This window comes from Haloarcula limicola, from assembly GCF_010119205.1.
GTDB lineage: Archaea > Halobacteriota > Halobacteria > Halobacteriales > Haloarculaceae > Haloarcula > Haloarcula limicola.
The window spans coordinates 225,002-282,672 of the sequence record NZ_WRXM01000003.1 but is presented as its reverse complement, the minus strand read 5'-3'; the positions used below and the strand labels follow the sequence as shown (position 1 = coordinate 282,672).

The following is a 57,671-nucleotide window of genomic DNA, read 5'->3' as shown; positions in this document are numbered from 1 at the left end:
CTGGAGACCGTCGGGCTGACCGACGCGGCCGACCGCCGGGTCGAGGGCTACTCGAACGGGATGGCGCGCCGCCTCGGGTTGGGGACCGTCCTCGTCGCCGACCCGGCCGTCCTCCTGCTCGACGAGCCCACGGCGGGGTTGGACCCGTACGGCGTCGAAGCGTTCCACGACGTGCTCGGCGCGGTCGCGTCGGCCACCGACGTCACCGTCGTCTTCTCCTCGCACGTCCTCGGGGAGGTGGAGGCGCTGTGTGACCGAGCGGCCGTCGTTCACGACGGTCGAGTCGTCGCCGACGACGACGTCGACGCGCTCCGGCGGCAGACGGGCGAGAACGTCACCGTTCGCGCGGCGGTAGGCGACGGGGACGCGGACTCGGCCGCCGAGCGACTCCGGTCCCGCGACGGCGTCGAACGCGTGACCGGGGACGGCGCGGAGCTGGTCGTCGAGTGCGCCCCGACGCGGGCCCTCGCCGTCCTCGAAGCGATACACGAGAGCGGCGACGTCGAGCGGTTCGCCGTCCGAGAACCGGGGCTGGAGTCGGCGTTCCGGACCGCCGTAGCCGACCGGGGGGAGCGCGCGTGACCGAATCGACCCGGCCGGACGACGCCGAGACGGACGGCGGGTACGTCCGCGAGTCGCCGGCGTTGAGCGGTGATACGGCGAACAGAGTGCGGGACACGCTCGGAAAAACGTGGGCGCTCGCGACCCGCGAGTACCGGCTGGCGATGCGGCGGCGGTGGAGCCTGGGCGCGACGCTCGTCTTCGCCGCCTTCTCGGTCGCCGTCGTGGCCTTCGGGGCCTCCACCGCGGGTCCGGGCCGGTTCGACGCCGCGTTGGTGAGCCTGGTCGAACTCGGCGTCTACCTCGTCCCGCTGGTCGCGCTGGCGGTCGGCTACGACGCCGTCGTCGGGCCCGAGGCGAGCGGGTCGCTGGCGCTCGTCAGGTCGCTTCCGGCCCCCGCATGGACCGTCGTCGTCGGGAAGTACGCGGGTCGAGCCGGCGCGCTCGCCGGGTCGCTGCTCGTCGGTTTCGCGCCCGGACTCGTGCTCGCGACCGCCCTGACCGGCCCGGACGCCGTCGGTCCGTACGCCGTCGTCGCCCTCGCGGCGCTGCTCGCGGCCTGCGGATTCCTCGCGCTCGGCCTGCTGGTCTCGACGGTGGCCCGCGAACGGACGCACGCGCTGGGGCTCGCGCTGGCGGTCTGGCTCTGGTTCGTCCTGCTCCACGAGCTGTTCGCACTGGGCGCTATTGCGGCGCTCGACCTCTCGGAGACCGGCGTCGTCGTCGCCGTCCTGACGAATCCGGCGGCCTGCTTCCGCGTGCTGGCGCTGGCCCAGTTCGACGCTCTCGCGGGCGGGCTCGCCGCGGCCGTCCGCGAGGCGGGGCTGTCGATCCCGGTCACGCTCGTAACTGCCCTCGCGTGGGTCGTCGGTCCGGTCGCGCTCGCCGCGTGGTTACTGGAGCGGCGGTAACTCCGACCCCGGCTCCCGCACTCGGGGCTGGCGGCCTCGATGCATCTTCTCGTGGCGATACCGAATGCGCGTCGCGTAACCCCCTGAACCCGCCCTCTATCTCGACGCAGCTATATGCATGACTGTTCAACCACTCATCCATGAGCTCACAGACGGAACGACTGGAACGTCTCATCACCGAGGAGAGCGGTGAGTGCTGTGACGCGGATATCGAGGGGCGGCTCGATTCGCTGCGCTCGTGTCAGTCGGAGACCCCGCCGGATCCCGACGCCGACCTGACCGCACTCAAGACGCTGGGGAACGAGACGCGATACAGTATCGTCCGGTTGCTGAAGGCCGCGGATCGGGAGCTGTGTGTCTGCGAGATCAACCCGACCGTGGACGTCAGCGACAGCGCGATCAGTCACGCCCTCTCCGATCTCCACGACGCCGGGCTCGTCGCGCGGCGAAAGGACGGCACCTGGCGGTACTACGAGGCGACCGACCGGGCCGAGGCGCTGCTGACTGCCCTCGACGAGACGCGAGGGGCCGAGCGATGACCGAGACGCCGGTTCGAGTCGCGTTCGTCTGCGTCGGGAACGCCGTCGCACCCGCGGCGCGACGTGCTCTGTCCGCCCGGCGAGGGGTGGTCGCGTGACCACCACCGTCGCCTTCGTCTGTGTCCAGAACGCCGGGCGGTCGCAGATGTCGACCGCGTTCGCCGAGCGCGAGCGGGAGCGTCGAGAGCTCGACGACGCGGTCGAGATTCTCACCGGCGGAACCCATCCCGCCGAGCGCGTTCACGACGTCGTCGTCGAGGTGATGCGCGAAGCGGGATTCGACCTCTCGGAGCGGACGCCGCGGGAGATCTCGACGGTCGAACTCGAATCGTGTGACTACGTCGCCACCATGGGGTGTTCGACGCTCGAACTCGATGCCGACGACTCCGACGTCGACGTCCGCGACTGGGCGCTCGACGATCCCGACGGAAAAGACCTCGATCGTGTCCGAGAGATTCGCGACGGGATCCGGGACCGCGTGCGTGCGCTTTTCGACGAGATCGAGCGAGAGATGGCCACGGATGCCTGAAACGAGCGACTCCACGGTGAAGGGATAACCCGGTCGGTCGCGAAAGAGCGCGGTCTGACTGTACGGCGGTCATACTCAGCGGTGCAGTCGGAGACACGCGTCGGCGCAGGAGCGGATGTCCGCGAGGGTGACGTCACCGTATCGCGGAACTCGCTCCTGCCGGAACAGACTGTCTCGACCGCAGAACTAGAACGGGAGGAGAACCAGCAATATCGGGAGGACACCCAACGAGACGAGAAACCCGAGTAGGTACCGACGGTCGGCAACGAGTCGAGTTTGGATGGTCTCGACGGCCCGGAAGTACGTCGAAAACCGAACCAGCGCTCCGACTGTGATAGTCGCCCCGACGGCCACGAGTGATAACACGATAGCCACGCCCCGTGGGGATTCCAGCAGTACGGCGACGACCACCGTATCGAAGAAGGTGCCGATGTTCGCTCCCAGAACGTAGGGAACGATCTCCCGCCGTTCGATGTAGTCGCGGTTATAGAGGGGGACGACCACCCCCAGCGAGAACGCGACGCTGGTCGTCACGCCGGTGATGAGGACGCCGAGTCCAAACGAAGTCCACTTGTGCTGAAATCGGCGAAAGAACCGCTCGCGGAGCCATTCGGTGTCGATCCGCTTGAGCACCCGGTCGAAGAGCGTGATGCTTCCGAACAGCACGAGAACGGCCACCACGAGCCCCGGGCCCACGCCGACGGTATCGACGACGGCTCCCGTCGCGGGATCGAAGGCCGCCAGCGGACGAACCGAGAGTTCGATCCGGCTACTGACACCCTCGAATCCCGTCTGAAGTACCGGCAACAGGAAGTACCCGAGGACAGTCGCCGGTAGATAGACCGAATGTGACAAGAGAAAAGTCAGTATCCCCAGCCTGGTCGACTCACTGAACGAATAGCGCCGCTTCTGGAAGTAGTCGAGCGCCCCGATCAGGAGGACGATGGCGGCACCCCCGAGGCGTGAACCGGCGAGCATCAGGAACAGCTGTGAGGCCGTGAGGACCCCGGTCTCGAACAGCGAGATGGAGAGGGCCGCTACCACTGACCCGTTAGTGAGTACGTACGTGGCGAGCCAGCTCGCACCTAGGGCTCGCCCATTTCCGGTGACGTACCGCCCGAAGAACCGTTCGAGCGGCGCAGCCGCGGCCGCTGTGGACGCACCCAGCAACTGGACCGCGAACAGGAACAGTAGCAGGGAGACGAGAGCACCGACGACTAACGGGCCCGACGTGCGCCCCTGTGTCAGTATCTCGTCGAGAGTCGAATCCACGGGTACTCTGTCTCTACAGCCTCGTGACAGGCGCACGAAGGTTAGCGTTCAATTTCGGGGACCTCCTTCGCCGGCCGCTCGCTCTCGGATCGTGAGGACTGGACGTCCGTAAGCCGAGTGACCCGTTCGGTAACGCTCCCGAGGAGATACCGATCCAAGCCAGTTCGGCCGTGCGTGCCCATGACGATACAGTCGATATCGAGTTCGTCGGCGTATCCGAGGCTCGTGTCGTGGACGGATTCGCGTTCGTCGAGAGACGCGGTTCGCGTCTCGACGCCCGCGTCTCTCGCCATTCCAGCGATAGTCGTTGTTGCCTCCTCGCTGCGGCTGTCGCGCTCTCGGGCCGCGTCGTCGTCACCGTCGGCCGGGACTTCCTCGGATTCGAGAACGTGAATCACGTGAAGAGCGGCATCGAATTGACGGGCAAATTCAATAGCGGTTTCGCTCGCTGCCTCCGCAACGGCGCTGCCGTCCGTTGGGACCAAGAGTCGATCGTAATCGGACATCCCGCTCGTGACATCGAACCGGGACGTCGTAAACCTAAGTGACGGCCTTCTTCGTCAGTTGGTACGTTCTCGTCAAATACCCTCTTGTCGCGTCGAACCGACTTACGACCATGGCGTTCCCGATTCGCGTCAACGACGTGATGAGCAGCCCGGTCACGACGGCTTCGCCCGAGACACCTGCCAGCGATGCCGCCGGACGGTGTTGTACGGCCGCGATCGGGTCGCTGGTCGTCGTCGAGGGCGGCGAGGTCATCGGGATCGTCACCAGTGACGACTTCGTGCGACTACTCGGCGAGGCGTCGGATCCGGAGGAGCGTTCGCTGTCGGAGTTCATGTCGACCGACGTCGTCTCGGTCGATGCGAGCGCGACCCTCGGCGACGCAGTCGAAACGATGTTCGAACACGGCGTCGCCCGGTTAGTCGTCTTCGACGGCGACGAACTGGTCGGGCTGGTCAGCACCGACGATATCGTCCGGCACGTTCCGCAAATCCTTCAGCGGCGGGAAATCGGAGGCCACGAGCGACAGACGGCCCGCTACCATCGACAACAGGAGACCGCCTACGAGGACGAGGACTGGGATATCGAAAGCACGGGGCTCGACGACAACCGTATCAACGTCGGTGACAGGGTCACGTTCTCGAAGACGGTCAGCGAACGGGACGTGAAGCGCTTCGCGACAGCCAGCGGCGACACGAACCGGCTTCACCTCGACGAAGAGTACGCCAGCCAGACGCGGTTCGGCCGGCGAATCGTTCACGGGACGCTCGTTTGCGGGTTGATAAGCGCCGCGTTGGCCCGTCTCCCCGGTGTGACCATCTACCTCTCACAAGATCTCTCGTTCCTCAAACCGGCCGAAGTCGATGACCGACTCACCGCTGTGTGTGAAGTGGCCACGGACCTCGGTAGGAATAAATATCAGCTCACGACCGACGTACTCGACGAGGACGGCGACCGCCTGATCGAGGGACAGGCTGCCGTCCTGATCGACGAGACACCGGAGAGTGGCCGAGTTATGGTCGAAACCCTCGCTGATAGCTAATCAGGTAGTTAGCGGCCCGTCTCTACCTGATAGCTGTTGGGGGAGAGGCGACAATACGGAATTACGCCACTTGGTAACGTATTTCGGTATGGACTGACTATCGAGACTCACCGACTGGCTGCTCACTCGCCGGTCCCGGCCTCTTGCTGGCCGGTGACCTCGTCCGGCGTGAGCCGGAAGAACCGGAACTCCAGCGTGAGGGGGTGACTGTCGTATACGTCCACGAACGGAATTCGTATTCGCTGCATCGCTTCGGCGACTTCGGGATCGAGTGCTGATCTCGTGATCTCCTCCAGACTGCCGGTTGCGATGACGCTTCGCCAGCCGCTGCCCGTCTCGTCGTAGGTGACGAACGATATCTCCCCGTCCTCGTCGATGAACGCTTTCTTTCCGGCGTCCTCGGGACCGACGGCCAGCCGGAAGTAGAAATTCCCCGTATCTGCGTCGTAGCCATACGAAATTGGCCGGGCATACGGCGGACCGTCGTTCGCCGAATCGAACGAGATGACGCCCGTCCCACCCTTCCCTAGGAACTCGTTTCGATCTTCCGCACTCATCCGTACCGAGCGAGCGTCTTCCATACAGATAGTTCGAGTCCGATTGTTAAAAATCTCACACGTCGGCTCTCTCCCGAGCTCCGCGGTCAGGGAGGTCTCCACGTCGCCCCTGGTGGAGAAGGTGCCTCTTCCGTTAGTCCGTTCCGTGGCGAACTCTGGCCGCTGCTTCGCGACACTGATCGCCCGGTCGTCTGACTGACCCTCGCCCCCCGATCGGCGTCATCCTACAGAGAGATCGGCTCCCTTGAGTCGTCGGGCGTTAATCGCGACGATGATCGTCGATACCGACATGAACGCCGCCCCGACCGCCGGCGAGAGCAGAATCCCGATCGGGGCGAGGATTCCGGCGGCGAGCGGGAGCGCGACGACGTTATAGCCGGTCGCCCAGACGAGGTTCTCCTGCATCTTCCGGTAGCTCGCCTTCGAAAGCCGGATGAGCCGCACCACGTCCAGTGGATTGTTGTCGACGAGGATGATATCCCCCGACTCGATAGCGACGTCGGTGCCTGACCCGATGGCGATACCGACGTCGGCTCTCGTCAGAGCGGGGGCATCGTTGACGCCGTCGCCGACCATCGCGACGAGCTTCCCCTCCGATTGGAGCCGCTCCACTTTGGTGTCTTTCTCCTCGGGCAACACTTCAGCGAAGTACTGGTCGATGCCGAGTTCCGCAGAGACGGCGCGTGCGACAGCCTCGGAGTCGCCCGTCAGCATCGCCACCTCGATGCCCATCCCGTGGAGCGCTTCGATGGCCCGCCGGCTCTCCTCACGAACCACGTCCGCAAGAGCAAATGCCGCCGCGACCTCGGATTCGTCCTGAATGAGGTAGATGACGGTCTGGGCGTTCGAGCCCGCCTCGTCGGCGAAGGAGACGATCCCGTCGGCTCGCTCGACACCGAGTTTCTCGATGAGGTTTGGTCCGCCGAGGTAGACCGTGTCGCCGTCTCGCGGGTCGCTCGGCTCGCGGGTCGCTTCACTCCCCGCCCGCTCTTCCGAGGCGCGTTGCACCTCGTGCTCCCCGCTCGCCTGTCCGGGGCCGCTTCGCGGCTCCAAGTCGACGACTGCCCGGACACCGAGCCCGCGAAGGTTCTCGAAGTTCGAGACGCTGGCTCGTTGGACGCCCCGTTCTCCGGCGGCGGTCCGGATGGCGCGAGCGATCATGTGCTCGGAGTCGCCCTCGACGCCGGCGGCGACTTCGAGGGCTCGCTCTTCGTCCCAGTCACCGGCAGTCTGGATGCCGACGACGCCCTGCTCGCCTTTCGTGAGCGTCCCGGTCTTGTCGAACATCACCGTATCGAGGTTTCGAGCCTCTTCCATCGCGATCCGGTCGCGGATGAGCATTCCGTTCCTCGCGGCAGTGGAGGTGTTGATGGCGACGACAAGCGGTACGGCGAGGCCGAGCGCGTGGGGACAGGCGATGACGAGGACCGTGACGACGCGTTCGAGGACGCCGACGCTGAGTCCGACCGCGACGACCCACGCGACGGCCGTGATCGCGGCGACGCTGAGTGCGATGTAGAACAGCCACCCGGCCGCACGGTCAGCGAGTAATTGCGTGCGGGACTTCGAGGACTGGGCCTCATCGACCAGACGCATGATGCCCGCGAGGGTCGTCTCGTCGCCGGTCTTCGTCACCCGGACGCGGAGACTTCCGTCCTGGTTGACCGTCCCCGCGACCACTTCGGATCCGAGTTCCTTGTCCACGGGTCGTGACTCGCCGGTGATCATCGACTCGTCGACGGACGATTCGCCATCGACGACCTCGCCATCTGCGGGAACCGAGGCACCGGGACGGACGAGGACGACATCGCCTTCGCCGAGTTCGGCGACGGGCACTTCTTCCGTGTCGCCGCTCTCGGTGACGCGCTCTGCGGTGTCGGGCATCAGTTTCGCCAGTTCGTCGAGCGCGCCAGAGGCCTGCCGGACCGACCGCATCTCCATCCAGTGGCCCAGCAGCATGATATCGATCAGCGTGACGAGTTCCCAGAAAAAGGGCGTCGTCCCCTCGAGGAACAGGCTCGCGATAGAGTAGACGAACGCGACGGTGATCGCCAGCGAGATGAGCATCATCATCCCCGGCTCGCGGTTCTGTAGTTCGGTCCGAGCCATCGAGAGGAACGGCACGCCGCCGTAGGCGAAGACGATCACCGAGAGGACGGGCGTGATCCAGACGCTTCCGGGAAAGGTCGGGGCCGTGTAGCCGAAGACGTCCTGAATGAACTCGCTGAAGAAGACGACCGGAATCGAGAGGACGAGCGAGACCCAGAACCGCCGGCGGAACATCCGTTCGTGGCCCGTGTGGTCGGTGTGTGCGCTGTGATCCTCGCGTTCTGTCCGGGAGTCGCGTCCCCCGTGTTCATCACCTCGTTCTACGTGGCGAGCCTGTTTGGGCTCAGCTGAATGGGACCCGTGCTCCGAATCGTGTTGTCCGCGTTCGTCTGACAGTTCGGGCTCTGTGGTGGTTCCGCCGGCTGTAGTCCGTTCTCCGCGTTCTGGTGTGGACGACTGTTGGAACGATGGGTCGGTTGCTGCTCGTGTTCCCTCGTTGGCTTCTAATCGGCAAATACGACAGCAGAAGACAGTTCCACCCAGCCGCTGAGGACGGGACTCCGCCGAAGAGGCGTCGGAATGTCCGTGGTCTGAATGGTTATCCATAGTTCACTATCGATGTCCTCTCCCATTATACTGGTCCGGCTCTGCTACCACTCGATACCCTAGGAAGAAGGGTTGCAAGGGAACGACTGGCGGGTCGCCGACAAACGTTCTTCCACTTCTCAAGTGCATGCGGTGTCTCCGATTTTTAAGGGTCCATATGAATGCTGTCGTATCTCGACTGAGAGGGATTCTTCAGACCGACGATGACACTCTCATCCGCTGAGGCAGGGAGTCGTCTGACCCTTGCGGATGCCAACAACGACGACTTACGGTTGTCTCCCTTAATTCGCGACCACGATGTCCGATAAGTTAAGACAGGAATTAGAGCAGTTCCAAAGTCGGGTTTATCGTGACGATTCTATACTCTCGCGGGTGCGTGATTGGGTATTCTTCAACGGCGACCGAGCACTACTGGCCGGCTTGATCGGGCTTGCGACCTTCCTTTCTCTATCTGTAGTACATGTGGTGGGTTTAATTTCGTTCGACTATTCCGCGGGTATGACTCGCCTCTCGACCGGAATCGTGGCTGGTGAGTTTTCGCTACTGACTATCGCGCTTTCGATTAATCAGTTGATCATATCGCAGGAAACGGGTCCAGCGGGGCAGATACAGCAGCGTCTCGACGGCATGATGGATTTTCGGCAGCGGTTCGAGAGGGCGACCGAGGTCGATACGACGCCTTCGGAACCCGTCGAGATGCTTAGCGTTCTCGCAGACAGCACGTTGGATGAGATCGCTCGCTTAAATACAGCGAAATCTGAAATCACGGAGCCAGAACTCCGTGACCTGATAGAGGAGTACTGCGACACGACCGATCAAAATATAGAAAACCTCAAGCGAGATCTCAGCGGCTCAGGACCATTCAACGCTCTGTCCGGTGCGATTACCGATAATTACGGCTGGCACGCGCATCTCGCTCGAATGATACTAGCTGAATACGGAGATAGCCTCTCCGACGAGGCTTCCGATTCACTCGAATCGATTACCGAACTCATGAAGGTGTTCAGCATCGCCCGAGCCCATTTCAAGACTCTGTACACGCGTCGGGAACTCGGAAAAGCATCGCGACTAATTCTGGCAGTCGGTATTCCCGGTCTCCTGAGTGGCGTCGTTCTGAATACGATCTACGGTAGCAACGGCGTCACAACAGTGCCGGACCCTCTCCTTCCCCTGACGGCGATTCTCCTAATTACGATCGCTAGCCTCCCTATCGCGTTTCTGGCTAGCTATATTCTCCGTACTGCGACGGTCGCGCGACGGACTGCCAATATCGGACCGATGGTACTTGACAAGGAGTCGCTAACAGAGACATAGAGTAGGAGACCCGAGTCCGCATCCCCTGGCCATCGGTGGGCACGGGCAGGTGTAATCCTACTCCTCCTCGGGTCTCGGCCACTGACGTGAATCCATCTGGAGTATCCCGTACATAGTCCGCCGTCGCTCGTCCAGTTCCTCGAGCGCGTCGTCGAATTCTTCCTCGGAGACTGTCGGGACATTCGCCTCTCGAAGGACGGCGAGATCAGGTGGCGGTGGCCGTTCGTCCGATGGCGGCGCAAAGTGCTGACTGTGTCGAGGTAGCTCTGGACGCTCGACCGCGCGCTCTCGATGACCGAATCGGTGGGTCCGTGCTCTTCGGGCGTCGCTCGCTGCCAGAGGGTCAGGGCGTCGTCGAGGCTGGCGACGCTCATCACGGCCGCAGCCTCGCGGTCGTCGGTGTAGAAGTAGTGAAGGATCGGATAGGCCTTGTGGTTGGCGATCAGTTCGTTCAGCGACGTAGCGATGCTGTTGAGCGGGAGCGCAACGCCGTCGAACTCGTCGCCGTTCCAGGCGGTAGCGACGATCGATTCGCCGTCCCTTCCGAGCCCGCTCACGTTCCGCGCAAACGAGCGTTTCTGCGTGACCGCATCGAGGACTGAGAGGACGTACGTGATACTCAGAGTCACCAATAGCATGCCGCTGGCAGTCATCAGCGCCGTCAGAATCTGCCAGAGCTCTCCCCGCGGTGCGAAGTCGCCGTTGCCCATCGTGAACAGCGAATAGCCGACGAAGTAGAACCGTTCGGCCCAGGAGATGGGACCCGAAGCGATAGTGTCTTTCAGCGCGGTATCGGCGCTCGCAAAGACGAACATCCACCCGGTCCAGAGGAGGGTGATCCACATTCCCAGGCCGAGGGCGAGGACCAGCGGACCGGCGAGCGTTCGAAGGCGAGGGTTCCGAGTTCCGAGACGGCGTAGTGGTTTCCACGTCCAGAGCATCAGGCGCTCTGTGAGGGGCCCCGAACCGCCCTCGATCCAGAGCGTCGTCCACAGAAGGTCGACTACGGCGATGACGAGGAGACCGACGCCGAGACCGAAATAGAGCTCGTTCACCGGTTACGTATCCTCCTCAGCCGCGTCCCGACGTAGCGAACCAATGCGGAAGTACAGTTATTCCGTGTAATCCGTTCTGTGAATGTCATAGTCCGTGGAGTAATTGAACCGATGCGAGGCCGTGCGCTCTCGTTCGCTGTTCGATGAATCGTAATACGGCTCAGTAGGGGCGGAACACTTTCTACAGTTGTGGCTACGCTTCCAAAGCGGAACGTGTCTCCGATACCGGTTCTCGTCAGCTCAGCCAGTTTGGGGCCGGTATGGGTGGGTTTATCAAGAGGACACTTTCACTCGCTGCCGACGGTCGCTGACTGGAGTTACGGTGGCTCTCGAAGTGTGAAATCTATATCCGTCGTCCGTCTCGTTCGGCAGCGGTGCGCCGGATGACGTAGGCGAACACGCGCTCGGAGTCGTCTTCGACGCCCGTCGACCCGAATTCGGGCTTCTCAGGCGTGTGCGGTGTACCCGGCGTCCTCGATGGCCTGGACGAGGGTTCTGGTGTCGACGTCACCATCGACACGTGCCTGTTCGGCCTCTCGGTCGGCGGTTGCGTCGGTCACGTCGCTCACCTCGCGAAGCGCCGCTTCGACTGTCTGCTCGCAGTGGCCGCAAGTCATTCCCTCGACAGTGATGGTCGTTGGCATCCACGAATCTATACACGGCCCTCTCTTATGCAGATTGTCCCTTTAATTCGATGGGTCACGTACGGCCCAGAGTTTCAGAACCAAGGCGACGGCTGAGGACCCTTCGGCGGCGCGATGGGTCTCTGAGCAGATTCGTCGGTGGCATTATTGCTGCCCAAACAGCCCGCGGTCGTCTCTTTCGCGATATCGGCTGACGCGCTACTGACTGTACGCGTTGGCCAGTTCGCCGATGACTTCGTCGTTCGAGTTGCCGGAGATGAACGACGACATCGCGGAGCTGACGCCGGATGCGACGGCGGGCGGCGCTGCGAGCCCGTGAGCCAGCGAGCGCGGCTGGGCGTCGCTGTTCTGGAAGTCCCCGATCTGGTCGGTGGAGAACTCGTTGAACGGCTCGGTCGAGGCGTCTTTCCGGGGCGGGATCGCGCCCTTGCCAGGGCAGAAGATCTCCTGGGCCTCGGTCGTGCCGGCGTAGCGACACCACTCCGTGGTGGCGTGGGGAGAGGGGTTGTTGACCGGGTAGGGGAACGAGTCCATGACCAGCGAGTACGAGCCGGCGGTGCCCGGGAAGACGATGTAGTCCCACTCCTCGCCGTACTCGAGGTCGTTCGTGATGTAGGTGCCGGCCGCCCAGTCGCCTTGGTGGATGAACCCAGCGTCGCCGTTGATGACGCCGTTGTTGGCCTCTGTCCACGAGATGGAGCCGGCGTCGCTCGGGTAGAACTGGCTGTACTCGCGGACGATATTCAGCGCTCGCGTGAGCGTCTCCGAATGGGCGTCGATCTCGCCTTCCTCGAAGGTCGCGGCGTACGTCTCCGGGTCGGTGAGGCCCAGATACACCGTCTCGAAGAGTTGCGTGGTCGACCACGGGGAGTTGGTCTGGTGTGCCATGCCCGTGTACCCGGCGTCGCTGACAGCCTGCAGCGCGTCGGTGAGGTCGGACGGCGTCTCGATACTCGACGGGTCGACGCCGGCGTCCTCGATGACGGCAGTGTTGTAGAAGACGTTGTTGAGGCGGTGGATGTTCAGCGGGACCGTTACGAAGTTCCCCGCCGGTTTCGCGGCGGTCTTTGGGCCCGGGAGGTAGTTGTCTTTCATCCCGTTCTTGCTCCAGACGGATTGGCCGATGTCCTTGAGGAGATTCGCCTCCGTGTAGGGCTGTAGCGCCGCGCCGGGCCACTGTTGCCAGGTACTGGGATGATTCCCATTCTGGATACGGGTCCGGATGTTCGATTGGAGGTTCGTTCCGGCCCCACCGGCGATGAGGTTCTCGTCGAACTCGATATTGGGATGCTTCTCGGTGAAGGCGTTCATCATGTCCTGAATCGCATCCAGTCCGTCGCCCTCCCCCCACCAGTGAGCGACTTCGAGCGCCCGCGTCTGGGTCGCGCCGCCGTCGCCACCGTCACCGCTGGTACTGCTCCCGTCGCCGCCGGTGCTACCGCCATCGCCGCCGTCGCCACCACAGCCGGCGAGCGACGCGGCACCCGCTGCACCAGCGATTCGAAGCGCGTTCCGTCTCGTCAGCCGTCTCTCGGAGTTGTTATCTGTCATAGCCACAGCGACACCTTCGGATCCGCTGTTGGCACTCCGCGGTTAACACGCCTGGGGATTGTTAATCAGGCGTTTTACATACTCGACAGTCGAGTGGTAGATTGGCAGTATAGCGGTTTGTCGCGTATAATCACGAGACGTATCAATATAATTGAAAGACGATGTTCGTCGGCGTGAGACGTATTTCGATTCGGCGTGGTTGGTGGGAGTACTGCGGCTGGAATACACTTTTGTCGCACGAATGCTAACAAATAGCATACACCATGGCGTACCCCGATCCACCGCCGAAACCCGACCCCGACGACGACCTGTTCGAGGTGTGTCCAGTCGCCCGCGCGTTCGAGATCGTCGGCTCCAAATGGCGTCTCGCCACGCTCCGAAGCCTGCATCTATATGGTGAGCAGCGATTCAGCGAGCTCCAGGAAACGACGACTGCCGATTCGGCCACGCTCTCACGGATACTCAGCGACTTAGAGAAGCAAAAACTCGTCACTCGTCGGCTGGAAGATCAGCCCATCGCCACCTACTACGATCTAACTGAGCCGGGAGAAGCGCTCAACGACGTCTTCGTGGAATTTGAGGAGTGGGCGTTTGAGTACACCGCCGCGGAGGAGCCTGCTATGCGAGTGACAGAGTGAAGTGCCGAGCCAGTTGGTCTGTGGTTTCAAAATGTTACTTGGTGAGACGACTATCACCGACTTGCATACTTATCACAAAAATTATATTATCGAGCGGGACGATATTGCGGTGTGGTCACATAGACCACGGAGGCGACCAGAGATGCCAGACCACGGTCCGACACCCGAGCGGATTCTCGAGCTCGGCCAGGGGTTCTGGGCGGCGAAGGCGTTACTGAGTGCCACCACACTCGGTGTCTTCACAGAACTCGACCAAAACGGCCGCCAAACGGTCGAAGAGTTAGAGAGTACAGTCGGCCTGCATCCACGGAGTTCGCGGGATTTTCTCGATGCGCTCGTCGCGCTGGACGGAAATAATCCACACTAGGACCATGTCCAACGAAATCCACAATAACGAGCCCGAGCGACGAACCGACGCGACGACTACCCGTGATATGGATCGGGCCGACGAACAGTCGTATCCGATGCCGGGCGTCGGGCGACGAACACTGCTGAAAGCGCTCGGCATCGGTGCGTCGGTCGCAGTCGGGAGCGGTGTCGTCGCTGCCGACCACGACGAACCCCATCCGCCGCGGATCGACTCACACTATGGCTACGCGACGCCGGACGCTACCGCTGTGCCGGAGCGACTCGCGCCGGACCACACGGTCGAACTCCACGTCGGCGATCCAGTCCCCCAGAAACACGGCCTGCTGTTCCATTTCGAGCCGACGGGACTGGCCGTCGACCCCGGAGATATCGTCCAGTTCAGCGTTACCACGCCCGATCACACGATCACGGCCTACCATCCGGCACACGGCTACCAACGCCGTATTCCTGAGGGTGTCCCGCCGTTCTCGTCGCCGGTCGTCGGCGTTGGTGGGGCGTGGCTATATCGGTTCGAGAAAGCGGGGCTGTACGACGTCTTCTGTGCGGCCCACCATGTCCTTGGGATGGCCATGCGAATTGTCGTCGGGGAGCTTGCCGACGACGATGTACCCGCATACGAGGATACGTTCGAAGGGGCCGAGGGGCCACCACCGCTGTTAGCGCCCTTCAGCAAACAGTTCCTCGAACATGAACTCGAGCAGTTTAGTGATGGGAACGAAGACTGCGAGTGGGTGTGGCTGACCCCGAAGGAAGTCCTCGATACAGACGCACTCGACCCCGGTGCGATTCAGGCGGACGATGGTACGGTCTCGTTTGACGAGGTCGTTGCCGATATCGACCGGATCCCTGGAGGTCACTCACATGGGTAGTCGCGGCTCGTTCACGGGCTCTGGGTGGGGGTTCCGATGACTGCCGGTGAGAATCGCCTGACGCCGGCACAGATCGAAGCCGTGTTGCGAGCATTCGAGGCCGGGGAAACGGCGACCGCTGCGGAGTTCTGGGCCGAAGAGGGCGTGTTCATCGACCCGCAGTACCCTGACTCCGAGTACAGCGGGCCCGACGAGATCCGTCACGCGCTCGACTGGGCGCTGGATCACATCGTCGAGGAACCCGGACTCTCCGTTCGCACGGTGGCCGGTCAGTACTCGTGAAGTGCGGTCTCGATTCCCCGAGGGAACTCCTGATCAAGCGCATATTCGAGCAATGGCTCCATATGTGACAAATTCGGTCCGAGACCCATCATATCGTCTTCTTGATCGTAGGTCACTACCGCGGCGTCAGCCAGGCGAGGGACGTGATTGTGATACAGCTCCGTATAGACTGCGAGCCGCCGCTCGCCGAGTTCGTCTGCCGGCGCGTCGTACAACAGTTCGGTGACGACGTCCGCAACTCGCGGCAGACTCACGGGTAGCGTCGTGTGTGCCAGGCTATAGAGCGTGTAGCGGCGATAGTGCGACGAGAGCAAGTCGAATCGCTCGTCGATCGGCAGCGGACACGACTCGTCCGTCGAACCGCTGGAATCCGGCGTCATTCGGACTCGCGTTCGTATTGTTCGGTCGTTACAGCCGCGTCGCTCGCTTCGAGCAGCGAGCCGACGGCTGCGACTTCGTCGGTCAGCCCGTCGAGGATATTCGTCATAGTGCCTCCAGTCGACCGTGCGTAACTGTCGGCATCCCTCTCGCCGACCGCCTGCCTTTCCTAGTCACATGTAGACGGCACGAATTCGGCGTTCGAACAAGCGGGCGGATACCGTCAGCGATGAGCCGATCGGCACTCCATTCTGGACATTTTTTATGGCAGATGGACACGTTCGGTTCAATGGGCGAGGGAGGGAGAAGTCTGACCTAGACGTATCTAGACTCCCTGGCGTCTGATCCGGCGGCTATCCGGCTGCTCGTCGGCTGATGGCGCTCGAGAGAGGTGGACGGAGCTACTGACAGTTCGATTCGAAGAACGACGTCAACAGGTTGTCCAGCGCGTGTCGAAGGTGGAAGTGAAACGTCGAAGACGCGATGTCCATCGTCTGAGCGACTTCTTCGGCGGTGCTCTCCCGTGGCCACGCGAAATAGCCTCGCGTGTAGGCAGTACTGAGTGCCGCTCGTTGTTTCGTCGTCAGTCGGTCGCTGACCTGTCGCTTTATCTCCGGGATAGTCTTCGTCGGCTGGTCGAGCACCTGCTTGCCGAGCAGTTCTATCGTCGGCACTACCTCCTGTAGCGCCGCCACGAGCGTCCGGACGTCATTTTCTGGAGTCAGCTCTACTGTAATATACGTGTCGCCGCCCACAGCGTTCGCTGACGTGATCGACGCTCCGTGGTCTGCCAGCGTACTGATGATGCTTCGATTGGTGTCACAGATGCGGATCTCGATAAGTGCCGGCTGGTCGGCTGTTTCTGCCGTATCGCGCACTACCGTCCCCGTGTCGATGAACGGGGCCGCAGTCAGCTGTTCGAGCACTGTCGACGGGGCGGCATCGCGGACGGAGACGTACTGTAGTCCCCGCTCGCCATCGATCGGAATCCGGCGTTCGAGCGCGAGTTCACAGTCCAACTGCCGGCTCACGTCCCCGAAGAGGCTCCCGGAATCAGGGACCTGCAATCGAAGTTCGACGGCCGTTTCGGCCGTCAGCGAGCGCTGGCTCTGCACACGCTGGATCGCCAGAGCGATTATCTGTCCCAGGTCCGTGAGGACGTCCTTCTCTTGTTCTGTCACCCTATGTTCGAGCGGTGCATACACCGAGAGGACCCCGTACGTGGTTCCGCCGGTCGCGAGAGGGATGGCGACGAGCGAGTCGTCGGGCTGGGTTTGCTTCCGCTGATAGCGTGCACCCGCCGGCGTCGAGTCGCCACCATCGGCGACTTCGATCTCGCCCGAGTGGAGTGCTTTCTCGGCTGCGAGACGGTCTTCGCTGGGAATTTCGTCTCCCGCTGCCTGACTGTCGCCGGCGACTGTTTGCGGGACGACGGTCTCCTCGTTTGCCGCCTCCTCTCCTTTCGTCCCGATCCAGGCGGCTCGGTACAGATCCGGTTCGATGAGGTGGTCACAGACCGCCGTCTCGATCGCAGTCCGTGTTTTCGTGTTCTGCAGTGCCTGGGTGATCCCGCGGATGAGTGTATTGATTCGGTGGAGCTTGGCTAGCTCTTGGCGTTGCTGTTTCAGCGCGGACTCCCGTTCTTTCTGTTCGGTGATATCCCGCGTGGCGCCGACGAGTTTGGTGACCGTCCCGTCGTCGACGATCGGTGCGATTTTGGTCTGCCAGTGCGTCGAGGTTCCGGGTATCGGTAGCGACTCCTCGTATTCCAGCGGCGCTTCGCGCTCGACACACCGTCGATATCTCGCGACGATTTCCGCCCCCGCGTCCTCCCCGACGAGTTCGTCGGGTGTACGCCCTTCCAATGCGGCGGCCGAATACCCCGTCAGGTCCTCGTAGGTCTGATTCACCCGCTGAATCCGGAAGTCGGCGTCGTCAGTAACGTCGATCAGGAACAGGCCGTCCTGCGCGTTCTGGAACATGACTTCCGCCGTCGCTAGCTCGTCTTCGCGCGTCTTCCGCTCGGTGATGTCACGAGCGACGAGGACTGCGCTCTCTCCGCCGTACTCGGTCGCTGTGACCGGCGCGATTCGTGCCTCGAACCAGCGCGACCCTTCGGGAACCGAGAGTTCGTACTCGATGGTCTCGAGGTGTCCCCCTTCGATAGCGTCCTGAATGGCAGTGAGGACTGTCTCTGCAGTCTCGGCCGGCAGTACGTCGTGAATCTGCTGACCGAGGAACTCTTCGGGGTCGGCATACAGGAGGTCCGCCGTAGCAGGGCTGACAAAGCAGTCCAGATATCGGCCGTCGTCGTCGAGTTGGAACCCCAAATCGGGAAAGGCGGTCTCTATCGCGGTCAACTGGTTGGTCTGCCGACGACGTGTTATCTCGTGGGCTATCCAGCTCCCGAGGCGTTCGACGAACGAGACTGCCTCCTCGGTGAACTCGTCTCGTGCCTGCGTGTCGTAGAAGCAGAGCGTCCCAGTGACGCGGCCATCGACGAAAACCGGGACGCCCAGATAGCTGGCAATGCCCAGTTCGACGTTTCCCGCTCGTGACGCGAGCTCTGGGGCGCTTGCTCGCACGTCGGGAAGCACGAGCGGTTCTCGTGTTTCGATGACGCGCTCACAGTTCGTGACTCCTAGAGGGACCCGCTCTCCGGCCTGCAGGCTGGCATCGGTCGGAGCAGCGACCGCTTCGAAAACGTATTCCGCATCGGCAACGCGGGAGAGAGTTGCGTATTCGGTTCCAAGCGTCTCACGGCCGAGTTCCAGCACTGCGTCGATACGTGCGGTAAAAGAGCGGTCCTCGTCGACAAGCAGGTCGTGGGCCTCGAGCAACGCCCGGTCGAACTGTTGCCGTTCTGGGACAGAGCGCGATGCTCGTCGCGGCCGCTCGGTCGGACGGACCGCTTCGATAGCGTCTGTGACCTGCTTCGGGAGATCGTGGGGAACGCGCCCGTCGGTCGGCAGATACGCCGTCACGTCCGCCTCGATAGCTTTACTGGCGATCTGCTCGTCCCCGTCTCTCACGCAGAGTACGAACGGTAGATCGGGATGAGCATCACGAACGTTCCGAAGGAGTGCTACACCGTTAGTGTCGCTGAGACGGTGGGTGCTAACGACGCAATCTACCTCTGTCGCTAACCGATCGACAGAAGTGACTGGTTCAGCGGTCGTCTCGACCGCAAATCCCGTGCGTTCAAGCGGCTCTGCGAGCTCGTTGGCGGCCTCCAGGCTATGTCCGATCGAGAGTACCCGGGTATCACTCACTCCGACATCCATTCTCAGTATCTCTCACTCTCTCACCACGATTGATAAGTCGACTGATTGCCACATTCGCAGATAGAAGCAGAACACGTTGATTCGCTTCAGCTGAGGGGTTCTACGCCGTGACCCATCCCGAAAGCCCCGGCCAGTGAATACCAGAATTACTAACCATTCTCGACGATGGTGAAAATTAGCTCTCTCGGCCGTCAGTTTCGCTCTTCTGGTATCGGCTGTTAGAGCCGGATACACGACCCTCTGGTCTCCTTTGCAAGGTCGTTCTAGACACCTAGAGTCAAACGATATGCCTCGACTGTCGCTACGTAATAGCACGAATGATGGGAGACAAAGAGCGTGCAGTCGTTATTGGACAGGACCGGAACGAATCTAGCAGGACTGATGACGACCCGACCATCGCAAACTGTCCGCTGTGTGTATTCGAGGGTGATTCGCAGGCCGTCTACCGTCACTTGCAGACGTCACACCGGAAAAGTGAGTTGAGCCGGACACTGCTGGACAAGACTCGAAAGACACAGCAGGCGGACGCAAACTGATACAGACCACTAACGCAGACCCCCCCTTTCAGGCGAAGGTCGTGCAGCGGCCTGGTAAACTACTCTGCCTATTGTATAACTCAATTCGGAATATTCCATCGCGCCGGCATCTGCCGGGTCGCGAGGACGGCGAACACTCGACCGAGCTCCGCGTTCAATCCGAGCGACGCAAGTGGCGTCGGACTCCCATAAAGCTCCGATCTGTCACCTACTGGACATCGACGTCGTCAAGCCCGTGGAACCGACGCGGAACCACGTCCCATCTAACAGCCGTTTCATCCTCGGATGTCTCGGGCGAACCGCCCACACGCTGTTCATTCAGGCTAGCAACCAAAAAGTCAGGAGGCACGTAGAGACATTCTGTGTTTGAACAACCGATACTGGCATTGGCCGGTTCGCCGGTTCCGGAATGGGCAACACAGTGGGCCCACCAGACCGAGCAGGCGCTCACGCCGGCTCGGAACGTGATCAAGCCGATCCTGTCGAGTTGGTGGACGCTGGGCATCTGGTTGACGATCAACCTCGTTTCGCTGGGCGTGCTGTGGTGGGACTTCGAGAAATACAACCAAAACATCCCGTCGCTCATGAAGTTCGTCTGGTCGCTCGTCGTCGCCTACTCGGGGCTGTTCGGCTTGGGCGTGTACTGGTTCACGGGCCGAACGCAACTCGAGAGTGACTCGCTGTGGAAGCAGGGGTTCCGCTCGACCTCTCACTGTTACTCCGGATGTGGCGTGGGCGAGGTGATCGGTATCACCGCTGCGACCATCATCCTCAGTTTCTCGACGCTCTGGGTCGTCGCGCTGACGTTCTTTCTCGCGTTCGTCAGCGGGTTCGCGCTGACCGTCGGCCCGCTGATACAGGAGGGCGTCGGCTTCAAAGAGGCGATGTGGGACGCCATCTGGAGTGAGACGCCCAGCATCACCATCATGGAGGTCGTCGCCATCGGTACCGACCTACTGGTGGCCGGTGAGGCGGGCTGGACGTCGCCGCTGTTCTGGACGGCCCTGCTGTTCTCGTTGACCATCGGGTTCTTCGCCGCCTACCCGGTCAACGTCGCGCTCATCGCCGTCGGCGTGAAAGAGGGAATGGGCAACCCGGCCGAGATGGACGGCGGCCCCAGTAGTAGCCGAAGTGCGGCGGCCGACTGAGGCATCTCTACTCGGCACGTTCCAGTCGTCTACGCCGCTGTTCAGAGCCGTCGTCCGAGAGTTCGCTACGTTCCTATCCCGGTCCGAACGTCGCGATATCCGCGCCCACTGTCGCCAGTGCATCGGCGGGGTTCGGGTCGCTGTCGGCCAGGTGCGTGTACTGGTGATCCGGGATGTTCGATAGTGCCGTCGCGATGGCCGCACTGTACGTCTCGACGCCTGATACCGTTGGTTCATCCCCGCCCCAGACGTCTCCGATAACTGTCATCGAGTCGATGCGGACTTCCAGCCTGCGTGGCTCGTAGCGGGTCAACAGTTCGGCGAGCCCGAGCTGGAGGGCAACGTACTCAGCGGTGTTGTTCCCCGTCCGGGAACCGACGGGGCGGCTCAAGCGGGCGAGCTGGGTCTCTTCAGCGTCCATGATGACAGCGCCCGCACCTGCGGGCCCGGGGTTGCCGCGTGAACTGCCGTCGACGTAGAGGACAAACGTCTCGTCAGCCGGGGCAGAAACGGGTGGGCGGGTGAGCTCCGACGCCAGCAGCTCTTCGAGTGCATCACGCAGTTCGCCCGAAGTGGTCGCGGGATCGAAGAGACCACCGTGCCCGGCAACGGCGCCGTTGATGGCGTCGGTGGCCGCCGGCATCTCGTAGCCGACGTCTGCGAGTACCTCCTCGACGAGCGCGGCGAGCGGCGAGAGGTGTTCGACCGGGAGCGGGTCTTCGGTCATGCTCCTCGCCTCGTCGGGTTCTGGGCTCGGAGCCGCAAGCCCTCCCTCTCTGATCGGACGAAGCGCTGCATAGAGGATCTACGGCGGTCGGACGGTATAACCTCTTCAGGTGTGGTCGCCGACGAGGCGTTTCGGGGTACGCCGCCATCGAAGCTATATTCGCCTTTTCTCTGACTGTCCGCGTCTGTCGCTTGCCATCGCAACGTCGGCTGGCTAGCGACCAAGTGTTAGGCCGACCTAAAAATCGGTGGATTTACGTACGTTTAGGCGAGCCTAAATCACTGCATGGAGCAAGGACGGACCCGAACGCGACGGCAACGGAGCAGTGAAATAACGCAGTTCGGAGGTGTCTCCTCGTGAGCTACCACGACGCGAGTAACGGAACCATCCTCTCACAGCAAGCTAACCGGGAGTCGAACGCGCGGACGTATCCGCGCCATCTCCCGCTGGCCATCCGCGAGGCGCAGGGCGTCACCGTCACCGACATGGACGGAAACGAGTATTACGACTGTCTGGCCGGAGCCGGGACGCTTGCCCTCGGTCACAATCACCCGCGCGTCGTCGAGGCGATGGAGCGCACTCTCGACGCCGACCGACCGGTTCACACGCTCGATATTTCCACGCCGGCCAAAGAGCGGTTCGTCGACTCGCTGTTCGAGAGCCTCCCCGACGACTTCTCGGACTCTGCGAAAGTGCAGTTCTGTAGCCCCGCGGGGACCGACGCCGTCGAGGCCGCTCTCAAACTCGTAAAGACAGCCACTGGGAACCGGAGCATCCTGGGCTTTCAGGGGGCCTATCACGGAATGACGAGTGGTGCCCTCGCGCTGATGGGCGATACTGACGCCAAGGACCCCATCTCAGGGCTGATGAACGATGTTCACCATCTCCCGTATCCCTACGAGTACCGCTGTCCATTCGGTGTCGGCGGCGAAGAGAGCCATCGCGTCGCCAGCGCCTACGTCGAGAACCTCCTCGACGACCCGGAAAGCGGTGTCACCGACCCCGCCGGGATGATTCTCGAACCCGTGCAAGGCGAGGGCGGCGCCGTTCCCGCCCCTTCCGAATGGTTACGGGAGATGCGGCGCGTCACCCGCGAGCGGGATATCCCGCTCATTCTCGACGAAATCCAGGCCGGCCTCGGACGCACAGGTGAAACCTACGCCTTCGAGCACGCCGGCATTACGCCAGATGTCGTGACGCTCTCGAAGGCCATCGGCGGCGGTCTGCCGCTCGCTGTCGTGGTGTACGACGAAGAACTGGACGTCTGGGAGCCGGGCGCCCACGCGGGCACCTTCCGCGGAAACCAGCTCGCGATGGCCGCCGGTGAGGCGACTATCGATTACGTGCTGGAACACGGCTTGGCCGACCACGCTGCCGAGATGGGCGAGCGTCTCCGAAGCTACCTCGAATCGGTTGCTCACCTCGACGCCGTCGGCGATGTCCGTGGCCGAGGGCTGATGCTCGGCGTCGAGTTCGTCGATCCCGAACCGGAGTGGCGAGGTCCCGGTCCGCACGCGCCGAATACCGACTTCGCCGAGGCCGTGCAGGCTGCGTGCTTCGACCGCGGCCTCATTCTCGAACTCGGCGGGCGCGGAAGCGCCACGGCGCGCTTCCTCCCGCCGCTCATCGTGTCGAAAGACGACGTCGACGATATCGGTCGCATCTTCGTCGAGGCCGTCGAGGCCATCGCGAACGCGGCGTCGGGGACGGTGGTGGCCGCGTGAGCGACACCGCGAGTGCCCCCGACCTCTTTCTCGGATCCGAGGCCGGCAACGAGGGGTATCGCGCGGCGATGGAGCGTGCGATAGAGGCCGTCCTCGACGCGACGGGCGATGACGACCCCTTCTCTGGCACGACGCCTGACGCTATTGCCGACCAGTTCGACGAGCCGGTCGTTCCGGAAGAGGGCGTGGGACTCGGCGTCGCCATCGACGAGGTCGCCGAGCGCGTCCTCGCGAACTCGGTCGATCCCTCGCACCCGCGGTGCGCCGCCCACCTTCAGTGTCCGCCGATGGTGCCGGGGCTGGCCGCCGAGGCGATGCTCTCGGCGACGAACCAGTCGCTGGACTCGTTCGATCAGGCGCCTGCCGCGACCGTCCTCGAAGAGCGGGTCATCGATGCGCTCGGGCACCTCTTCGACCTGCCGGCGGTGGCCGACGGCGTCTTCACCAGCGGGGGCACGCAGTCGAACTTTCAGGCGCTCCTGCTGGCCCGCGACCGGTACTGTGACCAGCGCTTCGACCGCAACGTCCAGCGGGCGGGTCTCCCACCGGGGGCGGCGTCTCTGCGCATCGTCTGCTCAGAGGCCGCCCATTTCACCGCTAAGCAGGCAGCCCATCACCTCGGACTCGGCGAGAACGCCGTCGTGACCGTCGAGACGGACGACGATCACCGAATGGACCTCGACGCGCTCGACGAGACGCTCTCGGCACTCGACCGACGGGGCTGTGACCCGTTCGCTATCGTCGGCACCGCCGGAACGACGGACTTCGGAAGCATCGACCCGCTCCCCGAACTCGCTAGCCGTACCGCCGAACGAGATGTCTGGTTCCACGTCGACGCGGCCTACGGCGGAGCGCTCGCACTCAGCGACGAGCACGCTGACCGCCTCGCGGGCATCGAGCGCGCAGACTCGGTCGCCGTCGACTTCCATAAGTTGTTCTACCAGCCCATTAGCTGCGGGGCACTCCTCTTGCGCGACGGCGACGAGTTCGGCCGGATGGCGCGCAACGCCGCCTACCTCAATCCCGAAGCCCACGAGGAGGCGGGCGTTCCCAATCTCGTCGCGAAGTCGGTCCAGACGACTCGGCGTTTCGACGCGCTCAAGCCCTATCTCGCGTTCCGTGCACTGGGCCGTGACCGTCTCGGCGCGCTCGTCGAATCGACGCTCGACCTCGCGGACGACGCCACGTCGCTCCTCGCTGCGTCCGATGATTTCCAGCTGGTGAACGAGCCCGTGCTGAACGCCGTCGTCTTTCGCTATCGGCCCGGCGAGGGGCTGGACGACGAGTCCGTGAGCGAGCTGAACGCCGCTGTCCGCGAGACGCTCCTGCGCGACGGCCGTGCCGTCGTCGCCCGCACCGACGTCGACGGCGTGACGAGTCTGAAGCTCACCCTGTTGAACCCGACGGCGACGCTCGACGATGTCGCCGAGACGCTCGATGCGATTCGAGCGTGCGGGTCGACCGTAGCCGAGGTCCAGCGCGAGGTGACGACATGACTTCCGATGCCGCACTCCGTGAACGCGCTGTGAACGACGGCCCCGTCGACCCGGCCGAGCGTGCCGACGACGCCACCGTCCACGCCTTCCTCAACTGCTACCTCCGCGAGACGGGCGACTACGCGATCCGTGAGAAGCCCGTGGCCGGCGTCGAACCCGGTCCTGACGGGTTGCTCCGCGCGCCCCTTCCGGCGACGGATATCGATCTGCTGGCACCGCTGGCTTACCGCTCGCCGACCGAGCGCCATCTCTTCGAGACCCCTGTGCGCTACCGACTGCCCGATGGTCACGTCGAAACAACCGACGCCGCGACGCTCACGACGCTCGTCCTGAAGGCTCTCACACGCGCTGAAGGTGGCGACGCCATCCCAGACGAGCTACTCCTCCGCGTTCTCAAAAGCGAGCGCAACGTCGAGCGGTTCGTCACGGTCCGACAGCGAAACCAGCCGCGCCTATACGGCGAGGACGTCTCGTTCCGTGATAGCGAGCAGGCTCTCGTCTTCGGTCACCACCGCCACCCAACACCCAAAAGCAGGCAGGGGATAGCCGATCACGAACGCGAGACGTACGCCCCGGAACTCCGCGGGTCGTTCCCGCTTCACTACTTCCGGGCCGACCCCGAACTCGTCTCGCAAGATTCCGCGCTCGACGTGAGTGCTGCACAGTGGGTGAGAGACGAGCTCCGCGAAGACCCTTCGATCCCTGAACCGTTCGTCGCCGACCACGTCGAAAGCGACGATATCCTCCTGCCGGTCCACCCGTGGCAGGCAGACTACTTGCTCAGCCAGTCCCACATCCGGGACACACTCGGCGATGGGCTCGGTCACCTCGGTGCAATCGGTCGAGAGTTTCACCCGACAACCTCGGTCCGTACGCTCTACGCCGAGGACGCACCGTTCATGGTGAAATCCTCGCTGAACGTGAAGATCACTAACTCCGTACGGACGAACAAGCGCCCCGAGTTAGAACGGGGCGTCGCCGTCGCAGAACTGCTCGACACTGAGTTCGGTGACGAACTCCGTGCTGCGTTCCCGGACTTCGATATCGTTCGCGACCCGGCGTATCTCGCACTCGATGTCGGGGAGAAGCGGGAGTCGGGGCTGGAGACGATCCTCCGGGCGAACCCCTTCCGAGGTGAGGCCGCTGCGAACGCGACCCCCGTTGCCGCGCTCTGCCAGGACGCGATTCGAGGCCAATCTCGACTCGCCCGTCTCGTCGCGTCGATCGCCGAGCGCGAGGGCCGCGGCGTCACCGACGTGAGCGCGGAGTGGTTCCGCCGATACCTCCAAACCGCTATCCGGCCCGTGCTGTGGCTCTACCTCGTACAGGGCGTCGGCGTCGAAGCTCACCAGCAGAACTCCGTGCTCACTCTCGACGACGAGGGGTATCCCGCCGAGTTTCGGTACCGCGACAATCAGGGGTTCTACTTCCCCGAGTCGCAGTACCCCGGCGTCGACGATCATCTACCGGGCGTCGGCGAACGCGCCGACACTATCTGTACGGACGCTATCGCCGACGAGCGCCTTCGCTACTACGTCATCTTGAACAACGCGCTCGACGTCGTGAACGCGTTCGGCTGTGCGGGCGTCGCCGACGAGACGCGCCTGCTCACGCTCCTCAGATCGGAATTGGAGCGCGCCCGGGCACACTACGACCGCCCCTCCTCGAACTTCCTCGCTCCCTTGCTGGAGGACACGACGATCCCGTGTAAGGCGAATCTGCTGACCCGCTTTCGCGGGTTGGACGAACTGGAAAACGACCTCGAGAATCAGTCGGTGTACACCGACGTGAAGAATCCGATCGTCACGGAGACTGACTCATGACCGACCCGAACGCAATCGTCGCCGGCGACTACGACTACCAGACCTACGACCGGCGAATCGGCAAGCAGCTATCGCTCCGTCCGGCCACCGTCGAGCGCGATCTCGGCCGCCTCCATCGGTGGCTCGGGAGCGACCACGTGAAGCCCTACTGGCGGCTCGACGTACCACTCCCCGAGTTTCGCGAGGCACTCCGCTCGAAGATCGCGACTGACCATCTCACGCCCTACATCGGGTGTCTCGACCACGTCCCGATGAGCTACTGGGAGTGTTACTGGGCCGCCGAGGACGACGTCGCGAACCACTACGAGGCAGCGCCGCACGACCAGGGGGTCCACCTCCTGATCGGCCCCGAGGAGTACCTCGGACGGGGATACGCGCTCCCGCTACTGCGGGCCGTTGTCGCGATGCAGTTCCGCTATCCCGAAACTCAGCGAATCATCGCGGAACCCGACGCTCGCAACGAGAAGGTCCGACATATCTTCGAGCGGTGTGGCTTCGAGATGCAGAAGGAGTTTCACTTCGACGAGGCCGAGAAGGACGCCGTCCTGCTGATCTGTGAACGCGAGCGCTTCGAGTCCGCGGTGCTCGCCGACGCGACGGCCCCGCCCGCACAGGGCACTGGTTCGGAGGTGGCCACTGATGACTGACGACGTGCGAGACGTCGTCGGCGTCGGTGTCGGCCCGTTCAACCTCGGATTGGCTGCCATGCTCGACTCCGTTGAGGCGGACGTCGATGCGGTCTTCCTCGAACGCGACGCAGAGTTCAACTGGCACGAGGGAATGCTCCTTGAAGGCACGACCCTCGAAGTGCCGTTCCTCGCTGATATCGTCACGCTCGCCGACCCTACCAGCGACTACAGCTACCTCAACTACCTCCGGGAGATGGGGCGCATCTACGAATTCTATTTCTACGAGACGTTCCAGATTCCCCGCCGGGAGTACAACGACTATCTCCAATGGGTCGTCGACGAACTCGACACCCCCCAGTTCTCCCGAGAGGTCACCGCGGTGCAGTGGGACGAGGAGGCCGAGCACTACCTCGTCGTCGCTCGTCACCCCGACACGAACGAGCGCTTCGAATACCGCGGCGAGCACCTCGCTCTGGGCGTCGGGTCGCGCCCACAACTTCCCGAGCACCTGCGGGGGCATTCCGAGGAGGACGTCTTCCATACCGCGAAGTACCGCTACAACCGCGAGCGCGTGTTGGACGCCGATTCCGTGACTATCGTCGGGTCGGGCCAGAGTGCCGCCGAGGTGTTCGAGGACCTCCTCGAACGACAGGTCGACCACGAGTACCGCCTCGACTGGCTCACCCGCTCTGAGGGGTTCTTCCCCATGGAGTACTCGAAACTCGGTCTGCAGCACTTCACGCCCGAGTACGAGCAGTACGTCTACGACCTCCCCCAAGCGACCAAAGACGATCTCATTCCGAACCAGGACCTCCTGTACAAGGGCGTCGATCCCGGGACGAGCGCCGATATCTACGACCTGCTCTATCGCCGGTCGATCGGCGACCGCGAGCCCGACGTCGGGCTGTTCGCGATGACCGCGGTTCGGGATCTCGCGTCCGTCGGTGGCCTCTATGCTCTCGACTGCCACCAGTGGCAGACCAGGGAGGACTTCGTCCACGAATCCGAGGTGGTTATCCTCGGTACTGGTTACGACCGGCCCGTTCCGGCGTTGCTCGAACCACTCGAAGACGCTATCCACTGGGACGCGAAGGGTCGCTACGAGGTGACCGAGGACCACCGCCTCGAAATCGACCATTCCGGTGATATCTTCCTCCAGAACGCCGAACTCCACACCCACGGGGTCGGCGTTCCCGATCTCGGGCTCGGCTGCTACCGGAACACGAAGTTCGTCAATCGGCTGGTCGGCTACGAGGCCTATCCCGAGGATTCGGACACCGTCTTCCAGGATTTTTCACTCGACCAGTTCGTCGAGCACGCGCCCGGCGCCTCCCGCAACGGGAGCGAGACGACCGCACCCACGCAGGACGACTAACTATGGACCCGAACGATACCATCCGCGAGAACGCACTGACCCCCGACGTCTGGGAGACCGTTGAGCGCCGTCTGCTCACGAAGCTGCTCGAAGAGTTCAGTTACGAGGAGATACTCAACCCCGAGCAGGTGGCCGCCGGCGACCAGCGAGACACCTATCGAGTCGACCTCACCTCGGCGAGCTATCGCTTCGAGGCCGACGAACGACTCCTCGACAGCTACGCTATCGACGGCGGCTCTATCGAGCGCCGCGCGAACGGGGACGCCGAAGACGGATGGGAGTCGGCCACCGACCCCATCCGCTGTCTTCGAGATCTCGAAGCGACGGTCGACCTCGACGCGCTCACCGCGGGGAACCTCGTTCGCGAATACGAACGGACGCTCCTCGCCGACGCACATATCGAAGCGAAGAGGCGCGACCGCGAGGGTTTCGACCCGACGGCCCTCGGCTACGCCGCCCTCGAAGGCGAAATGGAGGGTCACCCGTGGATCACCTACAACAAGGGCCGTCTCGGCTGGGGGTACGACGACTACCGCCAGTACGCGCCCGAACTGCAGGAACCGGTAACTCTCTCGTGGGTCGCCGTTCGAAAGGCCGAAGCGACGTTTACCGGCGCGGCCGGCGTCGATCACGACTCGCTCGTCCAGTCGGAACTCGGCGGTCACTACGATCGCTTTCGGGACCGCCTCCGCCAGCGAGGGCTCGACCCAGATGCCTACTACTTCGTCCCGGTCCACGACTGGCAGTGGGAGCACAGCATCGTCCCGCTGTTCCCCGGCGACATCGCGAACGACGATATCGTCCCCTTGGGAGACGGCCCCGACGAGTATCTCCCCCAGCAGTCGGTACGCACCTTTGTCAACGTCGACGAGGCGGAGAAACACCACGTGAAGGTACCGATGCGCATTCTCAACACGCTTGTCTGGCGCGGCCTCCCCGGAGAACGCACCGAAATTGCCCCCACGGTCACGGAATACATCAAAGGGATCTATGCGCAGGACGCCTTCCTGCAAGAGCAGGATCTCATCCTCCCCGGCGAGATCGCCGGCGTCAATTACGGCCACGACGACTTCGCCGGCATCGAGGGGTCGCCCTACCAGTACCACGAACTACTGGGTGCGGTGTGGCGCGAATCTATCTACACCTTCCTCGAGGACGGGGAGGAAGCCATCACCCTCTCGGCACTGATGCACGTCGACGGCGCGGGGGAACCGTATCTCTCGCGACTCGTCGAGCAGTCCGCCCTCACGCTCGACGAGTGGCTCGAGGCGTTCTTCGAGACGGTGCTTCCACCACTGCTTCACTTTCTCTACCGCTATGGGACCGTCTTCTCCCCGCACGGGCAGAACACGATCCTCGTCGTCGAGGACGGCGTCCCGACGCGCCTCGCGATCAAGGACTTCGCCGACGACGTGAACGTGAGCGACCGACCGCTCCCTGAACTCGACGCGCTCTCAGCGGAGATGGAGGCGGTTCTCCGCAGGGAACCGCCGGAAGGCCTCTGTCAATTTATCTTCTCGGGGCTGTTCGTCTGCGTCCTCCGCTACGTCGCCGACATTCTCGAAGAGAACGAGGACTACCCCGAGGAGGAGTTCTGGATGCACGTGCGCGAGGCTGTCCTCGAGTATCAGTCGCAGTTCCCCGAACTAGCGGACCGTTTCGAGCTGTTCGACCTGCTCCAGCCGGAGTTCACGAAGCTAGCGCTCAACAGAAATCGGATCCTCGACTACGGCTACGATGACGCCCCCGGTCGCCCGCATGCATCCGAACACGGGACGGTCACGAACCCGCTTCACGAGGTCGCTACGGAGTCCACGGGCGTCGCCGAGCGTCCCGACCCGCCCGGCGCATCTGACAATTAGTGGCTCGTCCCGGAGTCAACCCTACGCCTATCACGCTGCTGTAGCGGACGACCGGCGATGTGCGCTCGAAACAGCGTTTCGAGTGGGCGATACCCTGTTGTCGTGTACTCAGTTGAGTTGAGACCACTTTTCTCGATGCATACATAACACGGTCGTGTGATGGAAATATCGGATATTCGACAACTCTCAGTGCCCTGAGCAAAGTTTAGATCGAATCAAAAACTCGATTATATACGGCTAATGAGGTCTCTTATGGCGGAGTAGCAGTAGTACCATACCATGGCGGACTCACGCGTGGCCTTCCTCAAAGTCTCTTGGGCCAATGTGCTATTGAATACCCTCAAAATCGGTGTCGAGGGCTCACTCGGACTGCTCACCGGGAGCCTCGCACTCACCGCTGACGCAGCGCACTCCGTCGCTGACCTTCTCGCAAGTGGTGTTGTCTTGATCTGGGGCCGATCCGCCTTCGACGATGCTGATGATTCACATCCGCATGGACACAATCGGTTCGAACCGCTCTCCGCGCTCTTCGTTGGTGGCGTCCTCATTCTCCTCGGACTCAAACTGCTGTACGACGCGGGTCATTCGGTCCTTACTGGAGTCTCTGCCGAGTACAGTATTTGGCTCGTACTCGGACTCCTGTTCGCACTGGGTGATATGTATCTCTGTTACTGGTATACGCAAGACAAGAATCAAGAACTCCAGTTACCGAGTCTTCGAGCGCTTGCCGCTGACAGCCTCAATGACCTCTATACAACAGGTGCAGCCCTTGTGGGCGTCCTGGGTATGGCTGTCGGCTACCCAATTTTTGACCCGATTGCGGGCGGCATTGTGAGTCTGCTCGTCATCCACCAAGGCGTGGACATCTCTCGTGAGAATATTCAGTATCTTGCCGATAGCGCACCTCCCAAATCAGAACGGGAAGAGATCAAGCGACAGATTCGGGAGCACTCCGCCGTTCACGGAATTCACGATTTCGTCGCGTACTATTCCGGGCACATGGTCGAGGTCGAGTTCCACGCTGAAGTAGACCGAGATCTAACCGTGGTCGAAGCACACGACCTCGAATCCGATCTTCGCCACCGTGTCCGCGAGGTCGACTCAGTTTCAGATGTCCACGTCCATCTCGATCCCGCTGGGCTCGGCGAGTGGAAAGACGCAACTGAGTCGTAAGCATCCACTGCGTAACCGGTCACAGCTCTAGGCGCTGAACTCCGGTTAATAGCCCGGTGATGAAACCGGGACGCATGAGAATGAGGATAGCGGCGGAGAAGACCGGGATATCTGACGTGCACCGTTCGCCTGTATTTTGGTAGTGTACCCGGACCCGCAACACACCCAGTCCGGCGACCCCGAGAATACCGCGACCGCGTACGCGCTCATCAGTTCCAGCCAGTATCGGGATCCGGGTACACAACGCGATGAGCTCGACCGCTTCCCCGCAAGCGAAGCCGAGAATAAACGTATCCCGAACTGGGTGACCCCTCTGTACCGGGCAGCGTCACCGACCAAGACCCTCTGGCGGACTTGGAACGAGCGTTTCACCGATGAACTTCGCGAGACGATCCGGAACGTCGCTCGCACGATTCTGATCTTTCGAGCAATTTTATATAGCAGCATATAATTTATAAATCCCGTATCGGCACGATAGACGGTTCGAAAACTCCACTCACGGCCGATACGGGGGAGTACTGAATCACTCGTGATTCGTCGAGGAATCACGAGTAGATTTTTGGGGGCGGTCGCTGTACGTGCATCCGAGTCGATGACAGACAGCGAATCCGGGGGTTCGGGGGCCGAGAACGCACCGCCGCCACTTCGACGCGCTCTCGAGGACTACCTCGTCTCGCGCGGAAAGGGCGGGCAAGAGCAAAGCGGGATCTACCGACGCCACGCCGAGCGCGAACTGGGGAAGTTCGTGACCTACCTCGAACGCGAAGGTATCGAGGGGTTCGACGGCATCGAAGCCCGGACGCTCCGACGGTACATCCGTCGGGAACTGTTGGGACAGGGCCACTCACCGCGGACGGTACAGAAGTACTACGACTACGTCTCGGCGTGGCTGGGCTGGGCACAGCGGGAGGGACTCGTCGATACGCACTACGGGATTCAGGAGGCCGCCAGGGAACCGCTCCCCGAGGCCGATACCCGAAAGGAAGAACGGCAGCAGACGTGGCGACGCGAACAGCGGCGGGCGATCCTCGGCCACGTCGACGACCGGGCGCGCGAGGCTATCGAGGAGGACGGGCTCGACGCGTACGGTCCCGTCCGGAACCGCGCGCTCGTGTACGTCCTCGCTTATTCGGGCATCCGCGGGAGCGAGCTGCTCGCCAATCCGCAGGACGACCGCCGCGACGGCGCGACGTGGCGGGACCTCGCCGACGACTGCGACAGCCTCGAAGTCTTGGGGAAGAACCAGCGGTGGGAAGACCGCTCTATCCCGCCACAGGCACGGACGGCCCTCGAACGGTGGCGGACCGTCCTCGATCCCGCGCCGGAGTGGCCGCTCTTCCCGACGCTTCACTATCCGTCGCTGCACGACGCGCTCGATGCGGCCGGCGTCGAGAGAGACGTTTCGGGCCACGCCGAGATCTTCGACGCGCTCCGTGAAGCGGCGGGTCAACTGACCACCATCACGACCGACGGGGCGCGTCGACTGCTGAAGCGACTGACCGACGAGGCCGACGTCGACGTCGAGGAGGGATACCTCCAACTCCACGGCGCTCGCCGCGGCGTCGGCCGAGTTCTCGCGATGCAACAGGGGGCCGACGCCGCCGCCGACCAACTCGGCAACTCCGTCGAAGTCGTCGAGCGGCATTACTCCGATATCCTCGCCGCCGAACGAGCCGAGAAGACCGGCGAAGCGTTCGACGACCACGACGGGTGAGTCCCCGTTCGGCTCGAGTTCGGTCGGAGAGCGAGCGACCACGAGCGGACGGACGGTCGCCTCGGTCTCGGACGCTCCGAACCGCGAAGGCCGATTAGTGGCGATACGACGGTCGTTCGATCCGATCGAGCCAGAAGTCCCGTATCTCGGCTACGAGCGAGACGTAGGCCTCGTAGTCGGCCGGTTTCGTGAGATACGCGTTCGCGCCGAGGTCGTACGCCCTGTCGATCGTCTCCTGGTCGTCCTCGCTCGAGAGGACGAGTATCGGGACCCGACGGCACGGTGCCGAACTGGCTTTGAGTTCTTCGAGCAGGGCCATCCCGCCTTCGCCGGGGATGTCGAGGTCGAGCAGGAGGAGGTCCGGCATCGCGGCCGCGTCGCTGCCCTCGCTACCGTCCGACAACGTCGGAAAGAACTCGACGGCTTCCCACGTAGTGGTCGCGAATTCGAGGTTCGGGAACGCGACCTCGGCGGCCGCTTCTTCGAACAGGCGGCGGTCGGCGGCGTTGTCTTCGACGACCAGCACTGTAGACTCCTCGGACATAGGTGATGAGAATCGGTTGTGTATGAATTGCATTGCCCGGCTGTATCAATTTATCGGCCGTATACACTTCGACACAGTTGTTTGTGGACGGTACACGTGGTCATCTGGGACAGTTCGACGCCGCGCGCCGTCAGTCGTATTCTCCGGGTTTAACTACTGGCCCCTCGTTGTCCGGTATCGACGCCCGGCGACAGTCCGCTGTCGGCCGGTCGCTCACTATGTCAGAACGCACACGCGAGGACTCCGTCTACGAGGAACTGGGCGTCCCGCCGGTGGTCAACGCCGCCGGGACGAAGACGCGGATCGGCGGCAGTCGCATCCGCTCCGAGGCGCTCGAGGACATGCGCCGGGCCGCCGGCGAGTTCGTGGAGCTGGGTGACTTACAGGCCCGCGCGTCGGAGCTGATAGCCGAGGTGACCGGCGCGGAGGCGGGATACGTCACCAGCGGCGCGGCCGCGGGCCTCCTCCTCTCCGCGGCGGCGGCCATCGCCGGGACGGACGTCGCGCTGATGGACCGCCTGCCCGACACCGGGGGCGTCCCCGACGAGATCGTGATGCCCCGAACGCATCGCACCGGCTACGACCACGCGCTCCGGGCGGCCGGTGCGACCATCGTGGACGTGGGAACCAACGACCACCACCTCGGGACGGGCGCGACGAACGTCGAACCGTGGGAGATCGAGCGAGCGATAACCGACCGGACCGTCGCCGTCGGCTACGTCCAGAAATCGTACACGCAACCGGACCTCTCGGTAGTCGCCGAAATCGCCCACGAAAACGACGTGCCGGTCATCGTCGACGCCGCGGCGGAGGTGCCGCCCGTCGAGAACCTCTCGGCGTTCGTCGAGGCGGGCGCGGACCTGGTCGTCTTCAGCGGCGGAAAGGGTATCCGCGGGCCACAGACCACGGGTATCGTCGCCGGCAAACGCGAATATATCGAGTCCATCGCCGCCCAGCACCTCGACATGCACGTCGCCGCGGACGTGTGGAATCCGCCGGAGGGACTCATCGACCGCGCTGACTTCGACGGCGTCCCGCGACAGGGGATCGGACGGCCGATGAAGGTCGGCAAGGAGGAACTCGTCGGGCTCGTGAGCGCGCTGGACTCGTTCGTCGAGGAGGACCAGCAGGCGGTACGAGACGAATGGAGCGTTCGGGTCGACCGAATCGCCGACCGCCTTCGCGAGGGCGGTCTGGACGTGACGACGACGGAGCCGGAAGGGGCGAGCGTCGCACCGGAAGCCGTCGTCTCGCTCTCGGGCGTCGAGACCAGTGCCCGTGACCTCGTCGCCGCGCTCAGGGACGAGAACCCCCGCGTCTACGTCGGAGCCGACGGCATCGACGCCGGCGAGATCGTCGTCAACCCGATGTGTCTGACCGACGAGGAGGCCGACTACGCTGTTTCCCGGATTCTCGCCGCCGTCGCCGACTGATTGTCTCGCCTGCACGGCTGACAGAAATATACGCGCCGCCGCGGAACGCTGTCCCCGGAACCACGGCGAGGCGGCTGCAACCCGCGCCCTTTTGCGGCTTCCGCCCCTGAATCCCGTGATGGAATATCGCCAGCTCGTAGCGACGTACGATCGCCTCGACGCGACGGCGTCCACCATCGAGAAGACCGAGATCCTGGCGACGGCCTTCGAGGACGCCGGCGAGCTGTTGCCGGAACTCACGCAACTGGCTCGGGGTCGGCTGTTCGCCCCGTGGGAGCCCGACGACCTCGGCGTCTCCTCTTCGCTCACGGCGCGGGCGATCGCGAACGCGACCGGGGTGGCACACGACCGGGTCGAAGCGTGGTACCGGGAGACGGGCGACCTCGGCGACGCCGCCGCGCTCGCCGTCGAGAACCGCTCGCAGGCGACGCTGTTCTCCGGGACGCTCGACGTCGCTACCGTCTACGAGACGCTCCGCGGACTCGCCGACTACGAGGGGGCAGGGAGCCAGGACCGCCGCATCGACGACATCGCCGGGTTGCTCGCGGACGCGGACCCGGACGAGGCGCGCTACGTCGTTCGGACCGTCGTCGGCGCGATGCGCTTGGGCGTCGGCGAGGGGACGATCCGCGACGCCGTCGCCGCGGCGTTCCTCGACGACTCGGAGGAGGCCGTCAGCGCGGTCGAGCGAGCCTACGAAGTCACGAACGACTTCAGAACGGTCAGCGAAACGGCCCGCACGCGGGGATTGGACGGACTGGCGTCCCTCGGCGTCGAGCTGTTCCGCCCGGTGAAGGCGATGCTCGCACGGAAGGCAGAGAGCGTCGCGGACGCGCTCGATTCGACCGAACGGCCGCTGCTGGAATACAAGTACGACGGGATGCGAGCGAAGATCCACGTCCGGGACGGCGAGGTGCGCGTGTTCACTCGGCGACTCGAAGACGTCACGGCGCAGTTTCCCGACATCGTCGCCGCCGTTGAGGCGGAACTCGACGCCGAGAACGCGATCGTCGAGGCCGAGGTTGTGGGATACGACCCCGAGACCGGCGGTCCGATCCCCTTTCAGGAGCTCTCGAAGCGCATCAAGCGAACGAGCGACATCGAGGAACTGGCCGCCGAGTACCCGGTGACGGTACGGGTCTTCGATCTCCTCTACCGCGGCGACGGGTCGCTTCTCGACTCGCCGCTGGTCGAGCGCCTCGCCCGTCTCGACGACCTTCTCGACGCAGACGGCGAGACACTCGAACGGGCGACGCATCTCCAGCCGGAGTCGCTCGAAGACGCCGAAGCGTTCTACGGCGACGCGCTGGAAGCAGGCCAAGAGGGGATCATCGTCAAGAACCTCGACGCGGCCTATCAGCCGGGCTCTCGCGTGGGATACATGCTGAAAGTCAAGCCGACGATGGAGCCGCTCGACCTCGCCGTCGTGCAGGCGAAGTGGAGCGAGGGGCGCAAGAGCGAGTGGCTCGGTCGGCTGCGGCTCGCCTGCTGGGACGCAGAGCGCGAGGAACTCCGCGAGATCGGACGGATCTTCTCGGGACTGACCGACGACGAGCTCCGGGAGCTCACCGCGAAGCTCGAACCGCTCGTCCGGTCGGTCGAGGGCCGCACCGCGAAGCTCCGCCCGGAGGTCGTCATCGAAGTCGAGTACGAGGAGATCCAGTCGTCGACGACGTACGACTCGGGATACGCGCTCCGGTTCCCGCGCTTCGGCGGGTTCCGAGAGGACCTCGCACCCGAGGACGCCGACCGGCTCGAACGCGTCGAACGCCTCTACGAGGAACAATGAGAACCACGAGAACGACGAGTGCTTGGTACAGCGGGGCGAACCCGTGACGCGAGCGGGTGCGGTCAGTCTCCGAGACGGCGTGCGAATCGACCTCGCGTCCGGCGAACGCGTCGTCGCGGACGCGTCAGAGCCGAACGGCGACATCGTCGCGCTGAGCCACGCCCACGGCGATCACCTCTACTCGCGGGCACCGACCGACGTGATCTGCTCGCCGCTCACCGCCCGTCTCGCGACCGCGCGGCGCGCGGACGAGGGGCCGCTCTCGCGGACGACCCGTCCCGGGGTCGAACAGGTCCCGGCGGGCCACGTCCCGGGGTCGCGGGCGACCGTCGTCGAGGACAGCGACGGGACGACCTACCTCTACACCGGCGACTTCTCGACGCGGGACCGCTTCGCGCTCTCCGGGTTCGACGCCGACGCGGTCGCCGCCGAGTACGACGTCGACGTGCTCGTCACCGAGACGACCTACGGGAAACCGGAGTACGTCTTCGAGTCACAGGACGCCCTCGAAGGTCGAATCGTCGACTGGCTGGACGACGCGCACGACGCGCCGGTCGTCCTCTTCGGGTACACGCTCGGTCGCGCACAGGAACTCCAGCACCTCGTCTCGCGCTCCGACCGCGAGCGACTGTTCGTGACGGCCGCCATCGAGCGGCTGAACGAGATCATCGAGGACGCACACGACATCGACTTCCGCGCCGCCCGGTACGGCGAGGACGTGACGCTCGGGCCGGGCGACGCGCTGGTGCTCCCGGCACAGACGTCGAAGCTCTCGTTCGTCGACCACATCGTCGAGAACACGGGTGCCACGACGGCCGGTTTCTCCGGGTGGGCCGTCGACGACTCGTTCAAGTACCGCGGCGGCTACGACGAGACGTTCGTGCTCTCGGACCACAGCGACTTCTCGGAACTCGTCGCCACCGTCGAGACGCTGGGACCGTCGCAGGTGTACACGCAACACGGGTTCGCAGACGAGTTCGCGGCGCACGTCGAGACGGAACTGGGGATCGACGCGCGCTCGCTCAAACGGAACCAGACCGCGCTCGACGACTTCTGAGGGGCGAACGTATCGCCGAGAAACGACCGATTACCGGCAGTAGATCCCCGTTTCGGGATCCCTACCGGACGAAACTATCAGGCCCGTTAATCAGCGACCGACCGGTAGATATCGACTCGACACGTAATGACGGTGGAATACACTCGCATTCGACGAGCGGAGGTCGGTCGATGACAGACGACGATAACTGGGATGACGTCAGCTTCGTGATCAGTTCGCGCTACCGCGTCGAGACGCTACGGCGACTCTCGGAGGGGCCAGCGACGCCGTCGCTCATCACTGACGAGACGGGACAGAGCATCGCGCACGTCTCCAGAGCGCTCCGGGAGTTACGCGAGGACGGCCTCATCACGCTCTTAGTTTCCGAGGATCGCCGGAAAGGCCGAGTCTACGGGATGACAGACACCGGTGAAGCGGTCTGGGATACCATCGACTCGCAGAATATGGCCGAAGCCGAGTGAGACACGCGTCGCCGCCCGCAAGCGAACTGTTTCGTCGCTGGGCGAATTCGGCGTCGTGGCCCGTTTCGTCTGTGACGCCGCTCCTGTGACCTCGGTATCTCCCAGTCCAAATTACGTCGACGAGCGTCCAGAAGTATTTAGCCGTCGGCAATCCGATACGTAACCGAACCCGACCTCGGCATCAGTATGAGGATCTTACCACCCCACCTCGACCGACGCACACTCCTCGCGCTTTTGCTTCTCGGCGTCGCGCTCCCGACCGTCCTCTGGGCGTCCGGGGACGCGATCGGTGACGAGAGACCGTCTGTCGACGCGAACGTGACCGAGCGCTACCGCTCCGTCGATGCGCTCACCGGTACGCAGACGACGACGATGCGGACCGACGGCACCGTCACGTCCCGGACCGTCGCCGACGTCACGCTCGTCCCGGGAACCGACCGGAGACGGATCCGCTTCCGGAACGCGTCGGACAGGCGGTACGAACGACAGGTCTCGAACGGATCGACGCTCTGGCTCCACGACACGGACGCGAACGCGGTGACCGTCGTCGAGCTGACGGGACCGCCGACCGATTCGCAGACGGCCGCTCGACTGCAGGGGCTCGTCGCGGCCGCGGGGCTGACCGACGGCTCGGGCCGGCCACAGTCGGTCGGCGTATCGCCGCTGCCGGTCTTGCCCCGACATACCGGTATCGCTCCGCGAACTAGTGCGGGCGGAAATTACGCGGTGGAGTTCGCCGGGACCGATACCGTCAGCGGGCGGAGCACGTACCTGATCGAGATCGCTCCCGCGAGCAACCGGAGTGAGGCGCACTACCGACAGCGGCTGTGGGTCGACACGGAGCGGTTCTACCCGTTACGCAAGCAGACGACGTGGACCGCCGACGGCGTCCGGCGCTCGGTGACGACGGCGTACACGAACGTGACTGTTAACCCGAACCTATCGAAAGACGAGTTCCGGCCCGAGTTCGACGACAACGCGACGGTACGGCGCGAAGATTCCCCGACCACGGAGTGGTATCGGAGTCGCACCGCGCTGGAGGTCCGGAGTTCGCTCTCGGTGCCGGACCCGACCGTCCCGCCGGCGTTCGAACTCGTCTACGCCACGCGGACGACCGGCCGCATCGACGGAGTCGGTCTCCGCTACGCCGCCGACGGTCGCGAACTCACGGTCGCGAAGTTCAACTACACTATCAACGTCAGCCCCGACGAACGCGATGCGACGATCGACGGCCAACCGGCGAGCTTCGACCGCGGGCCGACCGCTTCGATCTCGTGGGACTGCAACGGCTACGGCCACACCGTCCGGGGGAAGGGCGTCGAGCCGGACCGTTTGACCGAAGTCGCCCGATCCGTGGGCTGTCAGGGCTGAGAACGCGCGAACTTCTGGGTCAGAAACTCGCCCCCCTTTTATATCATCCAACGGCCCGTCGCTCAGAATGCAATGGGCCCCGCTGACCTGATCGCGTGCTGCCCTCCCCGGCCGTACCGCCCTGTGCCCGCGGACAGCACGACGCTCCCCATTGCGGTCTCCGCTGACACAGAGCCCCCTCCACAGTATCGCCGTATCGTGCCGACGGCCTCGCCGGCCTCCCGGCTCGAACCGGTCGCCGCGACTCCGCGTTCGAACCCGTGGGCACATTAATCCGACAGGCAGTCGTTCGACCGAACCGTGAGTGAGGATCCGGCGCTGGGTGATATTCTCGATATCCTCAGCGACGAGTACGCCCGGGACATCCTCGCAGCGACGAGTATCAAACCAATGTCCGCACAACAGCTCGCCGACGAGTGTGAGATGTCCGAACCGACGGTCTACCGCCGGGTGGAGCAATTACAGACGCACGGACTCCTCGACGAGCAGACCAAGGTTCGGACCGACGACAACCACTACAGCGTCTATGCGGCGACGCTCTCGGAGTTCTCCCTGGAGCTGGACACCGGGTCCTTCGAAGCGGCCGTGAGACACACCGACGACGAATCGTTCCCCGGTGAAGGGGAGAGCGACACCGCCGACCGCTTCGTGAAGATGTGGGAGGACCTCTGAGATGGCTCCCCTGCCCGTCGCTTCGATCATCGACTGGCTCGTCGTGGCGCTCGCCCTCGGGTCGACGCTCGTCGGTGGCTACGTCGGGTATCAGGCCTACCGCGGGTATCGCCGTCACGACAGCCGAACGATGCGAGCGCTCTCCCTGGGCCTGTTCTTCCTGACGGCCGTCGCGTTCGGCATCGCCTTCGTCGGTTCGCTGCTCCTCCGCGAGGGCTATCTCGGGCTGCGGTACCAGCCGCTGCTCACGCTCGTCACGCGGCTGTTTCAGTTCCTCGGCGTCCTGCTGATCGCCTATTCGTTGCACTCGCGGGAGTAGCTGATACGGACGGCCAAACCACCACGACCGACTTTTCTCTCGACGAACGCCGTCCGCTCGTGCTGTCCGACTCCGTTCTCGCAGCCGGGTCCACCGCGACCGGGTCATCTCGCCTCGTAGCTGTCCCTCGCTGGGAAGCTTCGGTGGACCGCGCCGTCGTTCAGACTGTCGCTGTGAGAGAACGAATCCCGAACTCGGCGACGCCCCACCAGAAAGCACTTACCGGATGGCAGCGGACGCCAAGACGCAGAGACGGCCGAGGCAGAATTCCTGCACTCGACGTCGACCACCCGTCGCCCGGGACGAGAACCGGGCGACGACGCCCTCACTGGGCGTCGCGGCCGCGCCGCGACGCTCATGGGCCTCCCTTCGAACGAACTCGACCACTCGTTAGTTCACAGCTCGAACTGTCTTCCGCGAGGGGGTTTCCCGCCCGTCGGTCACCCGATCGTCCGACTGGCCGACGGTCGCGTGGCGACTCCGTCTCGCTCAGGCGTCGGCGGTACTCTTCAGCGTCACGCGCTCCGCCTCGAAATCCTCTAAGAAGGCCTTGGAGCCGCCGACGGTGACACTCCCGTCGGCCGTCTCGACGACGAACGACTCCTGTGTCGGAAACTCGTTCGAGAAGGGGCGGACGAGACTCTGCTTCACGTCGACGATCGTCCCCTCGACGGTCTCGAAGGGCTCCTCGCTCTGCGTGGGGCGGACGTCCATCTCGACGGAAACGCGCTTCCCGTCTCGCAGGTGCAGCGCCGCCTCGAACACCGCGTGGCGAAAGCTATCGAAGGCTCTGGGCAACGGCTCGGGTCGGGAGACGCGTACCTGCTCGCCCATCGGCCAGTAGTTCGCGATGAACGAGTCGAACAGCGAGGAGACGATGTGTTCTTCGGCGTGGTAGATCGCGTACTCGTCCGAGTTCGAGTTCAGCAGGGCGTCGGCCGACGAGACGATGCCGTCAGAGCGGTCGACGGTGAGCGTCACCGGCGCGGGGGCGCTCCACGTCTGGACGACGTTCGCGACCGACTCGCCGATCGGGGTCTCGCCGTCGTACTCCGTCACCAACAGCATACAGAACACCCCGCGTTCCCGCGCCGCTCGGAGCGACGCTTCGACCCGATCCAGTGCCGACGCCGGCAGCGCGAGGACGATTTCGGACTCCGCGGCGTCGATCAGCTCGCCGAGTTGCCGGAATATCGTTCGACGCGACTTGATGATGCTGAACTTCTCCTGCTCGTAGCTCTCCGAGTCGAACAGGTCGTCGAGTTGCGTCTCGACGGAGTGTAGCTGCGAGACCAGATTCTCGATGCCCTCCGAGGGCGGGATCGCCCGCAGTCGCGTCGGCTGGACGTGGTCGTCGATCTCGATGAGGTCGCGCTCGGCCAACTTATCGACGATATCGTAGGCGTAGCTCTTCGAGATGTCCGTCTCCTCGGAGACCACGCGGATCGTCGTGGAGCCGTTCCGGAGGACGGTCACGTACGCGAGCGCCTCCTTCTCCGAGAGGCCGAACCGGGTGAGACTATCGACGACGTCGTCCGCGGCCATACCCATCCGTTGGGCCGATGCCCGAGATAAAGCTTAGTATCGAGGCGCGGCCGCTCGCGACGGTCCACCGGCGTCCGCGACGGGACGCCTCGGAACGCCTCGCGTGCCTCACGCGCCCCGCGACTGCCGAGCCGCGTACGTCGCGAGTCGGATGGCGTGTGACCAGCCAAGCGGCGTCGCGCTGTCCGGTGTGCCGGAGTCGAAGAACTGTTCCGGTAGGTATCCAGAGTCGAGACAGAGCGATCCGGTGAGGTCGATCTCCGCGAACAGCCGGTCGGCCCACGTCGTCGGGTCGAACTCCCGGTCCGTCGGAGAGAAGAGTCGAATCGCCTTCTCGGCCGCGTACGCGCCCCAGCCGGTCGAGACGGTCCAGACTTTTTCGCTCGACTGCCCGCGCTGCCGCCACGTGTCGCCCTCGAACCGCCTCAGGCCTCGAATAGCGTCGGTCTCCGTCCAGAGCCGCTCGAACGCCGTTTCGAGGTGCGTTTCGAGTCGCCGCCGACGCTCGGCGTCCACGTCGCCCACCGCTGCGTAGGCCAGATGCGCGTCGACGAGCGAGAAGGTGGTGCTGTCGACGCGCGCGTCCAGCTCGCCGTCGTCCAGCCGAAGCCCGTAGACGCCCTCGCCGGGACTCCACATCGTCTCCAGCGCGTCGTAGAGTCGGTCCGCCCGCGTCGCCGCGCAGTCCCGAACGGCGGCGGCGAGCGGCGCGGCCGCGATCGCGCTGTAGGCGTGCAGGAACTTCGCGGCGGTGTGCGTGAAGCGACCGTTCGCGTTCTCCCAGGCGTTCTCGCAGACGGTCGGCAACTCGTCCGCTTCCAGCGAGACGTCCATCCCCTTGAGGCCCGACTCCAGCGCGCTCTCGACGTTGAGCGCCAGCTCCGCCGGGAGCGAGTCGCGGTGCGTCGCGAGGTACTCCGCGAGGAAGACGAGGACGCTCGCGGTCTGATCGGCCTGATACTGCGTCTCGGAGCCCTCGACGTGCCCGTTCGCCCAGCCAGGTGCCAGCCGACCGTTCCGCGGCCAGACGCGGTGGGGCCACCGGCCGTCGGCCAGCTGCGTCCGGAGGTAGAACCGGGCGCTCTTGCGGTGTCGCTCCTCGGCGTCGAGACCGAGTCGCTCGTCGGCTTCCAACAGGAACGTCGAGATCTCGCCGTCGTCCCGGAACCACGTGTAGCCGTAGCCGCCCGAGTACTGATAGTGCGGGTCGAAATCCGGTCCCGCCATCCGGGCTCCGGTCGGTGCAGACAGCAGGTCGAGGACGTGGAGATCCGTCTCGACGAGTCGGTCCGCCCCGTCGGTCGACGGCGTCGACTGTCGCGCGGCGTTGAGAAACTGCGACGGATACCGGTACCGCCGGGTCCGGTCGGCGATCCGAGCGAGGCTCTCGGAGCGCGAGCGCTCCTCGATGTCCGAAAGCGTAGTGACGACGGTCGTTCGCCCGCCTTCGAGGGCGGTCCGGAACGAGACGCCGCCGGTGAGGCGACTCCCCTCGTAGCTCTCGGACTCGCCCCCTCGCGGAAACGACTGCGGCTCGTCGGCCAGGATCTCGTCGAACCGCTCCATCACTTCCGGGGTGACCGTCAGCTCTGTCGACGCGGCCAGATAGTCGTGCTCGCGGTCGTGGTACAGCTCCACGACCTCGTCGTCGTGGACCAGCTGTCCGATTCGGCTCTCACCCTCGGGAGAGAACTCGGCGAACCCGACGATTTCGAGGGATTCCGGTGTCTCCCCGTCGACCTCGAACGCGGTCGCGTGCGTGAGGTCGTCGGTGAAATCGCGCTGGACGACGTCGAAGGTCCCGAGTTCGTGGACTGTCTCGACGACCGCGTTCGCTTCGCGCGAGGTCTGTGACGACCCGTCGAGATTATCGAACCACGTGACCGCTCCGTCGACTCGAACCCCGAATCGGGAGGACGTGACCCCGTGAAATCCAGAGAGCGGATACGAGTAGTCTCGAATCGACCCGGTCGGGTCGACGTGGACCAGCCGTCGCTTCGACCCCGTAAACCGCCCCGTCTGCGTGCGGCGCTCGCCCGGAAACACGTCCGCTCTCTCTCGGTTCCGCTTGTAATCGTCCAGCGCCCGTCGGAGTCCCATAGCGAAGGCACAGCAGACTGCAGATAAAGTTCTTGTGATATCTCAATTCAAATCCCTAAAGTATAAGTGGACGTATTTTGATTGACGAAGCGAACGATGACAGAGAACTCAGAGGCGGAGAGAGAACGGAGCGGCATCTCGCGGCGACGGTTCGTCGCGGGCGCGGGCGCATCGGGGATCGCAGCGGGGCTCGCGGGCTGTGCGAGCGTGCTCGACGGCGGCGAGGGCGACGGCAACGCCGGCGGGACCCAGACCGGCGAGGCCGGCGGCGAAGCGACGACGGTGACGTGGGGATTCGACGCGACGGTGGTGCAGGACCACGCCGACGAGGTCCGCGACGCGCTTCACGAGGAAGGCGGGCTTTCAGAGAATATCCAAATCGAGTTCGCGCAGGGCCAACCCGACAGCGGGAAGCGGCGAGCCAACTACAACCGGCTCCTGAGCTCGCAGGAGACCGAACCGGACATGTTCCTGATGGACAACGGCTGGGTGAACGTCTTCGTCCAGCGGGGGCAACTGGCCAACCTCTCGGAGGTCCTCACGGACGACATGCTCTCGACCGTCGACGAGGAGTACTTCAGCGGCTTCACCGAGACGGCTATCGACCCGGCCAGCGGCGACCTCTACGGCGTGCCGCTCTACCCCGACTACCCGACGATGCTGTACCGGAAGGACCTCGTCGAGAAGGCGGGGTACAGCCCGGAGTCCGAGAACTGGGCCACCGAGCCGATGACGTGGAAGCGGTGGTCGAACGTCGCGGCCGACACGCTCGACGCGACCGACGTCAAATACGGGTTCTCGACCCAGTGGGACATCTACGAGGGGACCGCCTGCTGTACGTTCAACGAGGTCCTGTCCTCGTGGGGCGGCGCGTACTTCGGCGGCCGCGAGAACCTCTTCGGTCCGGTCGGCGACCGGCCGGTCACCGTCGATTCCGAACCCGTGGTCAACTCGCTGAACATGATGCGGAAGTTCGTCCACGACGAGGATTTCGGCGGCCAGTTCAGCGACTACGGCGGGGGCTTTACGCCCACGAACATCCTCGGCTGGATAGAGGACGGCTCGCTCGCGCCGTTCCTCGACGGGAACGCCGTCTTCCACCGCAACTGGCCCTACGCCATCAACCAGGCGGCCTCGGAGTTCGGCGACGACCTCGGGACGATGCCGATCCCCTACGCCGTCTCGGAGAGCGACGCGAAGTTCCCCGGCACCGGCGGAACCACGTCGGCGCTGGGCGGCTGGCACGTCACCGTCAACCCCTACAGCGGGAAGCACGACGCGGTCCGCGAGGTCATCGGAGCCACCATGAAACCCGAGTTCCAGCTGTTCCTCCTGGAGATGGAGGGATGGCTCCCGCCGCGGGGCAGCCTGTTCAACTCCAGTGAGGCGTCGAACATCGATCCGATGGGCGATTACATGGACACGCTCCGCGTGGCCGGCGAGAACACGATGGCCCGTCCGGTCACGGCCGTCTGGAGCGACCAGTCCAGCAAGATCGCTCAGCAGGCCAATCGCGCGGTCAACCAGGACGTCTCCTCCGCGAAGGCGATGGCCACGCTCCAGTCTGGCTTAGAGCAGACGGAAAGCAGTAACTGACGCTGCAACTTCGACGTTCAAATTCGAGCTCGTATCTATCCGAGTCGGATACGTCGCGCCGAGCGAGCAAGGACCGACATCTAAGTCTCGTCGGCGCATCGCCGCAGATATGGACTCAGAGACGAACCGATCGCGTTCTCGCCGGTGGGCCGTCGCCGCCGGCTGTCTCGTCGCCGGCCTCCTGACGTTCGTCGCCGTCACCATCGTTCTGACCGCCGTCCTCGACCCGCTGATCTGGCCGTCGCTCCTCGTCAGTCTCCCGCTCGGCTTCGCCGTCGGGAGCGCCGTGGCCGCTGTCGGCTACTACTACGCCAGCCGGGGACCCGAGAGCGGCATCGACCGGCGGACGATCGGCATCGTCGCCTTCTTCCTGGTGTTCGGCCTCCTCGTCGGCGGCCTGTACGCGCTCGGGCAACAGCGGCTGGACGAGAGCTACGAGAGCACCTACGAGTATCGAGTGACGCTCTCGGCGGACCAGACGCTCGAAAACGCGACGGTGTACGTCCCCGTTCCGCTCGAAGACGGACAGTCTCGGTTGGGCGAACAGTTCGTCGAGAGCGCCCGATACGAGCGGCACACGCCGTCTGTGCGGGGATACGACGGCGAGCCCGCGCCGGTGAACTTCACGTACGACGTGGTCGAGACCGAGCACGGCCCGATGCTCTCCATCTCGGCCGATCGGATCGAGGTCTCGACGGTGTACTACCGCACCGTCGAGAACGAGACGACGGGGTGGAACGAACGGATCAGCCCCGACGCGTACGACCCGGACGACCCGTCGATGGGCGTCCAAAACGACGGGAGCTTCACGTTCACGGTGACGACGGCCTCGGCGGGTCGCATCGACACGGCCGATCCGTTCGCCGGCGAACCGATGCTCTCGCGGTCGTACGACCGGTCGGAGGTCGAGTGTACGTTCGCCACCGGTAGTCGACACCGCTGCTACGAATACGACGGCCGCGTGTATGCGGACTACGACACGGCAAACGACACCGCCGTCTATCTCTCTTCGGAGCTCTCCGGCCGCAACGAGTGGTTCTCCGGCGGTTGGACCGGCAACGAGTACCGAGAGTGGATACGCGTCGAACTGCGGGGCCGACAGGAGGGCTGGTATCTCGCCGAGGGCGAGACCGAAGTCGGGAGCGGCAACTACCGGGAGTGAGATATCACTCTCGAAGCGGTATAAGTAGGGGTCGGTACCGATAGATGGCTGTAAATCCATCTCTTATCCATATGTACCTCATATAGTAAGACGAAACTCCCCCTCTTTCTTCCTAGAATGGCCGAGAATTTTAGTGAATACCTAAATAATGGCTCTAATACTGGTATTATTGGCGAATATATACGATGAGAGAAAATATAAGCGAGGATGAGAATATAAATAGGATTTTTGCCAATCAAGAGCCGATAGCCAACTCTAAGTGCGTAGAATATGGTCCCAAACTGGCCGAGATAGATATTTTATTCGGATGGCCGAGATTCTTCCGACTCAGACGGTCGCGGCGGGGCTGTCCAGTTCCCCCACTAAATAGGTCGCGAGAACTGTGATAACGATAGTACGCGTGTTATGGCGGATCGATTCGCTCGGTTAAGGCCAGACCGATAACGAAGTGAGATAACAGGTGCACCGCCGTGCGGTTCGCGTGTGTACGCCGAGACAAACCGGAACGCACAGGCCTTCGTTCGGGAGACGCGAATCGGGGTTACGAGAACTGGGAGTTGATCTCGATGACGTTGGCGGAGCGGGTCACCATCTTCGGGAGTTCCTCCTCGTAGAGTTCGCCTTCGAACCGGCTCGCGGGACCGGAGACGCTCAATGCACCGACGACTTCCCCGCCGGTCACCACGGGCGCGGCGACACAGCGCAGGCCCGCGATCTTCTCCTCCCGGTCGAAGGCGTACCCCTGTTCGCGTATCGTCGCCAGTTCGTCGAACAACTCGGACTTCGACGTGATCGTCGAGTCGGTGAAGCCCGGTAGCCCGTGTCGGTCGATTATCTCCTCGACGCGCTCGCTGGACATGTGGGCCATCATCGCTTTGCCCAGCGAGATGCAGTGGAGATATTCTCGGTCGCCGGTCGAAGACGCCGTCTGGACGGCGTTCTCGCCACCGGTCTTGTAGAGGTAGACCGCGCGGCCGTGCTCCTCGGTGGCGAACTGCGCCAGCTCGCCGCACTCGGCCGCCAGGTCGTCGAGTTCGTTTCGGACGACGTCGTATATCTGGAGCCTGTCGGTGACCGTCTCGGCGAGTTCGAGGTAGCGGAGGCTCAACCGGTAGAGCCCGTCGTCGTTCACGACGTACTCGTTCTCGACGAGCGTCGCCAAGTGGCTGTGGACCGTTCCCTTCGAACGACCGAGTTCGTCGGCGATCTCGGTTATGCCGGCCCCGTCTCGCTCCTGGAGGAGCTCGACGATCTGCAGGGCCGTCTCCACAGCGTCCACAGTTCGAGGTGAAGATTTCGTGGCCATACCTATCGTGAGACATACTGTACCATAAATGTTCGGCAGGTGCGAACGCAGGACGGGCGTTCGCAAGAGACGAACGCCTCGCTTGGTGCGCGTGCGGGCAGCCCTTCGCTAACCCTTCATTTCCCTATATGATAATAGATATCATCTCTCGGCTACAGTCGTCGACAACTCGTCGAGAGGGACGTTCGTTTCTTGCGAACCCGGAGAGGACGCGGACCAGAGAGCGAGCCGCCCGTCGACGACGGGGAAACCAATATTACGCACGCCGCGCCATGGGCAAGTACGATGGTCAGCATCGACTACATGGCTCATCAGGAGCAGTACAGCCCCTCGCAGTTGTTGCGATTCTCAGAATTGGCCGCCGACAACGGCTTCGAGTTCGTCTGGACCTCCGATCATTTCCACCCGTGGTTCCACACGGACGCCGAGGCCGGCTTCGCGTGGTCGTGGCTGGGCGCGGCCGCCGAGCGAATCGACGTCCCCATCGGCACCTGCGTCACGCCCGCGGGCGAACACTATCACCCCGCGCTGATGGCGCAGGCGTTCGCCACGCTTCAGGAGATGCACGACGAACGCGTCGTCCTCGGCCTCTCGACGGGCGAGGCCATGAACGAGAAGCCGATGGGACACGAGTGGCCCGACTATCCCGTCCGGCGGGACCGGCTCGAAGAGACCCTGGACATCGTCCACGGGCTCTGGGAGAACGACGATTTCTACAGCTACGAGGGAGAGCACTTCACCGTCGACGACGCGAAGCTCTACACGATGCCCGAGGAACGCCCCGAGGTTCAGATCGCCGCCAACGGCCCGTCTACGGCCTCGCTGACCGGCGAGTACGGCGACGGCTTCATCACCGTCAAGACCGGCGAGGAGTACACCGAGCGGATGTATCCCGCCATTCGTCGCTACGCCGAGGAGGAGGGCCGCGATCCCGACGCCATCGAGACGACGCTGCTGGTCATCGCCTCCTACGACGAGGACTACGAGAAGGCGCGGGCCGCGACCCGACCGTGGTGGGCGACCACCCAGAACGTCTTCGACCGCGCGATGGCCAATCCCAAGGAGATCGAAGCCGAGGGCGAGAAAGCCACCGAGGAAGAGATCGAGGGGAAGTTCCTCATCGCCGACGACCCGTCGGACATTGCCGGACAGCTCTCGGCGTACGCCGAGATGGGCTTCGACCGCATCGCGCTCGGGAACACGAGCCCCGAGCCCGAGAAGTTCTTCGAGGTCATGGGCGACGAGGTCATCCCCTCGCTGTAACCGGCGGTCTGTCGGGCTCACTCCAGCGGCGCTCGGGGGGAATATTTAAGAAATGTCCCGTATATTTCTTTGAACGAGATGCCCAGACTGAACGGTGGCGAGATCATCGCCAAGTACCTGGAGAAAGAGGGCGTCGAGTACCTCGTCGGCATTCCCGGCCACGGGAGCACGAACCTGCTCGACGCCTTCAACGACTCCGAAGTAGAGGTCATTCAACCGCGACACGAAGAGGGAGCGACACACCTCGCGGACGGCTACGCCCGCGCGAGCGGCGATCCGCTTGCCGTCTTCACGTCCATCGGGCCCGGTGCGACGAATACGGTCACCGGCGCGGCGACGGCCTACGTCGACTCCATCCCGATGGTCATCTTCACGGGCGCGCCCCAGACCCACGAATACGGGGAGGGAATTCTCCAAGAGATCGAGCGCCAGAAGCCCGGTGACTTCCCCAGCGTGATGGAGCCGGTGACCAAGCAGAGCTTCGTCGCCGACGACGTCGAGCAACTCCCGCGCATCCTCCGCCGCGCGTTCCAGGTCGCGCTCTCCGGGCGGCCCGGGCCGGTCCACGTCGACGTCCCGATGGACGTCCAGGGCGCGGCCGCCGACGTCGAGCTACCCGAACCGACTCAGAGCCGACCGCACAGCCGTCCCGGCGGTGACCCGCGAACGGTCTCAGACGCCGCGGAACTGCTCGAAGAGGCCGAGCGGCCGGTCATCGTCCCCGGCGGCGGAACGATGCTCGCCGAGGCCTGGGACGAGGTACAGGAACTGGCCGAACATCTGCAAGCGCCGGTCATCCCGACCTTCCAGTCGAAGGGGATCATCCCCGAGGACCACGACCTCTTCGTCGGCTACGCGGGCTGGATCGGCTCGACGGCGGGCAACGAACTCGCGTCGAACGCCGACGTGATACTGGCGGTGGGGTGCCGGTTCACGGACATGCACACGTCGTCGTTCGAGGAGGGGGTCAGTTTCGAGATTCCGCCGAGTAAGCTCATCCACGTCGACATCGACCCCGAGGAGATCGGGAAGAACTACCCGGTCGAGGTCGGCATCCAGGGCGACGCGAAGGTCGTCACGCGCCAGATAACTGAGGAACTCCAGGAGCGGATGGACCCGGTCTCGACAGAGGACAACGAGTACTACGACGAGATTCAGGGTCTCTGGGAGGAGTGGGAGTCGATGGTCGCCGAGCGATGGGAAGACGACGCGGTGCCGATGAGCATTTCCAGGGCTATCGCCAGCCTCCGGAACGCCCTGCCTCGCGACGGCGTCGTCGTCTCCAGCGCGGGCCAGCCACAGGAGACGGTCAACCCCGAGTTCCCGGTGTACGAACCGCGCACGAACATCTCCTGTGGCGGGTTCTCGACGATGGGCTTCGGCGTCTCCGCGGCTATCGGCGCGAAACTCGCCAAGCCCGACAGCCCGGTCGTCGACGTCGAGGGCGACGGGAGCTTCATGATGTGCAACCAGGAGGTGGCCTGCGCCGTCCAGCACGACATCGACGTGAACTACCTCATCGTCAACAATCACGGCTGGAAGTCCATCCGAAACCTGCAGGTCGCGAAGTACGGCTGGGACCGCGTGCTCGATACGGAGTTCGACGAGGAGACCGACATCGACTTCATGTCGATGGCCGACGGGTTGGGCGTCGAGTTCGCCGAACGCGTGGTTAAGCCGGAGAACTTGGACGGCGTCCTCGAAGAGGCGCTCGCCCACGACGGCCCGGCCATCGTCGAAGCGATGGTCGAACCGGACAACCCCGATTCCGGGGCCATCGTCACCGGCGAGTGGGACCTCGCGGACCTCGAAAAGTAAGCCGCCCGCAGCGTCTCGTTTTCCTTCCGAACGCGAACGACCGCGGCGGGCTCAGCTCATCTGGACGAGTACTTTCCCGTCGACCCGCTTCGCGGCCTGTTCGACGGCCTCGTCGGCGTCTTCGAGGTCGTACGTCGAGGTGATCATCGGCAGGTTGTCGAGCTGGCCGCTGGCCATCAGTCGAATTGTCCGCGGGAACACCTGCTGACCGGTGTGGCCTTCGGAGCCGTACAGTTGAGCGCTGCTACCCTGGTACTTCCGGAGCGCGATCTCGGGATCGGAGCCGGCGTTGCTGATGTGGACGACGTTGGCGCGTTCAGCCAGCGAGTCTTCGATGACGGGGTAGGTCGCGTCCACCGCACCACTGGTCTCGACGTGGACGTCCGCCCCTTCCCCGTCGGTCACCTCGGCGATGGTCTCGACCGGGTCGACGTCGAGCGGGTCGTAGACGTGTTCGAACCCCATCTCGTGGGCAATCTCGCGGCGGGGGTCCGACGGCTCGAACGCGATGACCTTCCCCGCCCCAGACGCTCGCGAGACGTTCATCCCGGTGAGGCCGATGGGGCCGGTGCCGTGATAGACGTGGTAGTCGCCGGGCCAGATGCCCTCGGCCCGCCCGAACAGCCCGTAGTAGCAGATAGTGCTCGGTTCGACGGTGGCGGCCGCCCGGAACAGGTCGTCCTCGTCGTCGTAGGCCCGCTCCAGCGAGGCGACGCTCCAGAGGATCTTCTCGGGGACGGCGACGTACTCGGCGAACGCTCCGTCCATCGTGAAACCGAGCTGTTCGAAGTTCTCGCAGTGGCCGTGAAAGCCCTGTCGGCACATCTGGCAGCGGCCGCAGTAGTCGGTGACTTCGGCGGTGACGGGTTCGCCCTCCTCGAAGAGGTTCGCGTCGTCGCCGTTCTCGACGACGACGCCGGAGAACTCGTGGCCGGTGACACTCGGTAGCTGTGTGTACGCCGAGTAGTGCATGTAGCCGTCGTCGCCGGTCTCGTACATCGAGACGTCGCTGCCGCAGATCCCCGCGTACTTCACGCGGACGAGCACCTCGTCGTCTGCGGGTTCGGGCCGGTCGCGTTCTTCGACGGAGAGTTCGGGGTCCCGCCAGATCTGCCCGGAGTTCATCGCGCGCTGTCGGTCTCGCTCGTCGTCCGAGAGGTCGTACTGCGGCCGCGGATTCCACTCCGCATCGAGTACTAGGGCTCGCATAGCCGAACGGAACAGCCACAGTATATTAAGTCTGGGTGGTCAGGGAGCTACGCCGACGCTGACCGACCGATTACCACGTCATCCACGACGGGTCTTCACAGCGGTGGGTCCGCTCGATACCGTCGATGCGCTCGACGTCCTCGTCGTCGAGTTCGAGATCTATCGCCCCGAAGTTGTCCTTCAGGTGCTCGATGGAACTCGAGCGGGGAATCGCCGCGACGTTCTCCTTCGAGAGCAACCACGCGAGGCTGACGACCGCCTCTGAGACGCCGTGTTTCTCCGCGACGGAATTGATCGCGCCCTCGGAGAACACCTCGCCCTGTGCCAGCGGCGAGTACGCGACGAGTTGGGCGTCCATCTCGTCTAAGTACTCGCGCATCTCGGTCTGCTGGAGCAGCGGGTGCATCTCGACCTGATTGGCGGCGATGGGCACATCTACGAGGTCGCGGGCGAGATCGAGGTCGTCGGTGGTGTAGTTGCTGACCCCGAGGTTGTCCACGCGGCCGTCCTCGACGTACTCCGCGAGTAGGGGCAGGACCGTCTCGATCTCGTCCTGGTTCTTCGGCCAGTGGTGATAGAGGAGGTCGATGCGGTCCAGTCCGAGGCGGTCGAAGCTATCGGTGACGGCCTCGCGGACGTACTCCGGGGTCTTCTCCGGTTCCTCGAAATGGGCGACCTTGGTGGCGACGAAGAGGTCGTCGCGGTCGATACCGGCGGCGGCGATGGCGTCGCCCACCTCGCGTTCGTTCTCGTAGAGGCGCGCCGTATCGACGTGCCGGTAGCCCGTGTCGATGGCCGTCTCGACGACGGCGCTCCCCTCGTCGCCCGTCAGACTGTACGTCCCGAAGCCGAGTCGCGTGGCGGTGTCGAACACGCTAGCGGCGTACTCGGCCCGAATATAAAGTGGTTGTCGTCGGTCGCTCAGAAGGTCTGCCAGCCGCCGTCGACGTACACCATCTCACCCGTGACGTAGTCGGCCTGTTCGCTGGCGAGAAAGAGCACCGTCGGTGCGATGTCTTCGGGGTAGCCCGGTCGGTCCAGCGGGATGGGCTTCAGCAGGTCGTCGGCGGCGACGGACTCCTCTTTCTTCTCGGCACCGGAGCCGAACTCGGTGGCGATGTGACCCGGCGCGACGGCGTTGACCCGGACGTCCTCGTCGGCCAGTTCCAGCGCCGCTCCACGCGTTATCATCCGTATCGCGCCCTTCGTGGAGTCGTAGGGAATCTGGTCGGGTTGGGCGTGCGTCGAACTGATAGAGGCCGTGTTGACGATGACGCCGCCGTCGCCTCTGTCTCGCATGTCCGCGGCGGCCGCTTGCGTGCCGAAGAAGACGCCGTTCGTGTTGACGCCGTGGATTCGATCGAACGTCTCCTGATCGACCGAGAAGAGGTCGCCGCGGGTGAACCAGCCGGCGTTGTTCACCATCACGTCCACGCCGCCGTACTCGCGGGCGGCCTCGACGACGGCCGCGAGGTCGTCCGGATTCGAGACGTCGGTTTCGGCGTACTCGGCCGTGCCGCCGTCGGCCTCGATGACCTCGTGCGTCGGCCGCTCGGCGTCGACGTCCTTCGGATCGGGGTCGATATCCGCGTTTAGTACGGTCGCTCCCGCCTCGCCGAAGGCGAGCGCGATGGCCCGACCGATGCCGGAACTGCCGCCGGTGACGATGACAGTCTCTCCTGCGAAGTCGAAGTCGACTCGTCCCATACCGTCTATCTCCGACCCGACTCTGATAAGCGTTGGGTGACGCTACGGTGAAGGCGGTCGTACCGGCGCGGAGTCGTCTGTGCGTAACACCTATGTACCTTCACACAGTCGGTCTGCATGTATGACGAGCAAGCAAGAGCAGTCGCCAGCGGCGGCTGCCGTACCCGACACCGTGCAGAACTACGTCGGCGGCGAGTGGCGATCCGTCGAGAGCGACGACGGTCAGCCGCTCGTCAACCCGGCGACGGGCGAGACACTGGCCGAGGTGCCGTACTCCACCGCGGAGACGGTCGACGAGGCGGTCCAGACGGCCGACGACGCCTTCGAAGACTGGCGGGCGACCTCGCCGGTCGACCGCGTCCAGTACCTCTTCGACCTCAAGGGGGAGCTCGAAGACCGTCAGGAGGACATCGCACAGGCGCTCACGCGCGAACACGGCAAGACGCTCGCCGAGGGCCGCGGCGAGATCCGCCGCGGCATCGAGAACGTCGAGGTCGCCGCGGGCATTCCGAACATGCTCCGCGAGGGCAGCGGCAACGTCGAGGGCATCGGCACGAACATGGACGAACACGCCGTCCGTCAGCCGCTGGGCGTGTTCACGGCCATCACGCCGTTCAACTTCCCGGCGATGATCCCGCTCTGGTTCCTCCCCTACGCCGTCGCCACGGGTAACACGTTCATCCTCAAACCCAGCGAGAAGGTACCGCTGAGTTCCCAACTCATCTTCGAGGCCGTCGACGCCGTGGACTTCCCCGACGGCGTCGTCAACCTCGTCAACGGGAGCGCCGACACGGTCAACGCCCTGCTGGAACACGACGACATCGCCGGCGTCTCCTTCGTCGGCTCGACGCCGGTCGCCCAGCACATCTACGAGACGGCCGCCGAACACGGCAAGCGCGTCCAGGCGCAGGGCGGCGCGAAGAACTACGCCGTCGTCTCCGAGGACGCCGAAATCGAACAGTCGGTTCCGAATATCGTCGGCTCCGTCTACGGCAACGCCGGCCAGCGCTGTCTCGCCAACGACGTCGTCGTCGGCATCGGCGACGCCTACGACGAACTGCGCGAGGAGGTTCTCGACGACGTCGACGACTTGACGGTGGGTAACGGTCTCGACGAGGACACCGACGTCGGCCCGCTCATCACGGGCGAATCGGCCGACCGCGTCGTCGAGATGATCGAGGACGCGGTCGACGAAGGTGCGGACCTCGTCGTCGACGGCCGGGACTTCGAACACCCGGACTACCCCGACGGAAACTTCCTCGGACCGACGCTGCTGGAAAACGTCACGACGGACATGGACATCACCCAGACCGAGATCTTCGGCCCGGTGATGGCCCTGACGAAGGCCGACGACTTGGACGAGGCCATCGAGATGGTCAACAGCACGGAGTACGGCAACGCCTCCTCGCTGTACACCGAGAACGGCGCAGAGGCACGCAAGTACCGGTACGAGGTGGACGCGGGCAACATCGGCATCAACGTCGGCGTCTGCGCGCCGATGGGCTTCTTCCACTTCGGCGGTCGGAAGGGGTCGTTCTTCGGCGACCTTCACGCGCAGGGCGAGGACGCCGTGAACTTCTACACCGACAAGACGATCGAGATCCAGCGCTGGTACAGCAACTGAAATCCTTCCGCGGTTGCGGCCCCAGCTACCCTTTCGGTGCGGTTCGGATTTTTCGCGTCGTTCGCGGCTTCGCGTGACGACGACACGTTCCGAGTAGCAGGCCGTCCACGGCGGAGCCGACGGCCACCGAGGAACTATATGCCGCCGTTGAGACGCTACGCCTGTATCCATGCAGGCCGTAGCACTCACGCGAGGCGAGAGGGAGCTCCGACTCGTCGAGAAGTCCCGACCGGAACCGATGGACGGCGAAGTTCTCGTGCGGACGCTCTCGGTCGGTATCGACGGCTCCGACAGGCGAATCGTCGACGGCGAGATCGGCGAGTTCCCCGAGGGCGAAGACCACCTCGTCCTCGGCCACGAGGCGGTCGGCGTCGTCGAAGAGCCGAACGGGACGGCCCTCGAACGCGGCGACTTCGTCGTCCCGCTGGTGCGCCGACCGACCGACGACGCCGACGGCTCCTCCGCCGAACTCGACATGGCAGAACCCGACACGTTCGTCGAGCGCGGGATATTCGGCGCGCACGGCTACATGGCCGAGTTCTTCACGAGTCGACCGGAGCATCTCGTCGTCGTCCCCGAGTCGGTCGCCGACTACGGCTTCTTCGTCGAGCCGGCCAGTCTCGTCGAGAAGTCCCTCGAACAGGCGTTTGCGGCGCGGTCCGCGTTCGAGTGGTCGCCCTCGACCGCGCTCGTGCTCGGGAACGGCAATCTGGGGTTGTTGGCGCTCGCTCGCCTCGCCGACCGACCTGCGTTCGAGCGGACGTACTGCCTCGGCCGGCGGGACCGGCCGGACCCGACGATCGACTTCGTCGAGTCCGTCGGCGGGACGTACGTCGATTCGAGAGCGACATCGCCGGAGGCGATACCCGAGACGTACGAGCCGGTGGATTTCGCCTTCGAAGCGACCGGCTATCCGAACCACTCCGTGGAAGTGGTTCGGGCGCTGGCTTCGAACGGCGTCGCGACGCTCCAGGGGATTCCCGGGTCGGCGGACGCGGAGATCGACCTCGGCGAGTTCCACGCGGGTCTCGTCGTGGAGAACAAGGCTCTCCTCGGCGTCGTGAACTCCCGAGCGAGTCACTTCGAGGCCGCGAGCGAGTGGCTTGCCGAGACGGATACGGAGGCGCTCGACGGCCTGATAACCGGCGTTTTCGTTCCGGGAGAAGTTGAAGCGGCTTTTGCAGACGACGAGTCGACGATGAAGACGGTCGTCACCTTCGAGTAGCGATTGCAGTCCGAAACGCGGCCTCACAGAGTCGCGGACGGCGACCGAACGGAGACAGAAGAGTCAGTCCGAGGACGCGGGAATCGCCGCTTCGAGGGCGGCCTCGTAGTCCGACCGCGCGCTCTCGACGCTGTCCATCAGCAGCGAGATGTCCTTGCCCGCGATGAGGAAGTCGAAGCCCTGTTCGATCCGCGATTCGATGACGTCCGTGTCGACGGTCAGCGTTCCCACCGGCGTCCCGGCGTCGTTTCCGGCTTCTATCACCGACTCGACGGCGTCGGCGAACTCGTCGGTGTCCCACTCGGCGAA

At 64.0% G+C, this 57,671-nt stretch carries 50 protein-coding genes (2 of these 50 running past the window's edge); 32 read left to right on the top strand and 18 right to left on the bottom strand.

Features of this window, described 5'->3' with window-relative positions; genetic code table 11:
* The 4 genes from GO488_RS16320 to GO488_RS16305 all read left to right on the top strand — a co-directional run.
* Nucleotides 1-582 carry the 3' portion of an ABC transporter ATP-binding protein gene (locus tag GO488_RS16320; protein ID WP_162318908.1) on the top strand. Its footprint begins 351 nt before the window's first position, so 582 of the gene's 933 nt are visible here — the last part of the coding sequence; its start codon lies beyond the left edge, outside the window; the stop codon is at nt 580-582.
* The gene (locus GO488_RS16315; RefSeq protein WP_162318907.1) at nt 579-1,472 is read left to right on the top strand and encodes an ABC transporter permease; all 894 of its coding nucleotides are present in this window, start codon (nt 579-581) and stop codon (nt 1,470-1,472) included. Before GO488_RS16320 ends, GO488_RS16315 begins: the two co-directional genes overlap by 4 nt.
* Before the next feature lie 140 nt (nt 1,473-1,612).
* Nucleotides 1,613-2,011: an ArsR/SmtB family transcription factor gene (locus GO488_RS16310; protein WP_162318906.1), complete on the top strand. Its 399-nt coding sequence runs from the start codon at nt 1,613-1,615 to the stop codon at nt 2,009-2,011.
* Between the two features lie 94 nt (nt 2,012-2,105).
* Complete coding sequence (locus GO488_RS16305) at nt 2,106-2,540, top strand: arsenate-mycothiol transferase ArsC (RefSeq protein ID WP_162318905.1); 435 nt, start codon at nt 2,106-2,108, stop codon at nt 2,538-2,540.
* A gap of 186 nt (nt 2,541-2,726) precedes the next feature.
* Here the strand turns inward: GO488_RS16305 and GO488_RS16300 are convergent, their stop codons facing one another.
* Both GO488_RS16300 and GO488_RS16295 read right to left on the bottom strand, forming a co-directional pair.
* Nucleotides 2,727-3,812, bottom strand: a complete 1,086-nt coding sequence (locus GO488_RS16300; RefSeq protein WP_162318904.1) for a sodium:phosphate symporter — start codon at nt 3,810-3,812, stop codon at nt 2,727-2,729.
* A 41-nt stretch (nt 3,813-3,853) separates the two neighbouring features.
* Nucleotides 3,854-4,318: a universal stress protein gene (locus GO488_RS16295; RefSeq protein ID WP_162318903.1), complete on the bottom strand. Its 465-nt coding sequence runs from the start codon at nt 4,316-4,318 to the stop codon at nt 3,854-3,856.
* Between the two features lie 110 nt (nt 4,319-4,428).
* On the opposite strand from GO488_RS16295, the gene GO488_RS19970 reads away from it, so the two are divergent.
* A complete protein-coding gene (locus tag GO488_RS19970; RefSeq protein WP_162318902.1) occupies nt 4,429-5,358 on the top strand; it encodes a CBS domain-containing protein in 930 nt (309 codons plus the stop codon).
* Between the two features lie 122 nt (nt 5,359-5,480).
* Here GO488_RS19970 and GO488_RS16285 read toward each other — a convergent pair whose 3' ends face one another.
* Together GO488_RS16285 and GO488_RS16280 are read right to left on the bottom strand one after the other, a co-directional pair.
* On the bottom strand, nt 5,481-5,939 hold the full coding sequence (locus GO488_RS16285; protein WP_162318901.1) for a pyridoxamine 5'-phosphate oxidase family protein: 459 nt from the start codon (nt 5,937-5,939) through the stop codon (nt 5,481-5,483).
* 195 nt (nt 5,940-6,134) lie between these two features.
* Nucleotides 6,135-8,198 carry a heavy metal translocating P-type ATPase gene (locus GO488_RS16280; protein WP_162318900.1) on the bottom strand — a complete coding sequence of 688 codons (2,064 nt, stop codon included), beginning with the start codon at nt 8,196-8,198 and terminating at the stop codon, nt 6,135-6,137.
* 669 nt (nt 8,199-8,867) lie between these two features.
* Between GO488_RS16280 and GO488_RS16275 the strand changes: the two genes are divergently transcribed.
* Nucleotides 8,868-9,884 (top strand): DUF7972 family membrane protein, encoded by a 1,017-nt coding sequence (locus GO488_RS16275; protein ID WP_162318899.1) that lies wholly within the window; start codon nt 8,868-8,870, stop codon nt 9,882-9,884.
* Here GO488_RS16275 and GO488_RS16270 read toward each other — a convergent pair.
* The 3 genes from GO488_RS16270 to GO488_RS16260 form a co-directional block, all read right to left on the bottom strand.
* A complete protein-coding gene (locus tag GO488_RS16270) occupies nt 9,797-10,939 on the bottom strand; it encodes a potassium channel family protein (protein WP_206674425.1) in 1,143 nt (380 codons plus the stop codon). The genes GO488_RS16275 and GO488_RS16270 overlap by 88 nt on opposite strands.
* A 446-nt stretch (nt 10,940-11,385) precedes the next feature.
* On the bottom strand, nt 11,386-11,583 hold the full coding sequence (locus GO488_RS16265; protein ID WP_162318898.1) for a heavy-metal-associated domain-containing protein: 198 nt from the start codon (nt 11,581-11,583) through the stop codon (nt 11,386-11,388).
* A 198-nt stretch (nt 11,584-11,781) separates the two neighbouring features.
* Nucleotides 11,782-13,134, bottom strand: a complete 1,353-nt coding sequence (locus GO488_RS16260) for an ABC transporter substrate-binding protein (RefSeq protein WP_162318897.1) — start codon at nt 13,132-13,134, stop codon at nt 11,782-11,784.
* Between the two features lie 263 nt (nt 13,135-13,397).
* Between GO488_RS16260 and GO488_RS16255 the strand changes: the two genes are divergently transcribed.
* The 4 genes from GO488_RS16255 (at nt 13,398) to GO488_RS16240 (ending at nt 15,292) form a co-directional block, all read left to right on the top strand.
* The gene (locus GO488_RS16255; protein ID WP_162318896.1) at nt 13,398-13,772 is read left to right on the top strand and encodes a winged helix-turn-helix transcriptional regulator; all 375 of its coding nucleotides are present in this window, start codon (nt 13,398-13,400) and stop codon (nt 13,770-13,772) included.
* Between the two features lie 142 nt (nt 13,773-13,914).
* Nucleotides 13,915-14,139, top strand: a complete 225-nt coding sequence (locus tag GO488_RS16250) for a methyltransferase family protein (RefSeq protein WP_162318895.1) — start codon at nt 13,915-13,917, stop codon at nt 14,137-14,139.
* Between the two features lie 67 nt (nt 14,140-14,206).
* Nucleotides 14,207-15,010, top strand: a complete 804-nt coding sequence (locus GO488_RS16245) for a cupredoxin domain-containing protein (protein WP_162318894.1) — start codon at nt 14,207-14,209, stop codon at nt 15,008-15,010.
* 36 nt (nt 15,011-15,046) lie between these two features.
* Complete coding sequence (locus tag GO488_RS16240) at nt 15,047-15,292, top strand: nuclear transport factor 2 family protein (RefSeq protein ID WP_162318893.1); 246 nt, start codon at nt 15,047-15,049, stop codon at nt 15,290-15,292.
* On the opposite strand, the gene GO488_RS16235 is transcribed toward GO488_RS16240, so the two are convergent.
* The gene (locus tag GO488_RS16235) at nt 15,280-15,672 is read right to left on the bottom strand and encodes a DUF7344 domain-containing protein (protein WP_162318892.1); all 393 of its coding nucleotides are present in this window, start codon (nt 15,670-15,672) and stop codon (nt 15,280-15,282) included. The genes GO488_RS16240 and GO488_RS16235 overlap by 13 nt on opposite strands.
* Before the next feature lie 399 nt (nt 15,673-16,071).
* The gene (locus tag GO488_RS16230) at nt 16,072-18,702 is read right to left on the bottom strand and encodes a PAS domain-containing protein (protein ID WP_162318891.1); all 2,631 of its coding nucleotides are present in this window, start codon (nt 18,700-18,702) and stop codon (nt 16,072-16,074) included.
* Nucleotides 18,703-19,852: 1,150 nt separating this feature from the next.
* Between GO488_RS16230 and GO488_RS16225 the strand changes: the two genes are divergently transcribed.
* Nucleotides 19,853-20,638 carry a DUF4396 domain-containing protein gene (locus GO488_RS16225; RefSeq protein ID WP_241692956.1) on the top strand — a complete coding sequence of 262 codons (786 nt, stop codon included), beginning with the start codon at nt 19,853-19,855 and terminating at the stop codon, nt 20,636-20,638.
* A 73-nt stretch (nt 20,639-20,711) separates the two neighbouring features.
* On the opposite strand, the gene GO488_RS16220 is transcribed toward GO488_RS16225, so the two are convergent.
* A complete protein-coding gene (locus GO488_RS16220; RefSeq protein ID WP_162318890.1) occupies nt 20,712-21,365 on the bottom strand; it encodes a ribonuclease HI family protein in 654 nt (217 codons plus the stop codon).
* A gap of 356 nt (nt 21,366-21,721) precedes the next feature.
* Here GO488_RS16220 and GO488_RS16215 point away from each other — a divergent pair, with 356 nt between their 5' ends.
* From GO488_RS16215 to GO488_RS16180, 8 genes are all read left to right on the top strand, one after another.
* The gene (locus tag GO488_RS16215; RefSeq protein ID WP_162318889.1) at nt 21,722-23,089 is read left to right on the top strand and encodes a diaminobutyrate--2-oxoglutarate transaminase; all 1,368 of its coding nucleotides are present in this window, start codon (nt 21,722-21,724) and stop codon (nt 23,087-23,089) included.
* A gap of 68 nt (nt 23,090-23,157) precedes the next feature.
* Entirely contained in the window at nt 23,158-24,585 is a 1,428-nt protein-coding gene (locus GO488_RS16210) for a pyridoxal phosphate-dependent decarboxylase family protein (protein ID WP_162319015.1), read from the top strand.
* Nucleotides 24,582-26,408, top strand: coding sequence for an IucA/IucC family protein (locus tag GO488_RS16205; protein WP_162318888.1), 1,827 nt, complete (start codon nt 24,582-24,584; stop codon nt 26,406-26,408). Before GO488_RS16210 ends, GO488_RS16205 begins: the two co-directional genes overlap by 4 nt.
* Complete coding sequence (locus tag GO488_RS16200) at nt 26,405-27,055, top strand: GNAT family N-acetyltransferase (protein ID WP_162318887.1); 651 nt, start codon at nt 26,405-26,407, stop codon at nt 27,053-27,055. Before GO488_RS16205 ends, GO488_RS16200 begins: the two co-directional genes overlap by 4 nt.
* Complete coding sequence (locus GO488_RS16195) at nt 27,048-28,412, top strand: lysine N(6)-hydroxylase/L-ornithine N(5)-oxygenase family protein (RefSeq protein ID WP_162318886.1); 1,365 nt, start codon at nt 27,048-27,050, stop codon at nt 28,410-28,412. Before GO488_RS16200 ends, GO488_RS16195 begins: the two co-directional genes overlap by 8 nt.
* A 2-nt stretch (nt 28,413-28,414) precedes the next feature.
* A complete protein-coding gene (locus GO488_RS16190) occupies nt 28,415-30,274 on the top strand; it encodes an IucA/IucC family protein (protein WP_162318885.1) in 1,860 nt (619 codons plus the stop codon).
* Nucleotides 30,275-30,553: 279 nt separating this feature from the next.
* On the top strand, nt 30,554-31,447 hold the full coding sequence (locus GO488_RS16185; RefSeq protein ID WP_162318884.1) for a cation diffusion facilitator family transporter: 894 nt from the start codon (nt 30,554-30,556) through the stop codon (nt 31,445-31,447).
* Nucleotides 31,448-32,039: 592 nt separating this feature from the next.
* On the top strand, nt 32,040-33,161 hold the full coding sequence (locus GO488_RS16180) for a tyrosine-type recombinase/integrase (RefSeq protein ID WP_162318883.1): 1,122 nt from the start codon (nt 32,040-32,042) through the stop codon (nt 33,159-33,161).
* A gap of 94 nt (nt 33,162-33,255) precedes the next feature.
* Here GO488_RS16180 and GO488_RS16175 read toward each other — a convergent pair whose 3' ends face one another.
* Complete coding sequence (locus GO488_RS16175) at nt 33,256-33,705, bottom strand: response regulator (RefSeq protein WP_162318882.1); 450 nt, start codon at nt 33,703-33,705, stop codon at nt 33,256-33,258.
* 218 nt (nt 33,706-33,923) lie between these two features.
* Between GO488_RS16175 and GO488_RS16170 the strand changes: the two genes are divergently transcribed.
* The 7 genes from GO488_RS16170 to GO488_RS16140 all read left to right on the top strand — a co-directional run bounded on the left by GO488_RS16170 (nt 33,924) and on the right by GO488_RS16140 (nt 40,807).
* Nucleotides 33,924-35,138, top strand: a complete 1,215-nt coding sequence (locus GO488_RS16170; RefSeq protein WP_162318881.1) for an aminotransferase class V-fold PLP-dependent enzyme — start codon at nt 33,924-33,926, stop codon at nt 35,136-35,138.
* A gap of 118 nt (nt 35,139-35,256) precedes the next feature.
* Nucleotides 35,257-36,927 carry an ATP-dependent DNA ligase gene (locus GO488_RS16165; RefSeq protein ID WP_162318880.1) on the top strand — a complete coding sequence of 557 codons (1,671 nt, stop codon included), beginning with the start codon at nt 35,257-35,259 and terminating at the stop codon, nt 36,925-36,927.
* A gap of 43 nt (nt 36,928-36,970) precedes the next feature.
* Complete coding sequence (locus GO488_RS16160; RefSeq protein WP_162318879.1) at nt 36,971-37,984, top strand: mRNA 3'-end processing factor; 1,014 nt, start codon at nt 36,971-36,973, stop codon at nt 37,982-37,984.
* A gap of 170 nt (nt 37,985-38,154) precedes the next feature.
* Nucleotides 38,155-38,445: a winged helix-turn-helix domain-containing protein gene (locus GO488_RS16155; protein ID WP_162318878.1), complete on the top strand. Its 291-nt coding sequence runs from the start codon at nt 38,155-38,157 to the stop codon at nt 38,443-38,445.
* A gap of 186 nt (nt 38,446-38,631) precedes the next feature.
* The gene (locus GO488_RS16150; protein ID WP_162318877.1) at nt 38,632-39,816 is read left to right on the top strand and encodes a LolA family protein; all 1,185 of its coding nucleotides are present in this window, start codon (nt 38,632-38,634) and stop codon (nt 39,814-39,816) included.
* Nucleotides 39,817-40,116: 300 nt separating this feature from the next.
* Entirely contained in the window at nt 40,117-40,488 is a 372-nt protein-coding gene (locus GO488_RS16145; protein WP_162318876.1) for an ArsR/SmtB family transcription factor, read from the top strand.
* Nucleotide 40,489: 1 nt separating this feature from the next.
* On the top strand, nt 40,490-40,807 hold the full coding sequence (locus GO488_RS16140) for a DUF7521 family protein (RefSeq protein ID WP_162318875.1): 318 nt from the start codon (nt 40,490-40,492) through the stop codon (nt 40,805-40,807).
* 489 nt (nt 40,808-41,296) lie between these two features.
* On the opposite strand, the gene GO488_RS16135 is transcribed toward GO488_RS16140, so the two are convergent.
* Nucleotides 41,297-42,352: a TrmB family transcriptional regulator gene (locus GO488_RS16135; RefSeq protein ID WP_162318874.1), complete on the bottom strand. Its 1,056-nt coding sequence runs from the start codon at nt 42,350-42,352 to the stop codon at nt 41,297-41,299.
* Between the two features lie 108 nt (nt 42,353-42,460).
* Nucleotides 42,461-44,452: a DUF7997 domain-containing protein gene (locus tag GO488_RS16130; protein ID WP_162318873.1), complete on the bottom strand. Its 1,992-nt coding sequence runs from the start codon at nt 44,450-44,452 to the stop codon at nt 42,461-42,463.
* Nucleotides 44,453-44,548: 96 nt separating this feature from the next.
* Between GO488_RS16130 and GO488_RS16125 the strand changes: the two genes are divergently transcribed.
* On the top strand, nt 44,549-46,048 hold the full coding sequence (locus GO488_RS16125; RefSeq protein ID WP_162318872.1) for an extracellular solute-binding protein: 1,500 nt from the start codon (nt 44,549-44,551) through the stop codon (nt 46,046-46,048).
* A gap of 109 nt (nt 46,049-46,157) precedes the next feature.
* The gene (locus GO488_RS16120) at nt 46,158-47,210 is read left to right on the top strand and encodes a DUF8147 domain-containing protein (protein ID WP_162318871.1); all 1,053 of its coding nucleotides are present in this window, start codon (nt 46,158-46,160) and stop codon (nt 47,208-47,210) included.
* 541 nt (nt 47,211-47,751) lie between these two features.
* Here GO488_RS16120 and GO488_RS16115 read toward each other — a convergent pair.
* On the bottom strand, nt 47,752-48,516 hold the full coding sequence (locus GO488_RS16115) for an IclR family transcriptional regulator (protein ID WP_162318870.1): 765 nt from the start codon (nt 48,514-48,516) through the stop codon (nt 47,752-47,754).
* 285 nt (nt 48,517-48,801) lie between these two features.
* Here GO488_RS16115 and GO488_RS16110 point away from each other — a divergent pair, with 285 nt between their 5' ends.
* The gene (locus GO488_RS16110; protein ID WP_162318869.1) at nt 48,802-49,779 is read left to right on the top strand and encodes a TIGR03557 family F420-dependent LLM class oxidoreductase; all 978 of its coding nucleotides are present in this window, start codon (nt 48,802-48,804) and stop codon (nt 49,777-49,779) included.
* 78 nt (nt 49,780-49,857) lie between these two features.
* A complete protein-coding gene (locus tag GO488_RS16105; RefSeq protein ID WP_162318868.1) occupies nt 49,858-51,597 on the top strand; it encodes a thiamine pyrophosphate-binding protein in 1,740 nt (579 codons plus the stop codon).
* A gap of 51 nt (nt 51,598-51,648) precedes the next feature.
* Here the strand turns inward: GO488_RS16105 and iolM are convergent, their stop codons facing one another.
* The 3 genes from iolM to GO488_RS16090 form a co-directional block, all read right to left on the bottom strand.
* Nucleotides 51,649-52,806 (bottom strand): scyllo-inosose 3-dehydrogenase, encoded by a 1,158-nt coding sequence (gene iolM / locus GO488_RS16100; RefSeq protein WP_162318867.1) that lies wholly within the window; start codon nt 52,804-52,806, stop codon nt 51,649-51,651.
* Between the two features lie 70 nt (nt 52,807-52,876).
* Entirely contained in the window at nt 52,877-53,680 is an 804-nt protein-coding gene (locus tag GO488_RS16095; protein ID WP_162318866.1) for an aldo/keto reductase, read from the bottom strand.
* Nucleotides 53,681-53,727: 47 nt separating this feature from the next.
* Nucleotides 53,728-54,513, bottom strand: coding sequence for an SDR family NAD(P)-dependent oxidoreductase (locus GO488_RS16090; protein ID WP_162318865.1), 786 nt, complete (start codon nt 54,511-54,513; stop codon nt 53,728-53,730).
* A 121-nt stretch (nt 54,514-54,634) separates the two neighbouring features.
* On the opposite strand from GO488_RS16090, the gene GO488_RS16085 reads away from it, so the two are divergent.
* Together GO488_RS16085 and GO488_RS16080 are read left to right on the top strand one after the other, a co-directional pair.
* Complete coding sequence (locus tag GO488_RS16085) at nt 54,635-56,137, top strand: CoA-acylating methylmalonate-semialdehyde dehydrogenase (RefSeq protein WP_162318864.1); 1,503 nt, start codon at nt 54,635-54,637, stop codon at nt 56,135-56,137.
* Between the two features lie 169 nt (nt 56,138-56,306).
* Nucleotides 56,307-57,362, top strand: a complete 1,056-nt coding sequence (locus GO488_RS16080) for an alcohol dehydrogenase catalytic domain-containing protein (protein ID WP_162318863.1) — start codon at nt 56,307-56,309, stop codon at nt 57,360-57,362.
* A gap of 63 nt (nt 57,363-57,425) precedes the next feature.
* Here the strand turns inward: GO488_RS16080 and GO488_RS16075 are convergent, their stop codons facing one another.
* Nucleotides 57,426-57,671: the 3' end of an HpcH/HpaI aldolase family protein gene (locus GO488_RS16075; protein WP_162318862.1), read on the bottom strand. It continues 546 nt past the right edge of the window; 246 of the gene's 792 nt are visible here — the last part of the coding sequence; its start codon lies off the right edge, out of view; it ends in the stop codon at nt 57,426-57,428.

Coding starts and splice junctions, on each gene's coding strand:
- GO488_RS16310 (WP_162318906.1), top strand. CDS start 1,613: ATGAGCTCACAGACGGAACGACTGGAACGTCTCATCACCGAGGAGAGC.
- GO488_RS16295 (WP_162318903.1), bottom strand. CDS start 4,318: ATGTCCGATTACGATCGACTCTTGGTCCCAACGGACGGCAGCGCCGTT.
- GO488_RS19970 (WP_162318902.1), top strand. CDS start 4,429: ATGGCGTTCCCGATTCGCGTCAACGACGTGATGAGCAGCCCGGTCACG.
- GO488_RS16285 (WP_162318901.1), bottom strand. CDS start 5,939: ATGGAAGACGCTCGCTCGGTACGGATGAGTGCGGAAGATCGAAACGAG.
- GO488_RS16280 (WP_162318900.1), bottom strand. CDS start 8,198: ATGTTCCGCCGGCGGTTCTGGGTCTCGCTCGTCCTCTCGATTCCGGTC.
- GO488_RS16275 (WP_162318899.1), top strand. CDS start 8,868: ATGTCCGATAAGTTAAGACAGGAATTAGAGCAGTTCCAAAGTCGGGTT.
- GO488_RS16265 (WP_162318898.1), bottom strand. CDS start 11,583: ATGCCAACGACCATCACTGTCGAGGGAATGACTTGCGGCCACTGCGAG.
- GO488_RS16260 (WP_162318897.1), bottom strand. CDS start 13,134: ATGACAGATAACAACTCCGAGAGACGGCTGACGAGACGGAACGCGCTT.
- GO488_RS16255 (WP_162318896.1), top strand. CDS start 13,398: ATGGCGTACCCCGATCCACCGCCGAAACCCGACCCCGACGACGACCTG.
- GO488_RS16250 (WP_162318895.1), top strand. CDS start 13,915: ATGCCAGACCACGGTCCGACACCCGAGCGGATTCTCGAGCTCGGCCAG.
- GO488_RS16245 (WP_162318894.1), top strand. CDS start 14,207: ATGGATCGGGCCGACGAACAGTCGTATCCGATGCCGGGCGTCGGGCGA.
- GO488_RS16240 (WP_162318893.1), top strand. CDS start 15,047: ATGACTGCCGGTGAGAATCGCCTGACGCCGGCACAGATCGAAGCCGTG.
- GO488_RS16235 (WP_162318892.1), bottom strand. CDS start 15,672: ATGACGCCGGATTCCAGCGGTTCGACGGACGAGTCGTGTCCGCTGCCG.
- GO488_RS16220 (WP_162318890.1), bottom strand. CDS start 21,365: ATGACCGAAGACCCGCTCCCGGTCGAACACCTCTCGCCGCTCGCCGCG.
- GO488_RS16210 (WP_162319015.1), top strand. CDS start 23,158: ATGGAGCGTGCGATAGAGGCCGTCCTCGACGCGACGGGCGATGACGAC.
- GO488_RS16205 (WP_162318888.1), top strand. CDS start 24,582: ATGACTTCCGATGCCGCACTCCGTGAACGCGCTGTGAACGACGGCCCC.
- GO488_RS16200 (WP_162318887.1), top strand. CDS start 26,405: ATGACCGACCCGAACGCAATCGTCGCCGGCGACTACGACTACCAGACC.
- GO488_RS16195 (WP_162318886.1), top strand. CDS start 27,048: ATGACTGACGACGTGCGAGACGTCGTCGGCGTCGGTGTCGGCCCGTTC.
- GO488_RS16190 (WP_162318885.1), top strand. CDS start 28,415: ATGGACCCGAACGATACCATCCGCGAGAACGCACTGACCCCCGACGTC.
- GO488_RS16185 (WP_162318884.1), top strand. CDS start 30,554: ATGGCGGACTCACGCGTGGCCTTCCTCAAAGTCTCTTGGGCCAATGTG.
- GO488_RS16180 (WP_162318883.1), top strand. CDS start 32,040: ATGACAGACAGCGAATCCGGGGGTTCGGGGGCCGAGAACGCACCGCCG.
- GO488_RS16175 (WP_162318882.1), bottom strand. CDS start 33,705: ATGTCCGAGGAGTCTACAGTGCTGGTCGTCGAAGACAACGCCGCCGAC.
- GO488_RS16170 (WP_162318881.1), top strand. CDS start 33,924: ATGTCAGAACGCACACGCGAGGACTCCGTCTACGAGGAACTGGGCGTC.
- GO488_RS16165 (WP_162318880.1), top strand. CDS start 35,257: ATGGAATATCGCCAGCTCGTAGCGACGTACGATCGCCTCGACGCGACG.
- GO488_RS16155 (WP_162318878.1), top strand. CDS start 38,155: ATGACAGACGACGATAACTGGGATGACGTCAGCTTCGTGATCAGTTCG.
- GO488_RS16150 (WP_162318877.1), top strand. CDS start 38,632: ATGAGGATCTTACCACCCCACCTCGACCGACGCACACTCCTCGCGCTT.
- GO488_RS16140 (WP_162318875.1), top strand. CDS start 40,490: ATGGCTCCCCTGCCCGTCGCTTCGATCATCGACTGGCTCGTCGTGGCG.
- GO488_RS16135 (WP_162318874.1), bottom strand. CDS start 42,352: ATGGCCGCGGACGACGTCGTCGATAGTCTCACCCGGTTCGGCCTCTCG.
- GO488_RS16130 (WP_162318873.1), bottom strand. CDS start 44,452: ATGGGACTCCGACGGGCGCTGGACGATTACAAGCGGAACCGAGAGAGA.
- GO488_RS16125 (WP_162318872.1), top strand. CDS start 44,549: ATGACAGAGAACTCAGAGGCGGAGAGAGAACGGAGCGGCATCTCGCGG.
- GO488_RS16120 (WP_162318871.1), top strand. CDS start 46,158: ATGGACTCAGAGACGAACCGATCGCGTTCTCGCCGGTGGGCCGTCGCC.
- GO488_RS16115 (WP_162318870.1), bottom strand. CDS start 48,516: ATGGCCACGAAATCTTCACCTCGAACTGTGGACGCTGTGGAGACGGCC.
- GO488_RS16110 (WP_162318869.1), top strand. CDS start 48,802: ATGGTCAGCATCGACTACATGGCTCATCAGGAGCAGTACAGCCCCTCG.
- GO488_RS16105 (WP_162318868.1), top strand. CDS start 49,858: ATGCCCAGACTGAACGGTGGCGAGATCATCGCCAAGTACCTGGAGAAA.
- iolM (WP_162318867.1), bottom strand. CDS start 52,806: ATGCGAGCCCTAGTACTCGATGCGGAGTGGAATCCGCGGCCGCAGTAC.
- GO488_RS16090 (WP_162318865.1), bottom strand. CDS start 54,513: ATGGGACGAGTCGACTTCGACTTCGCAGGAGAGACTGTCATCGTCACC.
- GO488_RS16085 (WP_162318864.1), top strand. CDS start 54,635: ATGACGAGCAAGCAAGAGCAGTCGCCAGCGGCGGCTGCCGTACCCGAC.
- GO488_RS16080 (WP_162318863.1), top strand. CDS start 56,307: ATGCAGGCCGTAGCACTCACGCGAGGCGAGAGGGAGCTCCGACTCGTC.